Genomic DNA, 55,842 nt, shown 5'->3' with positions numbered 1-55,842 from the left:
ATGGTGTCCGGATGGTCGGCGTGCATGAAGACGACGGTGAACGCGCCTTCGAGCCGGCGCAGCACCGTGTAGGCGCTGGCCACGAAGTCACCGGCGTTCGCGCCCGAGGTGTATTCGCGCTCCAGGAGGTGCACGGCGGCCTCGGTGTCGGTGTCGGAGCCGAACTCGATGCCGTCGGACTCCAGCTCAGCACGCAGCGAGGCATAGTTCTCGATGATGCCGTTGTGCACGACGGCGGCCTTGCCGTCCAGGCTGCGGTGCGGGTGGGCGTTGCGGTCGGTCGGCTGGCCGTGGGTGGCCCATCGGGTGTGCCCCATGCCGGTGGTGCCGCTCAGGGTGTCGGCGCCGACCTCAGCGATCTGCTTTTCGAGATTGACCAGCGGACCGGCCTTCTTCTCGATGGCGATGTGTCCGTGACCGTCGGCGATGGCGACACCCGCAGAGTCATAACCGCGGTATTCCATCCGCCTGAGGGCTTCGATGACGATGTCGAGAGCATCGCGCTGCCCCACGTATCCGACGATTCCGCACATGGTGGTCGAGTTTACCTGCCGAAGGGCAGACGCTTGCCCCCGTCGTCGGTGTAGGCGGGCACTCCGAGGAGCTGGGCGACGTGTCCGGCATCGGCGGGGCGCGCTTCGCCGAGGTCGACGGCGGTCACCGACGGCATGATCGCTTCCGGATCGGCGAATGCCGCATAGGTCGGATCGCCGGTCAGGGTGGCCAGAAGATAGCCGGTCAGCTGGGTGCGGACGGTCTTGTGGGTGGCCTTCTCGGCGCCGTTCACGCCGATCAGCGACTTGATGGACCGATGTTCGAGCAGTCCGCGGTTGGTGGATCCGGGAACGGTCCGGAGCACGACGTCGTCGCCGAGCTGCTTGGCCAGGATCAGCGCGTTGCCGTTCATCGAGTCGAGCTGGTCCGGTGCGGCGAGCACGAGCGACGGCGCTGTGACTTTGGTCGCTGCCGGGAGCAGGTCGTCGGTGGTGGGTGCCGGGAACAGCGCGGCGAGGGCTTTGACCGGGATCTGCGGACGCCCGAGGAGCACGCGGTCGGAGGCGGCGTACACGGCGGCGGCCGCACCGAAGCCGTGGCCGACGAGGCCGACGTTCGCGGCGTCGACGGTGATCGGGGTCTGCACGCCGAGGGAGACGCTCTGGGTGACGGTCAGGGCGGCGCGCAGGTCGGTGGCGAGTTCGATGTCGGAGGCCATGATTCCGCGTTCGGAGTCGGGGGTGGCGACGACGATGCCCCACGACGCCAGGTGATACATGAGGTCGCGGTAGGCGGCGGAGTCGGTGCGCCACGCATGACCGAAGGCGACGGCGGGCAGTCCGGTGCCGGTCCGCGGTGCGTAGACCGAGCCGGGGATGCCGACGATGCCGAGGTCACCGCGGTCGACCGGGTGGGGTCCGCGGCGGGCGAGGTCTTTGCACAGCTGGTCGGGCGGCGGGGCCACGACCTTCTTCTTCCCGAGCACGGTCCCACCCTATCGCCCCGGGCGCGGAGGGTCGTGGACTCGTTCAGCGTTCGCCGGCGAGGACGAGTTCCCCGGCGCTCCGGTACTCGTCGGCGAGAGCCGTCATCGTGTCGTCGACGCCCTGTGCGGCGGCGGTGCCGGCGGCGGTGGCGAGTTCCACCCGGGTCGCCACCTCGGCGCGGACGGCGTCGGTGCCGGTCGCCGGCACGGGTGCGGTGGCGTCGGCTATGGCGGCGCGGTAGTCGCGCAGTATCCGGTCGAGGGTGTCGTGGGCGGTGGCCGTCGTGCGTGCGTGTTCGGCGAGGATGTCCCGCAGTTCGGTCACGTCGTCGCCGATGGCCCGCGTGGCGTCGGCGAGACCGTCTCCCCCGGCGCCGTCCCAGCCGGTGTGGTCACCGGGGGCGAGGGCCTGGGCGGCGTCGTCGAGTGCGTCGGCGGTGGCCCGCAGATGGTCGGCGTGGCGGCCGAAGGCTTCGAGGTCGAGGTCGGCGACGGCCCGATGGGGTGCTTCGAGTTCATCGAGGTCGATGTCGGGGCCGAGGTGGTCGTGCCACCGGTCGACGGCGGCCAGGAACTCTCCGAGGACGCTCATGTGCGGTCGAGGTCGGCGAGCCGGGCGGCCCGGGCCCCGCTTCGGTCGGCGAGGTCGACGGCGGCGGCCGCAGACGCGTCGAGTCGGCGGGCGATGGCCGTCATCCGTCGCCGGACGATCGCCGCGGTCCGGCGGTGGGCGGCCGCCGTCGCCCAGGGCGGGCTCTGTTCCAGGCTCCGGGCGCAGGCGGACAACGTATCGGCCGCCGCATACTGCCGGGCCCGAAGCCGCCGGAGTTCACTCAGGTCGAGGTGCAGGTGATCGGTCATGCCGGTTGGACGCGTCCGGACAGCCCACGGTTCCACGACACGCCGAACCACCGACCGACTCAGAACGGCGGTGGACCGTCGTCGGCGAATGCCGGGATCGTCGCCTGCTCATCGGTTCGCACGTTGAGCTGGTTCGTCCGCTCGTTGAGCCTGTCGAAGCGAGCTCGCCGGTTCTGGGCACGCAGGTGCATCCGGTAGGCGTGTTTGGCCTCCGTGCGGGTTCGGGCGCGTTGCGGTTCGGCTCCTTTCGACAGGCTCAAGGAGCGTTGCGGCGCGCCCGAGGAGCGTTCCGGTGCAGTCCCGTTCGCTGGGTCTGTTGACCCGCTCCTTGAGCCTGTCGAAAGGAGATCCTGGGGCGGTCCATGCCGGCACGGAATCAATCCGAGACCGGGTAGTAGCCAGGTGTTGGGTGCCCGGGTTCGGGTAGTGAATCCTTCGGGAGTGGTGATTTCGGTCCAGATCTGGCCGTTCGCGTCGATGACCTGATCGTCGAGGAAGCCGTCGGCGAAGGTTTTGATCTGGTGGTGGAACACGCATTTGGGGTTGAGGTTGCACCAACACGTCGCACCACCGGTGTCGGGGTTCTGGTGGTTGTATTCGGTGACGTGATCGAGCTGGCAACGGTGAGCGGGGCGTGAACAACCCGGCCAGGTGCAGGTTCCGAACAAGCCACGCACCACTGTGTCCAGCAGGGCGGTCGGCCGGTACGGGTCCGCCGCCTGCGCAGTGTGATCAGCCAGCCGCGTCAGGTCGAGGGGCCGCACGACGGTGCCGGGCGTCGATGCGATGTCGCGGACGTGGTCGGCGGAGATGGTTCCGTGGCCGTCGAGGTGCCCGGGTGTGTCGCCGCCCTCAAGCGTGGATCCGTCGGTGATGACGTTCACGATGATCCGGGAACCGGGACCAGTGCCGTCACCGGTGAGTAGGTCGTAAGCGGCATCGGCGCGGCGGCGCCCACTGCTGCGGGTGTCCGTCTCGTCGGTCTTGGCTGACGCAGCCGTGATCGCCGCTTCCATCACCGCAATCCGTTCTGCGGTGTCGGTGACTTCCAGGACCGCCATGCCGCCGCGGGTCGGATAGCTCACCACCCCGGCCGCCTTCTTGGCTGCTTCCCGCTCTGCCCGGGCTGCTTCGGCATCGACGTCGGCGACGATCCGGCGTGCGAGGTCGGCGACGGCGGTCACGGTGCGTATGCCGGAGGCGGTGAGTTCGTCGGCGATCCGGTGATCGATCTGCACCATCAGACCTGGGTCGATGACGGCGGTGGTTTCGAACACCACCGCAGAGAATGCTCGCGGACTCAAGACCCCGTCCCGCAACAACACTCCGGTCTGCGGCAGGCGGTGGCGTAGGGCTTCGCCCTCGGTCACCAGCTTCTCCGCCAGATACGTACTGACCGCCAAAGTGGTGGCGATACTGGTGACCAGTTTCGTACGCGGGTCGCACAGGCGGGTGAACTCGACCGAGTCCTTGGCGGTTGCTGGATCGACCGGTGCGCGTCGTTCGAGGAGGTCGGCGACCGCGTTCAGGCGCCGCCACATCAGATACGACTCACCCTCGGTGGTCGCGACCAGTTGATTGATCGCTGCCACGTCAGCGTCATGATCGGACAGCCCGTCCGGTACCTGCCCTAAACCTAGGGGTGTGAGGTCGGCATCACGCCAGCGTTTCGGACTGGACGAGTGCTTGCGGCGTCGACTCATGCCCACACCCCCTTTTCGTTGACTAGAACAGGTGTTCGACCTACTTTCTAGTTTACGCAGGCCTACGACAATTTCCAGACCACCCAGGGAGGGGATTTCTCCAACGTTTCGGTCAGAACTTTGGAGGGTATTGAGGGAACCCGGCGCAATGAAGCGGCGGTCGGGACCCCTTCGCCCGTGAACTCAGACGGAGGCGACGACCTGGGCGACGCGCTGCGCGATCGCGCGGGCGTCGTCGGCGGTGCCGGCTTCGACCATCACCCGGACCAGCTGCTCGGTGCCGGACGGGCGGAGCAGGATCCGGCCGCTGCCGTTGAGTTCGGTCTCGGCGGCGGCCACGGCCTTCTGCACGGAGTCGTCGCTGGCGACGGCGTGCTTGTCGCTGACCTTCACATTGATGAGTTCCTGCGGCAGCACCGTCATCACACCGGCCAGATCGGCGAGCCGGGTGCCGGTCTCGGCGACGCGCTGCGCGAGCAGCAGACCGGTCAGCACACCGTCGCCGGTGGTGCCGGACTCGGGGATCACGATGTGGCCGGACTGCTCGCCACCGAGGGCGTAACCGTTGCGCAGCTCTTCGAGAACGTAGCGGTCGCCGACACCGGTCACCTTGATCTCGATGCCGGCGTCCTTCATGGCCAGGTGCAGGCCGAGGTTGCTCATCACGGTGGCAACGAGGACGTCATCGGTGAGTGTGCCGCGCTCCTTCATGGCCATCGCCAGGATCGCCATGATGTGGTCGCCGTCGACGACAGCGCCGGTGGAGTCGACGGCCAGGCAGCGGTCGGCGTCGCCGTCGTGGGCCAAGCCCAGGTCGGAGCCGTGTTCGAGGACGGCGGCCTGCAGATTGTCCAGGTGCGTGGAGCCGCAGCCGTCGTTGATGTTGAGGCCGTCGGGCTCGGCGTGGATGGCGATGACCGTCGCACCGGCGTCGGCGTACGCCTTGGGCCCGACCTGCGATGCGGCGCCGTTGGCGCAGTCCACCACGAGGGTGAGGCCGTCGAGACGGCCGGGGACGGACGCGGCGAGGTGCGCCAGGTAGCGCTCCTCGGCATCGGGGGCGTCGACCAGGCGCCCGACGCCGGCACCGGTAGGACGCGGCAGCGAGCCGTCCATGGCGGCTTCGATCGCGTCTTCGACGTCGTCGGGCAGTTTGTGGCCGCCGCGGGCGAAGAACTTGATGCCGTTGTCCGGCATGGGGTTGTGCGACGCCGAGATCATCACGCCGAAGTCGGCGGAGTAGTCGGCGGTCAGGAACGCGACCGCGGGGGTCGGCACCACACCGGCGCGGATGGCGTCGGCGCCGGCGGCCGCCAGACCCGCGCAGAGCGCGGCTTCCAGAAACTCACCGGAGGCACGGGGATCACGGCCGACGACCACGCGGGGCCGGCCGGAGGAGGAATCTGCACCGAGTACGACAACGGCGGCCGAGGCCAGGCGCATCGCCAGCTCTGGTGTGAGCTGATCGTTCGCCCGGCCCCGGACGCCGTCGGTGCCGAAAAGACGAGCCACAGTGAAGTAAGCGATCAGCGCTTGCTGTACTGCGACGCCTTGCGGGCCTTCTTGAGGCCGTACTTCTTACGCTCGACCGCGCGGGCATCGCGGGTCAGGAAGCCGGCCTTCTTGAGGGTCGGACGGTCCTCCGGGCTGACCTCGATCAGCGCACGGGCGATCGCGAGGCGCAGCGCGCCGGCCTGGCCCGAGGGGCCGCCGCCGGTCAGCTTGGCCTGGATGTCGAAGGCGTCGGGACGCTCGACGAGGACCAGCGGGCTCTTGACGAGCTGCTGGTGCACCTTGTTCGGGAAGTAGTCCTCGATGGTGCGGCCGTTGAGCTTGAACTCACCGGTGCCGGGCAGCATGCGGACGCGGACGACCGCCTCCTTGCGGCGACCGACGGTCTGCACGGGGCCGTCCATCTGGACCGGGCCGCGCGAGACCGGAGCCTCGGACGGCGCTTCGCTCTCGGTGGTGTACGAGTCGGTGTCGATGACCTCGTCCTCGACGACCTCGACGACGTCGTTGTTCACGTTCTCTTCGGTCACTGGGCCACCTGCTTGATCTCGTAGGGGGTCGGGTTCTGCGCGGCGTGCGGGTGATCCGGGCCTGCGTAGACCTTCAGCTTCGAGGCGATCTGAGCGCCGAGCTTGTTCTTCGGGAGCATGCCCTTGACGGCCTTCTCCACGAGACGGTCGGGACGGGTCGCGAGGACCTCACCGACGGTGCGGGACTTCAGGCCACCGGGGTGTCCCGAGTGGTGGTACAGCTTCTTGTCGGTCAGCTTGTTGCCGCTGACGGCGACCTTCTCTGCGTTGATGATGATGACGTAGTCACCACCGTCGACGTTGGGGGCGTAGGTCGGCTTGTGCTTGCCGCGGAGCAGAGTCGCTGCTGCCACGGACAGGCGGCCGAGCACCACGTCGCTGGCGTCGATGACGTACCACTGTCGGGTGACGTCACCAGCCTTCGGGGCGTAGGTAGGCACAGTAAGTCCTCACTGGTCTGTATCTGCCGGTCACAGCGCTGGCCACAGCTGATTCCGGCGACCGGTTGGGACCCGGAGCTGCACATACGGCGAGCACCAGCGGTCCAGAGTACGGGAGCGGATCGACCCAGGTCAAAACGGCGATGCAGTCGTTGGATCTACTGCTTGGCGATGTCGTCGAGAAGGCCGGCGACGGCCCCCTCGATCTTCTGCTCGTCGGCACCGTGGGAACCGAGGACGCCGCCGATCTCGTCGTCGTCGAAAAGGGCGATGAGCAGGTGTTCGGTACCGATGTAGTTGTGCCCCTTGTCCAGGGCGACGGCGACGGTGCGCTCGAGTGCGGCGCGGGCGTCGTCGCCGTACGGGACCATCGTGGGCGCGTCGGCGGGCAGGGTGACGTCCGTCGCGGGTGCGTCGCCGAGGGTCTCCCGGAGGCCGTCGACGTCGGCGCCGCTCTGGCGGAGCGCGACGACGGCGACCGAATGGTCGTCGGTGAGCAGGTGCCGGAGCAGGTGGGTCGCGGTGACCGCTGCGGCCTGCGAGCGGACGGCGTCGTCGTTGGCGGCGACGGCGACGTTGCGGGCGCGCGGGGTGAAGCGAGCGAACATGTCGGCGCCGGAGCCGCTCGCGGCGGGGCGCGGCGTGAACCGTTTCTGGGCGGCCTGTTTGGTGACACCCATGCTGGCGCCGATCTCGGTCCAGGAGGCGCCGGCGCGGCGGGCCTGGTCCACGAAGTGGCCGATCAGAGAGTCGCCGACCTCGCCGAGGTGAGCCGAGACGGTCATCGCTCCGGCCAGCTGGTCGAGGGGTTCGGGATAGCTCTTGCGAATGCCGTCGATGAGGTCGTCGAGGCGCACAGTGGACAGTTTCTGCGGGTTCACATCGGCCATGCGTCAACCATAGGTTGACGCCCCATTGCCGTCAACCCTGGGTTGACGGTGGGACTTCTGTCCCGACGCCCCCACTTCCCACCCGTGAACGGCCCGGTGGTGGAACAGTGGAGGCCATGAGCGACTGGACTCTCACGAACAACGACGGCGAACTCCTCCTGCACACCGGCGTCGAGGGCCGGGCCGCGCGCACCGGCCACAATCTGGAGATCCGGATGGACGAGTGGACGGCGACCGCCGAGACCGACGGCGACGGTCATCCGACGTCGGTGCGGCTCAGTGTGCCGCTCGATTCGATGGAGGTCGTCGGCGCGCAGGGCGGCCTGACGATGATGACGAAGTCGGAGAAGAAGGTCGCCCGCGGCAATGCCCTCAAATCGATGAACGCGAAGAAGAACACGACCGTCGAGTACGTCTCGTCGGACGTTCAGCGCGACGGCGACACCTATGCGGTGTCCGGGCAGTTGACGATCAACGGGATCACCCGCGCGCATCCGCTGACGGTGACGGCGAACGGCGCCGCCTTCAGCTGCGAAACCGTGGTGGCGCAGACGAACTTCGGCATCAAGCCGTACTCGCTGATGATGGGCGCCCTGAAGGTCGCCGACCAGGTGACGATCTCGATCACCGCGACCGTCCCGAACCCGTGAGGGTGCTGCTCCCCTGACGGGAGCCGTCCATGACAGATGTCATGGACAGGTGATGACATTCGCGCCGGGTCGCAGCCGGCCGGCGCGAGCAGAGTGCAGGTATGAACACCGCACCTGCCATCGAGGCCCATCAGCTGACCAAGTCGTTTTCCGGCCCGGACCACACCCGGGTCCAGGCCGTGCAAGGCATCGACCTGCGCATCGATTCGGGTGAGGTCGTCGCGTTCCTCGGACCGAACGGCGCCGGCAAGACCACCACCCTCGACATGATCCAGGGCCTCACCCGCCCGGATTCGGGGACCGTGGAGGTGTTCGGCGGCGATCCGCGCGCCGCGGCGCGGGCCGGCAAGGTGGCGTCGGTCCTGCAGACCGGCGGCCTGCTCCCGGACTTCACCGTCGAAGAGACGATATCGATCATCGCGTCCCCGCACGGCCGGCCGGAGGAGGCCGGGCCGACGATGGAGCGCACCGGCATCGCCGACCTGGCCGGGCGGAAGATCTCCCGCTGTTCGGGCGGCGAGCAGCAGCGCGTCAAGTTCGCGCTCGCTACCCTCCCCGATCCGGAACTGCTCATCCTCGACGAGCCGACCGCCGGCATGGATGTGGAGGCTCGCCGCCACTTCTGGTCAGTCATGCGCGACGACGCGGCCCGCGGCCGCACCGTCCTGTTCGCCACCCACTATCTGGAGGAGGCCGATTCGTTCGCCGACCGGATCGTGCTGATCGCCGGCGGCCGGGTGGTCGCCGACGGTCCGACCTCGGAGATCCGGAACCGCGCGAGCCGGCGCACCGTGTCGGCGGTCCTGGCGCGGGAGAAGGCGGACGCCGTCGTCGCCACGCTTCCGGATGCGCAGCTCGTCGAGGAACGCGGCGGCCGCGTGTATCTGAGCGCCGCCGACTCCGACGCCCTGGCCCGCTACCTGTTCACCAGTACCGACGCCCACGACGTCGAGATCGCCGCCCACAACCTCGAAGACGCGTTCGTCACGCTGACCGCCGACGCCCGCTGATCACCCCGCACGTGAAAGGAACTCCGATGACTTCTCCCACCGCCATCTCGGCCTTCTCCCCCACCTATTTCCGGTTCGACCTCAAGCGGGTGCTGCGCAACCGTCGCGCACTGATCTTCACCGTCGTCATGCCGGCCGTGCTGTATCTGGTGTTCGGCGCCACCCAGTCCGGCGACACGAAGGTCGGCTCCGGCAACGTCGCCTTCTACGTCCTGGTCGGCATGGTGGTCTACGGCTCGGTGATCGCGGCCGCGTCGAACGCCGCCTCGGTGTCGCTGGAGCAGCAGGCCGGCTGGACCCGGACATTGATGATGACGCCGCTGCGGCCGTCCGGATATGTGGCGACCAAGGTGGCCGTCGCACTGACGATGGGCGCGCTGCCGGCGATCGTGCTCGCGATCGCCGGAAACCTCACGCACGCCCACGCGCCCGCCGGGGTGTGGGTGGCGTGCCTGCTGATCGCCTGGCTGGGTTCGGCCGTGTTCGCCGCCTTCGGTCTCGCCCTGGGCAGCATCTTCAAGTCCGACGGCGTCATGCAGGTGATGGGCGGTCTGCTCGCTCTCCTCGCCTTCGCCGGCAACGTGTTCGTGCCGTTGAAGGACACGATGCCGACGATCGCCGAGTTCACCCCGATGTTCGGCATCGTCACCCTGGCCCGCTACCCGCTCGACCACGGTATGACCGCCTACGACCAGCACATCGCGCTGTGGATCCCGATCGTGAACCTGATCGTGTGGGCGTTGATCTTCACCGGTGCCGCCGCGTTCTTCTACTCTCGCAGTACCACTCGCCAGTGACGCCCGCGCATGACCACCGATGAAGGAGCGGCGATGACCGCCGACACCCGGCAGGATCTGCTCGCCCCGTGGCGTGACGTCCGCTGGGTGTTCGCGGCCATCTGGCTGCTGTTTCTCGGCTATCCGATCGCCGCCGTCTTCGGCGACGGCGTGACCCCCGAGCACCGGTGGATCGGCCTGGGCCTGATCCTGGCGTTCGCTCTGGTCTATCTGTTGGTGTGCGTCTATGTGTTCGGGCCGCGAGTGCAGTCGGTCCGGATCGGTCTGGGAGCCGTCGTCGTCCTCGCGGGCCTCACCCTGGCGATGATCCCGTTCATCGGGTCCAATGCGATCGCCTGCCTGCCGTATCTGATCGGCGCCTCCAGCTTCCTGGTGTCGCCCCGTGTGCTGGCGGTGATCGTCGCGCTCACGGTGGCCGCGGTGATCGCCATCCCGGAGCTGGCCGGCAAGCCGGTGGACGTCACGTCGACGATCGTGGTGGCGGTGGTCGGAATCATCCTGCTGCTGATGCGTCTGACCCGCGACAGCCAACGCGCGCGGGAGGCCGCCGAGGAACGTCAGCGAGCCGTCGACTCCCAGCTCGCCGTCGTCGCCGAACGAGAGCGGGTGGCGCGCGACGTGCACGACATCCTCGGTCATTCGCTGACGGTGATCTCGGTGAAATCGGAGCTGGCGGGACGACTCCTGGACAGCGACCCGGACCGCGCGAAGCAGGAGATCGCCGAGGTGAACGCGCTGTCCCGGGAGGCGCTGTCGCAGGTGCGGGCGACGGTGGGCGCGCTGCGCACCCCGGAACTGCCCGATGTGCTCGCCGGGGCCGAGAGCGCTCTGACGGCCGCCGGCATCGACGCCGACCTCCCCACCGATACGCGGGCCGCCGGGCCGCACGGGCAGACCTACGCCTGGGTGCTGAGGGAGGCGGTCACCAATGTGGTGCGGCACAGCGGCGCCACACGGTGCCGGGTCGCCATCAATCCGTCGTTCATCGAGATCGCCGACGACGGGCAGGGCTCGCCGATGCTGACCTACGGCACCGGGTTGCGCGGCCTGGCCGAACGGGTCGAGCAGGACGGCGGACGGCTTACCGTGGACTCCGATGAGAACGGAACGACGGTGCGGGCGGGGTGGGCACGATGAGTGAGACGGTCTCCTCCGGCACCCCGATCCGGCTGCTGCTGGCCGACGATCAGGCGCTCGTCCGCGGCGCTCTGGCCGCGCTGCTCGACCTGGAGAACGATCTGCAGGTGGTCGCACAGGTCGGACGCGGCGACGAGGTGGTCGACGAGGCACGACGCACCGGCGCGCAGGTCTGTCTGCTCGATATCGAGATGCCCGGGTCGGACGGCATCGAGACGGCGGCGGCGCTGCATCAGGCGCTGCCGGACGTGCATTCGCTGATCGTCACCACCTTCGGGCGACCCGGCTATCTGCGCCGCGCCATCCAGGCCGGCGCGTCCGGCTTCGTCGTGAAGGACACCCCCGCCGCCCAGCTCGCCGACGCCGTCCGCCGCGTCCACTCCGGGCTGCGCGTGATCGATCCGACCCTGGCCACCGAAAGCCTGACCAGCGGAGACTCCCCGCTCACCCCGCGCGAGTCGGAAGTCCTGGCCGCCGCCCTCTCCGGCGGAACGGTCGCCGCCATCGCCAAACAGGTGCATTCTGTCGCAGGGCACGGTTCGCAACCACCTGTCGTCGGCGATCGGCAAGACCGGCGCTTCCACCCGCGCCGAGGCCGCTCGCCTCGCCCACGACCGCGGCTGGCTCTGAGCACGTCCCTGGTCAGTGTCCTTCGGCGAGTGCACGCAGGCCGCCGACCAGGATGGCGGCGGCGAGTTCCGCCGACTGCTGCCAGCTCCGGTCATGCAGCCGCCCTCGGACACCGGTGAACTGGTCAGCCAGTCCGGTGATCGCGGCCCAGAACACGGACATCACGGCGACGTCGTCCACCTCGGGCGGCAGACCGGCGGGTCGGGTGGCCCGCACGATCTGTACCGCGAGGCCCGTGGCGCGCAGTGAGGCGTCGAGCAGCGGCTTGTTCTTCTCGGCGATCTCGTCTGCTTGAAATGCCACACTCCAGATGTTGAGGTCGCGACCGTAGACGGCGTAGTTGTCGCGGTACGCGGTCGCGACCTGGACGAAGACCTGTTCTGGAGTACCCGGCGCTGCGAGGATCGCTTCGAGTTGGTCGCAGAACTCGTCGACGGCTTCCACGAAGAGCGCCGCGTACAGGTCCTCTTTGGCCGCGAAATAGGTGTAGACGGTGCCCGCGCTCACGCCTGCGCCGGCGGCGACATCCCGCATTTGCAGCGCCGCGTACCCCTGCTGAGAGAGGAGCCGGCGTCCGGCGTCCATGATGTCCCGGCGACGCGCTTCGCGGTCACCCCAGGTCGCGGTCGGTGTCACATGTCCACCCTAAGCCGATCATCGAGTGTGGTTGACGTCACACTCGGCCCCTGTCACGATTATTCCACAAGAAATGAACGACCGTTCATATTATGGGAGCCGGACATCATGAAGCTGCGCTGGGTCGCCGTCCTCGTCGTCACCGCCCTGTGCGGGCTTTTCGCCCTCCACGGCGCCCCAGCGTCAGCCGCACCCGCGACCACCGCCGTCTCGACCGATGCGTTCTACCGTCCCCCGTCACCGTTGCCGTCCGCCACGCCCGGCACGGTCCTCAAGAAGCAGCGCTTCGACCTCGCACTGTCACTCCCCTCGGCCCAGGGCCCGATTCCGGCGACGGCGACGCGCCTGATGTACCTGAGCACCGATACCAACGGCCGGCCGACAGCGGTCACCGGCACCTATCTCACGACCACCGCCGCCTGGAACGGCCCCGGACCCCGCCCCACGGTCGCGGTGGCACCCGGCACCCAGGGCCAGGGCGACCAGTGCGCACCGTCGAAGCTGCTCGGCGAAGTGGTCCACTACAGCTGGCCACTCGACCTGTTCTCCGAATACGAGGTGGCGACGCTCTATCCGCTCCTCGCTCAGGGCATGAACGTGGTCATGACCGACTATCACGGTCTGGGTACCCCCGCGATACACGACTACCTGAACCGCAAGGCGGAGGCGTATGCGGTTCTGGACTCGCTGCGGGCCGCCGCCGATCTGACCGGACACACCGGGCCATTGGGCGTCTTCGGCTACTCACAGGGTGGCGGGGCGGCGGCCGCCGCCGCCGAGATGCAGGCCTCCTACGCCCCCGAACTCGACATCCGGGGCACCTACGCCGGCGGACCGCCGGCCGATCTGGCGCGCTCGGTGCTCTCCCCCGCAGTGGCCGGAATCCTCCCCGGCGAGATCGGTGGCTTCGCCCTCGGCCTCATCGGCTACGTGATCAACGGGCTGTTCGCCGACTACCCGGAACTCCGGCCGCAGCTGGACCGTGAACTGAACGCCGCCGGCAAGGCGTGGGTCAAGCGATTGTCGGGGACCTGCCTGTTCGAGATGGTCACCACCGGAATGCTCCGTTCCGAACGCTCCATGACGACGTCGGGGAAAAGTCTCACCGAGATCATGGGCAGCAACAAGGCGATCAAGGCCGCCATCGACGAACAGCGGATCGGCACCCTCAAACCGCAGGCTCCGGTCCTGATCGTGTCGGGCCGCAACGACGACGTCATCCCGTACGGACAGGCCCGCACGCTTGCCAGGAACTGGTGCGCCAAAGGTGCCACCGTCCGGCTTGACGACACCGGGTGGATCCCGCCGATCCTTCCCTACACAGCGGAAGGGCATCTGCTGCCGTTCATTCCGGCACTCACCGAAGCCTCCCTGTGGTTCCACGATCGCCTGGCAGGCAAGCCGGCCCCGAACAACTGCCGGTCCCTGCCTTGAGCGACGCTCAGGGCAGCACGATACGCAGTGCCTGACTGATCCTCTGCATGGTCCCCGGAGTGAGCGCACCGAGCGGGTGTGTCATCTCGTCCCGGTACAGCTGGACGATGTCGTCGGCCAGCACGTATCCGGTGACCGGATCGCCCGCGTCGAGTGCCACGACAGTCGGAACCTGCGCGTTCTTGCTCGTGGTGGTGATCCGCAGGGCGAGCACCGTGTCGAGGTTCCTGTTCCGCGCGTTGTTGCTGACCACTACCCAAGGTTTGGCACCGTGTCCGAGATCGACCCGGAACACCTGGCCTCGCATCGCCGTCATGGACGCGCCCTGTCGACGTATCGCCGGCGCGCCTCGCGCCGCTCCACGTCGGCCTCCGGAGCGTTGAACTCTTCAGCGAGGCTCGCGTAACCGGCATCGAGCGCCAGTTCGCTCAGCGCCTCGGCGCCGGCGGCGAGCAAAGCCCGGAGGCCGGAGGCCTCCGAGGTGACAGCGCCGAGACCCCGTCCGGTCGCCCAAGTGCTGAGTGCAGCGTGGGCTGCGGACCCTTCGGTGAGGTACGGGGCGATGGTCTCCTCGTCGCGGTCCTTCAGAATCAGGCTGACACGCTTACTCATGCGCTTGATTATACGCTGCCTTTCAGCTCTGACATTGCGCTGTTTCGGTGTACTCATCTCGCCTCCCTCCGCACCGAGCCGACCGCACCGCGGCACGGCCCGTCGACGGCGGCCTCGCCGGTCCCGTCCTGGCAGCCGATGCTCACCTGGCGGTCACCGATCACCTGCACGTACCAGTGCACCGCAGGCCCCGAGGCGGGCGCCTCGCGGTAGGAGACGACGTCGCGGCCGGCGTATCGGGTGGCCGCGGAGAACTCGCGGACCCCGGCATCACCATCCCGGTCCCCGCCGCGCTGAGCGATCCGGTTCCGCAGACTGACCGCCACCGACCGCAGGGTCGCGCCGGGCTGAAGACCGGTGACCACGACGATCAGCCGCCGGCCGTCGTCGGGGTCGGCGAACACCGCGCGCAGCCCGCGGCCGTCCGCGTCGTCGTCGCTCAGGGCGGTACGCCGCCAGTCTCCCGGCACGTCCACCGCCACCGCGCCGAGCACCTGACGCTGGGCGGCCGGGGCGCGCGACCGCGACCAGTGACCGTACGCGCCGACCGCCCCCAGCACGACCACGGCGAGCACCACGGCCGCGGCCATCGCCCGGCCGGTGCGACGCCGGCGCGCGAAACGCGGAGGCTCGAATCCGAAGTCGATCGACGGCGCGCTCATCGGGCCACCTGAACGAGATCCGCCCCACCGGTGCGGGTGACGAGTTCACCGCGCCCGGGCACCTGCCGGGCCAGACGGTGACGGCCGACGAGGTAGCCCTCGTCGGGGTCGCCGGACATCAGCAGCATTCCGCACGACAGGTCCCGCAGCCGCGCGATCACCGAGTCGAACAGGCCGCGCCCGATTCCGCCGGACCGTCGGGCCACGATCACGCGCAGGCCGACGTCGCGGGCATGCCCGAGCAGCTCCACGATCGGCTCGACGGGATTGCCGCCGGCCGTGGCGACCAGGTCGTAGTCGTCGACCACCAGATACACGTCCGGTCCCGTCCACCAGTCCCGCGCGGCCAGCCGCTGCGCGCTGACGTCGTCGCCGGGCAACCGGGCCCGCAGATACTCGGCCAGCTGCGCCACCATCGGCGCCGCGGCCTGCGCCGATGACGCGTACCCGGCCAGCTGCTCGTCCGGGACCGCTCCGAGCAGGGTGCGCCGGTAGTCGATGAGGAGCACCTTCGCCTGGTCCGGGGTGGCGCCGGCGACCAGACCGGTGAGCAGGGTGCGCAGCGTCGACGTCTTGCCGCACTCCGAATCGCCCACGACGAGCAGGTGCGGTTCGGTGTCGAAGTCGGCGACCACCGGACCGAGATCCGATTCCCGCAGACCCCACGGCACCCGGCCCGGCCGCGACTGTCCTCCGTCCAAATCGGCCACCCGCGACAAGGCCACATCGGCGTCGAGCAGCCGGAGCCGGGGCGCCGGCCGGTCCCGGTAGCGGTCGGCCATGCTCTGTACGAAGAGGTCCGTCGCCTGGGGCAACGTGTCGATGTCCGCGACCCCGTCGAACCGCGGCACGGCGATCAGGAGATGCCGTTCGTCACCGGTCAGACCACGTCCCGGCCGCCCGCCCGGGACCGTGGCCGCGGCTTTGCGGCCGATCTCCGAGTCCAGCGGATCACCGAGCCGCAGCTCGACACGGCTGCCGAGCAGATCCTTCATCGCCGGACGGATGTCGGCCCAGCGCGACGCGCTCACCACCACGTGGATGCCGTACGACAATCCCTGCCCGACGAGAACCGTCAGGTCGTCCTCGAGAGCCTCGAAATCGGCGCGGAGCGCCGCCAGACCATCGATCACCAGGAAGACGTCACCGTGCGGATCCTCACCGTGCGGGTCGTCGCCGTTCCGTCGCGCCGCACGGTAGGCGCGCATCGATTCCACGCCGAGGTCCGCGAACCGCTCCTCCCGCTCGGTCAGGAGGGAACGGACCTGCGCCACCGTGCGCCGGACCGCGTCTCGGCGGTTCTTGCCGGCCACCCCGGCGACATGCGGAAGCCCGGCGAGCGCGGCCAGTCCGCCGCCGCCGAAGTCCAGACAGTAGAACGACGCCTGCTGCGGGGTGTGCGTCGCCGCGAGGGCGCACACCAGGGTTCGCAGTGCGGTGGACTTGCCGGACTGCGGGCCGCCGACGATCGCCGCGTGGCCGTCGCCGCCGGACAGGTCCAGGCGCAGTGGGTCGCGACGCTGCTCGTACGGGCGGTCGATCACCCCGATCACCGGCTCGAGGTCGCCGACGGGGTCGGCCGGCGGAACCGGCAGGGTGGCCACCGGTTCCAGCGGCGGCAGCCACACCTGGTGCGGTGACGATCCGTGACCGGCGATCCGCCCCACCAGGGTCTCCAACAGCGTCGGCGCCGACGACGTCCCCTCGGCCTCGTCGTGCTCGGGTTCGACGGGCAGCGGCTGCCGCTCGGCGGTGAAGCGCAGCAACGGCACCGCGTTCACGCCCCCGGGACCGCCACCGGTGGAGGGCGGCTCGTACGGGCCGGACACGAACGACGTCGAGAACCGGACCGGCGATCCGGAGTCGCATTTGAGGTAGGCGGCGCCCGGCGTACTGGGCAGGTGATACGCGTCCGGAACTCCGAGGACCGTGCGCGATTCGGTGGCCGAGAACGTCTTGAGGCCGATCCGGTACGACAGGTGCGAGTCCAGGCCCCGCAGCCTCCCCTCTTCCAATCGTTGCGAGGCGAGAAGCAGGTGGATGTGCAGCGACCGTCCGAGCCGCCCGATCGCGACGAACAACTCCGCGAAGTCCGGCTTCTGTGCCAGCAGTTCGGAGAACTCGTCGACGACGATGAACAGGGCGGGCAGCGGATCGAGTGGGGCGCCCGCCTCCCGGGCCCGGTCGTACTCGGTGACGTTGGCGAAGTTTCCGGCGGCACGCAGCAGTTCCTGCCGCCGGGTCATCTCCCCGGAGAGGGCGTCGGCCATCCGGTCCACCATCGACAGTTCCTGTTCCAGGTTGGTGATCAAGGCTGCGACGTGGCGGACGCCGTCGAGGCCGCCGAAGGTGGCGCCGCCTTTGAAGTCGACGAGCACCAGGTTCAGTTCGTCGGGGCTGTGCGAGGCGATCAAGGCGAGCACCAGGGTGCGCAGGAACTCGCTCTTGCCGCTGCCGGTGGCGCCGATACAGAGACCATGCGGTCCCATCCCGCTGTGCGCGCTCTCCTTGAGATCGACGTGCACCGGGGTGCCGTCGGACGTGTAGCCGATCGGCACGCGCAGCCGGTCGGCCGCCGTCCGCCCCGTCCACGACACGTCCGGGTCGAATGTCGAGGCCTCGCCGATGCCGAGCAGGGCGGGCAGCCCGGGGTCGGTGGCGACCGTCGGACCGTCGAGACCGAGTGTGGGCAGGCCGCCGCCCAGCCGGTAGCGGGCCATCGCCCGCGCGAACACCTCCGCCTGGGCCGGCCCGAGGACGTCGGCGACGACGAACGCGTCGAGCCCGTCGGCGCCGTACGCGGCGAGGGTGGTCGCGCCGGGTGCGACGTCGGTGTGCAGTCGCAGGCCTCGGCGCGCGGACAGGGAGTCCGTCCCGGGATCGAGCTCGATCACGGTGACGCCCTCGCGTCCGACGCCGCTGACCAGGTCTTCGTCGCCGGTGTGGCAGTCGCCGTCGAGCACCACGACCAGGTGTCCTCGAGCCGGCGACGGGGCGGCGGTGCTGAAGCGTCCCCGGTCGGCGAGGTCGGCGGCGAGATCGTCCTCCAGGGCCGTCAGGGTCGGGTAGATCATCCGTGCCGGTCCCAGCAGGTCGTCGACGGTGCGGTGACCGGTGTGCGGCAGCCATTTGACCCAATCCCATTCCGGCCCCAACGGGTCGGCGGTGACGACGGCCAGTTGCAGCAGGTCGGGGCCGTGGAAGACGGTGAGCTGGGCGAGCATCGCACGGACCAGACCGCGGACCGCGTCGTGTGGCCCGTCGATCCCGATCGCCGGGAACGCGCCGACGTCCACCGCGGACGGCAGACCGTCGACCGTCGAATGGACGGCCGCGAACCGGCGCAGGGCCAGCGCCGACACCGGATCGAGGTCTTCGGCCGGAGCCACCTCGGGCGGCACCAGTCGTGTACGCAGCCGGTGGGTGCCCAGCCCGACGCGGGCATGCAGGTAATCGACGTCGCCGTCGCGCCGCTCCCACATCCGGCGGTCGCCGATCAGGGCGGTGAGCGCGGCCGGATCGGGGTGACTCCACCATGCGCAGATCCGCTGCGCGTCGGCCGTGGATTCGGCCTGTTCGCGCGCCTGGCTCAGGTGGCGGAGATAGTCCTTGCGGTCCTCGTTGAGTTCGGCCGCGCGCGGCGGCCCGCCACCCCGTCCCCCGGCGAGCATGCCGACCATCGACATGACCATCATCAGCGGAAACATCAGGAACAGCGGATTGCCGAGGGCGCTGCGCCCGCCGGTCACCACCATCATCGCGACCATGCCCACCACCGCAACCACCATCACCAGCGGAAGCAGCCTCACGACCAGCGATTGCGGTGCTCCGCGCGCGATCTCCGGCGGCCCGGTCAGCACCAGTTCACCGCCCGGCGGCGTCGGCGGTGTCAGTCGTGCGCGCCGCCGGAAGGCGACCGTCGTGGTGTCCATGGAACCCCCTGTCCACAGGTGGAAAGCGAATCCCCCGAACCGCTTCCGGACGCATCTCGTCGTGATCGAATGCGACGACCGTCCCCGCCTCTCGGCGATGGGATCGGTTGTATCAACCACTCGGGGGAGGGTTCTGGAAATGCGAAGCACGACGGACGATCTGTGGACAACTGGTGCCGGCGGCGGGGCGCAGCCGGATCTGGCGCGCGTCTCGATCCTCGGCGGTGACCGCCAGATCGATGTCGCGCTGCCGGCCGGGGCGCCGATCGCGGCACTCATGCCCGACGTGCTCGCCCATCTGCGCCTACCCCCGGTCGATCACGACCCCGACCGTGTCCTGGACCTGCCGCGGTGGACCCTGGCCCGCGTCGGCGGTGCTCCGTTGCCCGCCGCTGAATCACTGGCGGCGGCCGGAGTGTTCGACGGAGATCTGCTGGTGGTGCACCCGGATCTGCCGACCGCGTCGGGAGCGGTCGTCGACGACGTGGTCGACGGCGTGGCTCACCTGACGCGGAGCCGCTCGCCGGCCTGGTCGCCGGATGCCGCGCGCCGTCTCGGCTACGGGATCTGTGTGGTCGCGGCCCTGCTGGCGGCGGCCGCGGGACGATTGATCGGTCCGGCGACGGTCGCGGTCCCGGCGGCTGCCGCCGGAGCGGCCGTTCTCCTGTCCGTCGCCGCGATCCTGGCCGGGAGGCTAGGCGCCGATCCCCGATCGGTGTGCACGCTGTCCGCGTGCGGGTTCATCGCCTGCGTCCTGGCCGGCTCGTTCATTCCGCCGCAGGATTCTCCTCCCGCGGTCGGTGCGGCGGCAGGCGCCTGCGGGCTGACCTGCGCACTCATCGTGCACCGGTCGACCGGCATCGGGCATCGACTGCACGCCGGACTGGCTACGGGCGGCGCTGTGCTGTCGGTCACGGGTCTGGCGGCGCTCGCCGTCGACGGGTCGCTCGCTCGCGGCGCCGCGATCGGTGCGACGGTCGCGGTGTTCACGGTGGCGCTGGCCGCCCGGATCGCGCTGGCCGCCTCACATCTGCCGCTGCCGCCGGTCCCGGCGACACCGGCGCCGGCTTCCGACCCCGACGATCCCCAACCCATTCCGGGTGTGGACGCGTTGCCGGCCGTGGACGATCCCGTGGTCGCCATCGCCGATCTGGCCCTCACCGATCTCGAGGTGCTGACCCGGCGGTCGGCGATCGCGTCCGACTACCTCGACGGCATCGTGGTCGCCGCGGCATGCGCGGCTCTCGCAGCGGTGACGGTGGTCGTCGCGTCGTTCGACGGCGCGGTGGCATCGTCGTGCTTCGCCGCTGTGGTGTCGCTGGCTCTGGTGGCCCGGGGACGGACCCACCTCGACCGGGTTCAGGCGACGGCGCTGATCGGTTCGGGGGCGCTCGGTCTGCTCGTCGTGCTGCTGGGCTGCGGTGACCGGATCGTCGGCTTCGTCGGTGCGATCGGGGTGGCCGTCGCGGCCTTCGTCGTCGGCACCGTGGCCGGCGACCTCCGATTCTCCCCGCTGCAGCGGCGGGCCGGCGAGGTCGTGGACCTGCTCGTGATCGGGTCGATCGTGCCGTTACTGCTATGGCTGCTGGACGTGTACCGGCTGGTCCGCGAGCGCTGACATGTGGCAGCGCGCGGTACAGTGCGTCGCCGCGATCGTCGTCGTGTGGTCGGCTTCGCCCGCTCCCGCACACGCTGACCGGCCGGCGCGACTGCCCTCCGACGCCGGCACGGTCACCGCGGCGCCGATCGCTCCGGCAGAGACGACCCGGCGGGTCACCGGCTGCGCCAGGACGGCCGGCTCGATCACCGATGCGCAGGCCCCGCCGGCCGGGCATCGGCTGCTCGGGGTCGGTGACGCGTGGCGGTTCAGCCGCGGCGCCGGGGTACGGGTCGCCGTCATCGACACGGGCGTCACGCCGCATCCGCGTCTGCCCAGGATCGCCGCCGGCGGCGACTACGTGACCGGCGGCAGCGGCCTGGACGACTGCGATCTCCACGGCACACTGATCGCCGGGATCATCGCTGCCCGCCCCTCCGATGCGGACGGCTTCGCCGGGGTCGCTCCGGATGCCGAGATCATCTCGATCCGTCAGTCGAGTGGTGCGTACACGGCGGACCGGCGCTCGATCGGGGACGGCGTGTCGGTCGGCGCCGGCTACGGGCCGTTGTCGACGCTGGCCCGGTCGGTGGTCCGTGCCGTCGATCTGGGCGCCGACGTCGTCAACATCTCGGAGGTGGCGTGTGGCACCGACGGCGCCGTACCCGACGACGCCGCGCTGGCGGCGGCACTGCGTCACGCGGTCGATCACGACGTGGTGGTGGTCGCGGCGGCCGGCAACGTGGCCGCCGGAGGCGGATGTCCGGCCCAGAATCGGCTCTCCGATCCCGAACACGCCTGGGAATCGGCCGTCACCGTACCCACGCCGGCACGGTTCGGGCGGGAGATCCTCACGGTCGGTGCCGTGGACGCCGATTCCGGGGAGCCCGCCGAGTTCAGCCTCCACGGCCCCTGGGTGACCCTGGCAGCGCCGGGCACCCAGATCCTCAGCGTCGTCGCCGGCGAATTGGTCGGCGCCCTGGATTCCGAGAGCGGACCGCGCACGCTGGCGGGGACGAGCTATGCCGCCGCCTACGTGTCCGGTGCAGCGGCCCTCGTCCGGTCCCGGTATCCGGACCTGACCGCGAATCAGGTGGCGACGCGTCTCATCCGGACCGCGCACGGTGGTCCTGCCCGGGATCCTGTCACCGGTTTCGGCGTGGTCGACCCGGTGGCCGCGTTGACCGCGGAGCTGCCGGCCGACGGCGCGCTGCCCGATCCTGACGCCGTCGCCACCGTCGACGCTCCCCCGCCCCGCCCGGACGGCTCGCCGCGACTCTGGGCGATCGGCCTGACGGCCGCCGGCTGCCTCGCTGCCCTTGCCGTGGTCTGGTCTCTCACTCGGGGGCACCGGCTGTGACAGTGGAGGTGTATTCTTGGTGTATGAGCCGCACAAACATCGATATCGATGACGATCTGGTCGGCGAAGTGATGCGCCGGTTCGATGTGCGCACCAAGAAGGAGGCGGTCGACCTCGCGCTTCGGCGGCTGGTCGGCACTCCCGTCACCCGAGAGTTTCTACAGGACCTGAACGGCATCGGCTGGGGCGGGGATCTAGGGGAACTTCGCTCAGGCGACGATCCGTGGAGCACCGAGTGATCCTGGTCGACACCTCGGCCTGGGTCGAATACCTGCGGGACACCGACGATCCGGTCGTCGGCGAGCTGAAGAGTCTCATCCAGGCCGGTGCGGAGCTCGCCACCAGCGAGCCGATCATCATGGAGTTGCTGGCCGGCGCCGACACTCCGCTCCGTGACGCGGCGATCACCCGCCTGACGAACGGCCTGCCACTGCTGAGCGTGGACACCGCCCTGGACTATCGCGCCGCCGCGCAGCTCTTCGTCGCCTCACGTGCCGCCGGCCACCGGATCAGAAGCCTGAACGACTGCCTGATCGCCGCGATCGCGGTCCGCCACGGAGTGCCGTTGCTGCATCGCGACCGCGACTTCGCCTATCTGGCGCAGGTGACGCCGCTTCGCCTCCACACCGTCGGGGTTCAGCGCCCGCCGGCTGCATCGAGAAGCACCGCGGCGGCCGCACGTGCGACCTGAGCCGTGTCGGGGGTTCCGTCGATGGCGGCCGTGGTCTGGGCGCCTTCGGCCAGGAGGGCGAGCTGTGGGCCGAGTTCGGCCGGGCCGCCGAACTCGGCGACGAGGTCGGTCAGCTGCCGCCGGAAGCCGTCCTTCTGGGCTCGCACGGCCCGGGCGACGTCGGGTGCGACCGCCCCGAGCTCACCGAAGGCGTTGACGAACAGGCACCCGCGGAAGTCGTCGTCGCCGAACCAGTCGCCGAGGAAGTCGAAGACGGCGAGCAGCTTGCCCCGCGGGTCGGGTGCCGCCGCGATCGCCGCCTCCAGCCGGGCGTTCCACTGCTCGCTCTGACAGCTCAGCACTTCCAGGAGCAGCGCATCCTTGGAGGGGAAGGCCGCGTACAGCCGCTTGAGCGGGACCCCGGCCTCGGTGCGCACCGCGTCCATTCCGACGGCCTGCACTCCACGGGTGTAGAAGAGGCGGCTCGCGGCCGCGAGCACGCGGTCGCGGTCCGATGTCGCATCGGCGTTCACAGTCATCTCGACCTCCGTTTCGCTTCCGGCGAACGTTCTGCGGTTGCGCCGAGAACGTTCGTTCTCTAGCGTAGCCGATGCGAGGTGAGAACGATCGTTCTCACCGATTCATGAGGAGGAAGTCATGTCGTACATCACTGTCGGTCAGGAGAATTCGACCCCGACCGAGCTCTACTACGAGGACCACGGAAGCGGCCGGCCGGTGGTGCTGATCCACGGCTATCCGCTCGACGGAAGTTCGTGGGAGCGCCAGACGCGGGAGCTGCTCGACCGCGGCTACCGCGTGATCACCTACGACCGGCGCGGGTTCGGCCGATCCAGCAAGGTGACGACCGGCTACGACTACGACACGTTCGCCGCCGACCTGGACAGCGTGTTGACCGCTCTCGATCTGACCGACGTGATCCTCGTCGGGTTCTCGATGGGGACCGGCGAACTGGGCCGATACACCACTCGGTACGGCGCCGACCGCGTCGCCAAGTACGTGTTCCTCGGTTCCGTCGAACCCGGCATGCTCGGCGAGGGCGTTCCGCAGGAGCAGTTCGACGGCATCGCCGCGACGGCCAAGGCGGATCGGTTCGCCTGGTTCACCGCGTTCTACCGCGACTTCTACAACCTCGATGAGAATCTCGGTTCACGCATCAGCCAGCAGGTGGTCGACGCGAACTGGCAGACCGCGATCGGCAGCGCACCGGTCGCCGCCTACGCGGTGGTGCCGTCCTGGATCGAGGACTTCACCGGAGACGTCGCGGCGGTGCGGGCCAGCGGCAAGCCGGCGCTGATCGTGCACGGCACCGCCGACAACATCCTGCCGATCGATGCGACCGGCCGGCCGTTCCACGCGGCCTTCCCCGAGGCGGAGTACACCGAGATCCCCGGCGCCCCGCACGGCATGCTCTGGACGCACGCCGACGAGGTGAACCAGGCGATCCTCCCGTTCATCGAGAACTGAACGAGCGGCGGAGGAGAGCCGCGGATCAGAAGTGGCAAGCAACAGGCGGCCGAGGGCTATTTGCCCTCGGCCGGCCTGTAGCTGCCACCTTTTGGCGGCATTGACATTGATCCGGGGCTTGTCAAAAGTCCCAGTCTTCGTCTTCGGTGTTGACGGCCTTGCCGATCACGTACGAGCTGCCCGAGCCGGAGAAGAAGTCGTGGTTCTCGTCGGCGTTCGGGGACAGCGCGGACAGGATGGCCGGGTTCACGTCGGTCTCGTCCTTCGGGAACATCGCCTCGTAGCCCAGGTTCATCAGCGCCTTGTTGGCGTTGTAGCGCAGGAACTTCTTGACGTCCTCGGTCAGACCCACCTCGTCGTACAGGGTCTCGGTGTAGTCGGACTCGTTGTCGTACAGCTCGAAGAGCAGCTCGAACGTGTAGTCCTTCAACTCGTTGCGACGTTCAGGGGTCTCGGTCTCCAGCCCGCGCTGGTACTTGTAGCCGATGTAGTAGCCGTGCACGGCCTCGTCGCGGATGATCAGGCGGATCAGGTCGGCGGTGTTCGTGAGCTTGGCGCGCGAACTCCAGTACATCGGCAGGTAGAAGCCCGAGTAGAAGAGGAACGACTCGAGCAGGGTCGAGGCGACCTTCCGCTTGAGGGGGTCGTCACCGCGGTAGTAGTCCATGACGATCCGCGCCTTGCGCTGGAGGTTCTCGTTCTCCTCCGACCAGCGGAACGCCTCGTCGATCTCCTTGGTCGAGCACAGCGTCGAGAAGATCGAGCTGTAGCTCTTCGCGTGCACCGACTCCATGAACGCGATGTTGGTGAGTACCGCCTCCTCATGCGGGGTGGTGGCGTCCGGGATCAGCGAGACCGCGCCCACGGTGCCCTGGATGGTGTCCAGCAGCGTCAGGCCCGTGAAGACCCGCATCGTGAGCTCTTTCTCGTGCTCGGTGAGGGTGCCCCAGGACGGGATGTCGTTCGACACCGGCACCTTCTCCGGCAGCCAGAAGTTACCGGTCAACCGGTCCCAGACCTCGGCGTCCTTCTCGTCCGGAACACGGTTCCAGTTGATGGCGCTGACACGATCGACGAGCTTGATCGGCGCGCCTTCGGCGGGGCTGTGAGCGGACGCAGTCATGACACCTCGGGTTCTTCTGCATGTCTGAATAGAACGCCTCCAAGACTACTCGTTGTGTCTGACGGCCCGACACACCACAAGATGGTGTGTCTCGCCCGCATCGGCGTGTCGCCTGGATCACGTTTCTCGGCGTGTCGCCGACGGCACGAGGCATCCGTGCAGATCACCGCGCCGCGCGCCCCGCGATCCCCGCATCCGGCGCCGTCCGCGGGCAGACTGAAGCCATGACGGTGCAGCCGATGTTCCCCCTCGAGCACGTCCTGCTGCCCGGCGAACCGCTCCGCCTGAACGTCTTCGAACCGCGCTACCGGGCGATGGTCCGCGACCTCCTCGACGGCGACGGCACCTTCGGGGTGACCCTCATCGAACGTGGCAGCGAGGTCGGCGGCGGCGACGTGCGCACCGACGTCGGCACACTCGCCCTCGTTATGGGCCACCACGAGCTCCCGGACGGGCGGATCATGCTCGCCTGCCAGGGAACCGACCGGTTCACCGTGACCCGATGGCTCCCCGACGACCCCTATCCGCGCGCCGAGACCGAGCCGTGGCCCGACGAACCGGTCGACCCCGACGCTTGGGACGGCATCCGCCGACGCTTCACCACACCGCTCGCCGAACTGCAGGACATCGTCGACCAAGCCGCCGCCCGCGCCGGCAGCCCGTCCCCCGGCCCCATCGGTGCACCCGAGGACGCCTCCCCCACCGACTACACCTACGACACCACCTCGGCGCTGCCCTTCACGCAACTGGACCGGCACGCGATCCTGTCCGCCGCCGGCCCGGCCGCACGGATCGACGCGATGGCCAAGGCGCTCGACGACGTCCTCCCCCTCGTCCGGGCCCGCATGCTGCCCGACGACTGAGCCGGTCGGCAATCGGACATCCCGGGCGTCATCCGAACGTCCGACAGCAGCGCGCGTCGATTCCCGTCCCCCGGGTCGTGAGCCGTTCCGGCCCCTAGGATGACGCGTAACGCAGAGGGAGAATCGGGATGACTGACGACAAGTCCACGCAGGCGGGCGCGGACGCCGAGAAGACGCCGGCGAGCCGGTCCACGGCGAAGAAGGCACCAGCGAAGAAGGCGCCTGCCAAGAAGGCCGCCGCGAAGAAGGCGCCCGCCAAGAAGGCTCCGGCGTCGACGGCGCAGACCGGCCGGGCCGGCGAGACGTTCGGCCCGTACGAACTCCAGGAACTTCTCGGCCGCGGCGGCATGGGCGAGGTCTACCGCGCCCACGACACCAACCGCGACCGGATCGACCGGATCGTGGCGTTGAAGCTTCTGCCGGCGAACCTCGCGGAGGATCCCACCTTCCAGGAACGCTTCCGTCGTGAAGCCCAGACCGTCGCCCGGCTCGATGAGCCGCACGTCATCCCGATCCACGATTTCGGTGAGATCGACGGCCAGCTGTACCTCGACATGCGTCTGGTCAACGGCAAGGACCTGCGCAGCATGCTCCGCGAGGGCGGCGCGCTGCCCCCGGAGCAGGCCGTCACCCTCGTCGAGCAGGTCGCTTCCGCCCTCGACGCCGCGCACGCCGCCGGTCTGATCCACCGCGACGTGAAGCCGGAGAACGTTTTGGTGACCGGCAAGGACTTCGCCTACCTGGTCGACTTCGGTGTCGCCCACGCGGAGACCGACACCCACCTCACCCAGACCGGCACCGCGATCGGATCGACCGCCTACATGGCGCCCGAGCAGTTCGAAGAGGGTCCGGTCGGTCCCGGGGTGGACGTGTACGCCTTGGCGTCGGTCCTGTTCGAGCTGCTGACCGGCCGTCAGCCGTACCCCGGTAAGTCGGTGTCCACCATCACCAAGGGCGTGCTGTTCGGCGACGTCCCGGTGGCGAGTTCGGTCAATCCGGCCATCACCCCGGCGATGGACAGCGTGCTCGGCTGGGGTCTGGCCAAGTCTCCCGAACAGCGGTGCCCCACGGCCACCGAGCTCGCCGCCGCCGCGCGCGCGGCGCTCTCCGGGGTGTATCCGCCGGTCGCCGACAACAGCACCACCAGTCTGGTCGGCGGCCTCGGTGCTGCACCGACCACGACCATCCCGACGCCGTCGGCCGCACCGGTTCCGAGCCTGTTCGGCCCGTCGTCGACGTTGCCGCATCCGACGGGCACCATCACCGACCCGGGCGCGATGAACGCGTACCAGCAGCCCGGCTACCCGAGTGCCTACCCGCCGCCACCGCCACCCGCACCGCAGCAGCCGGCACGTCGCAGCGGCACCCTGACCGGCGCACTCGTGGCGCTCGGCATCCTCCTGGCCGCGCTCGTCGGCGTCGGCGTGTGGCTGTTCACCAGCAAGTCGCACGACGACAAGGATCTGCAGGCCGCCGGCAGCACCGTGACCACCCTCGTCACCGACGGTGAGACGACCACCGTCACCGTTCCCGCCGATTCGGGTCCGCTGCCCGCCGACCTGCCGGCCGGCGCCAAGCCGTGTCCCGGAATCCCGGGACTGGCGACGCATGAGGGCCGTAAGACGAGCTGCGAGTTCGCCGAGAGCGTCCGGGACGCCTACATCTCGGCCGGTCCGCGCGGCGAGACCCGCGTGGTGAACGGCTGGGCGCCCACCCAGCAGGCGTCGGTACCGATGACCTGCAGTCCGCTCGATGAGGACGACAGCATCATCGTCTGCCGCGGCGGCACCCAGTCGATCGTCTACCTGTACTGAGTCGCCGCGACCGGCTCCCGGGGGTCACGCCAGTCCGGCGTGCTCCAGTCCGTCGCGGACGGCCCGGCACGCCCGGCGGAAGTGCCGGGTCACACGCATGGCGGTGAGGGCTCCGACGCCCGCCGCGAACCCCTCGGCACCGGTGCTGTTCTTCGCCAGCACCAGCGCATCCGGCGTCGCGGTCACCCCGATGCGGAGCTTCCGTGAACGGCGTCTGGTGATCTCCTCGCCGCCCTCGTGGGCGACCGCCGAGTCGGGGCCCTGCGGCACCCACAGGTAGCCGTGGGACTCGAGCACCGAGCGGGCGACGCCGAGAGCGTCACCGCCGGCGGTGCCGGGGGTCAGCGTGATGGTTTCCGAGGTCACGACGGCCTCATCTCTAGAGCGTGCAGGACACGCACTCGTCCACAGCGGTGCCCTCCAGCGCCATCTGGCGCAGACGGATGTAGTACAGCGTCTTGATGCCCTTGCGCCATGCGTAGATCTGCGCCCGGTTGACGTCACGCGTGGTCGCGGTGTCCTTGAAGAACAGGGTCAGACTCAGACCCTGATCGACGTGCTGCGTGGCCGCGGCATAGGTGTCGATGATCTTCTCGTAGCCGATCTCGTACGCGTCCTCGTAGTACTCCTGATTGTCGTTCGTCAGGTACGGGGCCGGGTAGTAGGCGCGACCGATCTTGCCTTCCTTGCGGATCTCGATCTTCGCGGCCACCGGGTGGATCGAACTGGTCGAGTGGTTGATGTAGCTGATCGAACCGGTCGGCGGCACGGCCTGCAGGTTCTGGTTGTAGATGCCGTCCCGCTGGACGTCCTTCTTCAGCTCTGCCCAATCGTCCTGCGTGGGGATCTCGATGCCGGCGTCGGCGAACAGGCCGCGCACCTTGTCGGTGGCCGGCTCCCACACCTGATCGGTGTACTTGTCGAAGAACTCCCCGCTGGCGTACTTGCTGTCCTCGAATCCGGCGAACGCCGAACCGCGCTCGCGGGCCAGCTTGTTCGACGCCTTCAGCGCATGGAACAGCACCGTGTAGAAGTACACGTTCGTAAAGTCGATGCCTTCGTCGCTGCCGTAGAAGATGCGCTCGCGGGCCAGGTATCCGTGCAGGTTCATCTGCCCCAGGCCGATCGCGTGACCCTCGTCGTTGGCACGCCGGATCGACGGCACCGAATCGATCGACGTCTGATCGGCGACCGCCGTCAGACCGCGGATCGCGGTCTCGATGGTGTGCCCGAAGTCAGGCGAATCCATCGCCTTCGCGATGTTGAGCGAACCCAGGTTGCACGAGATGTCCTTACCGACGTGGCTGTAGGACAGGTCGTCGTTGAAGGTCGACGGCGTCGAGACCTGAAGGATCTCCGAGCACAGGTTCGAGTGGGTGATCTTGCCCTTCACCGGGTTCGACCGGTTCACCGTGTCCTCGAACATGATGTACGGGTAGCCGGACTCGAACTGCAGCTCGGCGAGGGTCTGGAAGAACTCGCGGGCCTTGATCTTCGACTTGCGGATCCGGCCGTCCTCGACCATCTCGTGGTACAGCTCCGACACGTTGATGTCGGCGAACGGCTTGCCGTAGATGCGCTCGACGTCGTACGGGCTGAACAGGTACATGTCGTCGTTGTTCTTGGCCAGCTCGAACGTGATGTCCGGGATGACGACGCCCAGGCTGAGGGTCTTGATGCGGATCTTCTCGTCCGCGTTCTCCCGCTTGGTGTCCAGGAACCGGTAGATGTCCGGGTGATGCGCGTGCAGGTAGACCGCACCCGCGCCCTGACGGGCACCGAGCTGGTTGGCGTAGCTGAAGGAGTCCTCCAGCAGCTTCATGATCGGGATGACACCCGAGCTCTGGTTCTCGATCTTCTTGATCGGGGCGCCGTGCTCGCGGACGTTGCTCAGCAGCAGCGCCACACCGCCGCCGCGCTTGGACAGCTGCAGCGCCGAGTTGATGGAGCGGCCGATCGACTCCATGTTGTCCTCGATACGGAGCAGGAAGCACGACACCGGCTCACCGCGCTGCTTCTTGCCCGAGTTCAGGAACGTGGGGGTGGCCGGCTGGAAGCGGCCGTCGATGATCTCGTCGACCAGGCTGCGGGCCAGAGCCGTGTCGCCGTCGGCGAGGGTCAGCGCCACCATGCAGACACGATCCTCGAAGCGCTCGAGGTAACGCTTGCCGTCGAACGTCTTCAGCGTGTAGCTGGTGTAGTACTTGAACGCGCCGAGGAAGGTCGGGAAGCGGAACTTCTTGCCGTAGGCGTGGCCGAACAGCAGCTTCACGAACTCGCGGTCGTACTTGTTCAGCACCTCCGGCTCGTAGTAGTTCTCCTTGATCAGGTAGTCGAGCTTCTCGTCCAGATCGTGGAAGAACACCGTGTTCTGGTTGACGTGCTGCAGGAAGTACTGGCGGGCGGCCATCCGGTCCTTGTCGAACTGGATCTTGCCGTCCTTGTCGTACAGGTTCAGCATCGCGTTGAGGGCGTGGTAGTCCAGTTCGCCCGGGTCGTGCCCGGCCGGACCGGCGTGCACGCCGGAAACGCTCGCCGACACGGTGCTGTCGGACGGGCTGGTCTCGGTCACGGGGACTGCGGTGGGCGACAAGGGAACTCCTCGGGTACTGCGCTGGTGAAGTGCGGGGGTCGTGAACTGGTCTCGTGGGGACGGGGATGTCGCCCGGGTCAGCCGAAGGCCGGTCCGGCGGCGAACTCGGTCAGGCCGGCGCGAACGCGGTCGACGTCGTCGGTGGTGCCCATCAGTTCGAAGCGATACAGGTAGGGCACCTGGCACTTGCGGGCGATGATGTCGCCGGCCATTCCGAACTCCTCGCCGAAGTTCGTGTTGCCGGCGGCGATCACTCCGCGGATCAGTGACCGGTTGTGCTCGTCGTTGAGGAACCGGATCACCTGCTTGGGCACGTAGCCGCCGCCCGCATGGGCGGCGACGGTGCCCAGATCACTGATCTTTCCGCCGCCGTAGGTCGGGCAGACCAGCACGTAGGGTTCGTCCACCGTGATCGTCAGGTCCCGGCCGAGCACCGGGATCCGGAGGGTGCGCGCCCCGAGCTTCTGGACGAAGCGGTGCGTGTTCTCCGAGACGGACGAGAAGTAGACGATCAGGGGCAGCTCGGCACCGTCGCCCGACCCGGAGCGCGAGGCCCGGGAACGATCGTCGACGGCGGTGGTCATGACAAGCGGTCGGATCAGGCGGCGCGGGTGGCGACGGCCTTGATGCGATCGGGACGGAAGCCCGACCAGTGCTCAGCTGCCAGACCCGGCCCGCTCGCTTCGCTCCCGGCACCGTCGACGACGACGACCGGCGCCTGCAGGTAGCCGAGAGCCATCACGTAGTCGCGGGCCTCGTCGTCCTGGCTGATGTCGACGACCTTGTACTCCAGACCGTGCTTGTCCAGCGCCTTGTAGGTCGCGTTGCACTGCACGCATGCCGGCTTGGTGTAGACGGTGATGGTCATCGCGGACTCCTTGGGACGCTGGTGGCTTATGGGTGCTGGATCGCTGCTGCTCAGACGGGGAATCACGCGCTTGTGGTTCCTGTGGCGAATGTCTCCCCCTCGAACACCCTGAACACTACACCTTGTGTCCGACATTTCGGTGCACCACAAGAACTTGTGAATAACAATCGTGAAACTCGCAGGTCGCGATCGAGTAGTCCACAGGCTTTCCGGCGTGTCTCGGCGTGTCCGGCGTGTCGGATTCAGGCCCCCGCGGACACCGGTTCCAGGACCCCGTTCAGGGCTGCGGCGGCCTGCTCGGCGAGCTCGGCCGAGGTCTCGTCGAACTCGCCGCTGCGGACGCCGAAGTCGATCTCCTCGACCACGTGCCCGCCGGCGATCCCGACGGCGGTGCGCGCGTCCCGGCGCGCCCACTCGGCCGCGTGCGCACTCAGCGCCGCGCCGATCACCCCGACCGGCTTGCCGGTGAAGGCGCCCGCGCCGTAGGGCCGCGACAGCCAGTCGATCGCGTTCTTCAGGACCGCCGGCAGGCCGCCGTTGTATTCGGGGGTGGCGAGCAGGACCGCGTCGGCCGCCCCCACCTGTGTACGGAGGTCCTCGACGGCGTCGCCGTGCAGGCCGTCGGAGTCCAGGTCCTGGTTGTAGTACGGCAGCGTCGACAGGTCGTCGACGATCTGCACGTCGACGTCGGCGGGCGCGACCCCGGCGATCAGCCGGGCGAGTTTCCGGTTCACCGATTCCGCGCGCAGGCTGCCGACCAGGACGACGACGGTACGGGCCGCGGCGGGTGCAGTGTTCTCGGACATGGGGTCTCCTCGGGTTCGTTGGTACCTGTAGACGTAAAAGGACCGGAGTCCCGATGTCATCCCTTCTGCGCGGTGATACCCCTCACGACGTGCGGCACACCTTCCCGGTGTCTCCGACGCGTCGCGCTATCGTCTAGACATGGCCCCCGATCTGCGCAGACCGCTCGACGTCCAGGCGGTCCACGGACCGACCGCCTGCGGCGAGCGCGCCGATGCCGCCCGCAACCGGCAGTTGCTGCTGGCCGCGGCCAAGCAGCTGATCGACGATCAGGGCGCCGCCGCGGTCACCATGGACGCCGTCGCCCGTGAGGCCGGCGTCGGCAAGGGCACCGTCTTCCGCCGCTTCGGCAGCCGCACCGGCCTGATGATGGCTCTGCTCGATCACTCCGAGCGGGAACTGCAGCAGAACATCCTGAGCGGCCCCGAGCCGCTCGGCCCGGGCGGCGACCCCCTGGACCGGCTGATCGCCTACGGCCGCGCCCGGCTGAAGCAGACCGTCGATCACCTGGACATCCTTCTCGAAGCCGGGACCGACGATCCGGACCGGCTCAGCCACCCGGTGTGGGACATGTCCACCCGGCACGTGCAGTACCTGTTGAGTGAACTGGGATTCCCCGGCCGCCTGGACACGGTCGCCATCGCGGTGCAGGCGCCCCTGGAGGCGATCGCGGTGAACCATCTGCTCGAGGTCGCGGGCCTGTCGGCCGACCAGATCGCCGACGACTGGGAGAGGACCGTCCGCACCCTGGTCGCCGGACTCGACCGCTGACCGGCGGCGTCAGCGCGGCACGTCGCGTGCGGTGAGCGCCGACTCGCGGGTGAGCGCCGGACCGGGCGGCAACAGTCCGATCACCTCGGCCGGCGCCGGTGCCGGCGTCTCGCCGAGTCCCAGGATCGCGGCCGTCGGCCCGTCCGGCACCGGATACGCCACTCCGGCGTCGGTCACCAGATAGCGCGCACCGCGCCCGTCGGACCCGGCGCCGCTCAGTGCCACGTACGCCGCGGTGCCCGGCGTCAGATACACCCCGTCGAGTCCGGGTCCGTCACCGTCGGCGGCGGTCAGTGTCACCACACGCGCCCCGGCCGGCAACGGCAGATGCCCGGTGGCCAGCAGACTTCGCCGGGCCCGCTCCCCCGAAGCCTGCGACCATCGGCCGCACAGCACCGCGCGCTCACCGATCAGCGTGACCGGCCGTTCCGGGAAGCCGGTCACCGGCAGGGTCCGGCGCACCGGCACCGACGCCAGATCGGCCGGCGTCACCTCCGGTACCCGGGCCGGCGCCGCCGGATCGGCGGCGCGCAGCAGTTCGGCGGTGCCCTCGCCGACCGGCTGGATCCCGTCGGCCAGCACCATCGCGTACGACGCCCCGCCGTCGACGCCCACACTCCGGACCACCGTCCCGACGCTCACGCCCGCCAGCGGCCCCGGACCGGACCCGCCCCGGCCGTCGATGTCGGGGACCGCGAGGTCGTCGAGGGGCGGAAACGTGTTGAGCAGGGCCTCGCTGACGGGCCGCGGGACGGCGTCGTCGAGTCCGAAGACCCGTCGGACCGCCGCGTCGCCGAGGTCCACCCGGGCGCGGACCGGCTCGGGCGATCCGTCGCGGCGCCGCTGGTAGACCAGCCAGTCGTCGTCGCCGGCGCGGACCAGTGCCGCCGCCTCCACCGGCGCGGGCCGGACCGTCGGCGGCTCCGCCAGGACCGCCGTGCCCGCCGCCGGGTCGTCGCATACCGTCCACGACGACGCCGCCCGCTCACCGGGGACCGGCAGCGATGCCGGGGCACCGGGAATGCCGAGCGACGGTCCACGCGGAAAGGCGGCGAGCGCTTCGGTGGACACCGTCTTCACCTCGACGGGTTCCCCGAGGATCAGCCGGGCCGAGGCCAGATCGGACACCGGATGCATCACGTCGTCGACCAGCACGAACAGTGCGCCGGAACGGTCGGCGACGAGGCGGGCGTCGCCGACCGCGGGTTTCGGCCGGATCAGACCGTACAGTCCGGCACCGGCGACGATCAGGATCGCGATCACCAGGCCGGCGAACAGTGCCCGCCAGTGAGCCCGGAGCGGATCGTCGAGCATGCGCGCGTCGCGGCGGACGAGCGCGTGTTCGGCCCGGGCCACCCCGAACCGGTAGCCGCTGACCTGTGCGCGCGTGGTGAACTGTCGCGACATCCATCCCCCCGAATCGAAAGCCGTGTGCGTCACGGTAGGCGCGTTGTACCGTGACGCCACGCGTTCGCCGATCCTCGGTGAGGATCTGTGGACAAGCGACTCGGGGGAGGCGCGCGATGCGCAGTTCACGCGGGGATGCACCCGCTCCATTCGATGTGCCGTGCGACGACGGCGTCGTCGGGGTGCTGGCCGACGACCGCAGCCTGACGACGGTGCTGGCGTTCACACCGGGTCCGGCGCGCCCGGGTGTCACCGATCTGCTGCCGACCGATGTGGTGCATCGCTGGCGCAGCGGTCCCGACGCCGACGCCGTGGACGTGCGGGTGTTCACGCAGGAGGCGGCGATCGGGGGCGGTCCGGCCGGTGCCGCCTATCGCGGACTGCTCGGTCCGCTCCCCCTCGTCGCCCATCGCACCGTGCACCTGACGATCCGCTTCGACGCCCGCTCGGCGGTGGCCGCCCGGTACGGCACCGGCGGCGCCGGCGCACTGCGCGCCTGCCGGTCGGTGACCCGCCGGCTGATCGCCGCGCTGGGTGCCGCGGGAGTCGCGGCCCGGGCGCTGCCGGCGGCCGGGATCACCGCGGCCGCCGCGGCCATCGACCCGGCCGAGCCCACGGTCTACGCGTCGCGCGCCGACGAGCCGGTCCCGCTGACCGGTGACGGGATCCTGGTCGGCGCGGCCGACGACGGTTCCCCGGTCGCGATGCGTCTCGCCGGGCTTCCCCGGTGCGTGGTCGACGGCGGCACCGAACTCGCGGCGCGGCTGGCCGTGCGTCTCGTCGCGACGGGATCGTCGTGCGCGGTGTTCACCGACCGGCCGCAGTGCTGGCGACCGGTGGTCGATGCCGTCGGTGACCGATCCCTGCTGCATCCGGCGGCCGACGGCCCCGCGGACGTGCTGATCGACGACCGCGCCGGCCACCGCCTCGGCGCCGTGCCCGGCCGCACCGTGCTCGAGATCGGTGCCGGTACCCAGTCGAGTGAGCCGGTGATCCGGGAGGGTTCCGACGGCCGGCTGACGGTCTCCGGTGGCGGCCGGCGCCTCACGGTTGCGCCGGTCACGACGACCGCCGAGAGTGCACTGGTGCGGGCGCCGGTGGTCACCGGCCGCTGAGCGGAGTTCAGGACGCGTCGTCGCCGAGCGGCACGCGCGCACGGAACACGACCGCGTGCGACGACGCCGCGCGCACCAGGACGTCGGGATCGGCATCCGCCAGCCACAGACCTTGGCCGGATTCGACCTTGATCTTGTGTCCGCCGCCGTCGACCTCGATCCGGCCCTCGGTGACGATGAGGATCTGCGGGCCCGGCATGTCGAAACTGATGGTGGACGCGTGCTGCATGCCGGTGCCGTCCAGTTCCACGCGCGAGAGCCGGAACTGCGGCGCCGGAGTCAGATACACCCGTTCGGCGCCGACGGATTCGACTTTCGGCACCAGCTGGTCGCGGCCGACGGGCGTGAAGTCGAGGATCTTGAGCAGCTCGGGGACGTCGACGTGCTTGGGCGTGAGACCGCCCCGCAGCACGTTGTCCGAGTTCGCCATCAGTTCCACACCGGTGCCGTGCAGGTAGGCATGGAGGTTCCCGGCGGCGAGGAAGGTGCCTTCGCCGGGCTTGAGTTTGACGAGGTTGAGCAGCAGCGCCGCCAGCACACCGGGGTCGTTCGGGTACAGCTCGCCGAGCTGCAGGACGGCACGCAGTTCGTCGGCGAACTCGGTGTCGCCCGCCGCCAGCACACGGGTGGCGCCGTCCAGAACGGCCGGGATGAGCGTCGACAGCACCGTCTCGGGCAGCGTCAGCCACGTGGTGAACACGGCCCGCAGACCTTCGTGGTCGGGCTGGCCGGCGAGCATGCCGAGCGACGAGTCCAGTTCCGGAACCTGCAGGCTGCGCAGCAGGGCGACGGTGCGTTCGGGGTCGCGGAATCCGGCGAGCGCCTCGAAGTCGGTGAGGGCGAGGATCAGCTCCGGCTTCGGCCAGGCGTCGCGGTAGTTGCGGTTCGGGTCGTCGGGGGCCAGCCCCTTGGCGTTGTCGGCGGCGAACCCGGCCGCCGCCTGCTCGGCACTCGGATGGGCCTGCAGTGACAGCGGCTCGTCGGCGGCGAGCACCTTCAGCAGGAACGGCAGCCGGCCGTCGAAGCGCTGCACCACCTGGTCACCGAGTGCCGCCTCCGGGTCGGCGTCGATCACATGCAGCAGATCGGTGTGCTCGCCCATCACCAGCGCCGGGGCCGCCGGGTGCGCGCCGAACCACAGTTCGGCCTCCGGATGCGGCGACGGTGTGGGGCGCCCCTGCATCTCGGCGATCGCGGTCCGCGAACCCCAGGCGTACGGCCGGACGATTCCCTTGAGTCGATTCACGCCGCGGCCCGCCCGAGTGCCAGATAGGCGGCGGCCAGCTCGGCCCGGGTCGCGGTGATCAGGTAGGCGGTCAGATCGCCGGGGGTGTCGGTGAACGGCTCGGCCGCCGGAACCCGGTCGGCCACGGCGTCGGCCGTGTTCTCCGATTCGCCGCCGACCTGCTCGGTCACCACGTCGGCGTCACGGGCACCGAGCCGCTGCCGCACGTACCATTCGCGGGCGGCGGTGGTGATCAGGAACAGCCGTCGCTGCTCGTCTCGGGCGGGACCGTCGAACTCGGGGTCGTAGAAGATCGAGTCGATCGCCGCCGACGATGTGGCGGTCAGCGCCGCCAGGCCGGTGGCCTCGTCGGCGGCCGCCGTCGGTACGCCGCCGACGCTGAAGAAGGTGGAAGCGGTCTGCGCGGCCAGCACCGTGGCCCCCGCGGTGTCGCCGGACCACACGCAGGCGTGGTCGGCGGCCCGCAGCGCGAGCTGCTTGGCCTGGTTGGTGAAGCTGTCCAGGCCGGGATGGTCGGCAGCCGATTCCGCGTCCAGCTGGTCGGCGAGAACAGCCAGTTCGGGGGGCGGCGGGGTGAGCCGGACGGCGGTGAGCGCCGTCAGGACCGCGACCAGGGAGGCCACGTGACCGGTGAACCGGAAACGCGGGTCGACGGGCAGGCGCGGCGACAGGTCGAGGATCGGCAGGTCGCCGCGATCGCGGTCGCCGATCACCTCGCGCAGCGGCCCCTCCACGGGTGCCGCGATCACCACTTCGGCGCGGCGACGGCCGGCACGCGAGGCGGCGTCGGCCAGATGCGGATCACCGGCGTCCGCACCGAGCACCACGACCACGTCGAGCGGCCCGATCCAGCCGGGGAGCGCCGGCGAGACGGCGATCGGAACGTCGATCCGGGAACCGAGTATCGCGACCACGAGGGCGGCGGCGCGGGCGGCGATCGGCGATCCGCCGGTCACCACGACCACGGCGCGTGGACGCAGGTCACCGAGCGGACCGAGGACGCCTTCGGCCTGTGCTTCGGCGACGGCGCGGACCTGGGCTCCGGCCATCGCTGCGGAACGCAGCAGACCGTCACGGTCGGCGGCAGACAGGCTCTCCGCGTCGTCGAGGGCATCGGTGATGACGGGCATGAAAGACAGCGTGCCGACCGGGCCGGAATCAGTCAACCGGATCAGGCAGGACCCGCAGGTGACCGCGGCGGCCGGGCCGCGGACCGATCACGGTCGGCGGGGTGGCCGGGGCCTGTCCTTCGACGGGTGCCGACGCCGCGCCGCGCCGGCGGGCCGGCAGGTCGTCGAAGTCGGCGCGCGAGATGAATCGCGACGGCGGGGCACTGACGACGCCGCTGCCGCCGGCTTCCCGGACGGCTTCGGCCAGTGCGGTCAGCTCCTGGTCCTCGGCGGGCTGGGCGAATCCGCTCTCACTGCGCAGCAGCTGCCAGCCACGCGGAACGGTGCTGCGCTCGGCATGCTCGGAGCACAGATCCCAGGAGTGGGGTTCCTCGTTCTGCGCGAGCGGGCCGATGACGGCCGTCGACTCGGCGTAGACGAACGTCAGCGTCGCGACCGCGGCGCGAGCGCACCCGGGCCGGCAGCACTGACGTGGAGAGTTCACGCCGGTCAGCCTATCCCCTGCGGCCGACCGCCCCGTGGCGACACGCTCAATCGGCGGACACCCGGCGCACTAGACTGGTCGGCATGACTTCCCGGCCGTCCGCTCGCTCGCTGCGCGATCTGCTCGAGCCGCCGCATCATGTGCGCGACCGCCGCGGGCGCGGGCTGCGCGGCCCGCTGATGCCGCCGGATCTGCCGGCCCGCCGCACCCCGGCGAGCCGCTTCGACAAGGCGGCGATCAGCGCGTTCGCCGAGCTGGACACGCACTGGCATGACCGGTTGACCGGCCTCGATGTGGCCGTCGACGACATTCCGCGCATGCTCCCCAAGGACATGGAGACCATCGCCTGGCCGGATGAGGTGACCGCCGACGGTCCGGTGCCCTTGGCACGGCTGATTCATGCGGGAGTCGATGCGCGCGGTAATCCGACGCGGGCGAAGATCATCCTGTTCCGCCGGCCGATCGAGTTGCGGGCGCAGGATGACGACGAGTTGCCGGAGATCCTGCGGGAGGTGCTGATCCAGCAGATCGCGACCTATCTGGGGGTCGACGAGGAGACGGTCGAACAGGGGCCGGACGCCCCCTGAGCGGGGCTCAGATGATGCCGCGCTTGAGGCGGCGACGCTCGCGCTCGCTCATGCCGCCCCAGATGCCGAAACGCTCGTCGTTGCCGAGGGCGTACTCGAGGCATTCGGCCTTGACCTCGCAGCCGTGGCAGATGCGCTTGGCTTCACGAGTGGATCCGCCCTTCTCCGGGAAGAAGGCCTCGGGGTCGGTCTGCGCGCACAGGGCGCGGTCCTGCCACTGGTCCTCGACGGCGTCGAAGAGCTCGTCGAAGGCGTTCGGTACGAGCGAAAGGTGGTTGCCACCGGTCGCGAAAGCGGAGTTGTCCGCCGCCGGCGCCGTCAGAGGTGTCACGACATCAGCCGGGAACTCCGAGGATCCGTTGTCCGCTGCGTTCATGCCCGCCTCCCACTCTTCGGCCTGAATCACACTGCTGTGATTACACCTTGTCGTGGGCTCTCGCGTCAACTGAATCGGAAGATTCTTAATAACACCCCGCGCCCGGAGAACGGCGAAACCGCGCGTCCACGCGGCGTGTCGGAGCGTTTTCCGTGACCTGCGCCACGTCCCCGGTGACTCTGGACGTCCACTGCAGGGCGACACCCCCGCACCCCTCGGTAGGGTGTGCCACGTGAAGGTCACCGTACTGGTCGGAGGCGTCGGCGGCGCCCGGTTCCTGCAGGGCGCGCGCGAGTTGTTCGGGCCCACCCCGTTCCCGTCGACCGAGACCGGAGAGCGGGAGAACACGGTCACCGCGATCGTGAACGTCGGCGACGACGCCTGGATGCACGGGGTGCGGATCTGCCCCGACCTGGACACCTGCATGTACACGCTGGGCGACGGCATCGACACCGAACGCGGGTGGGGGCGCCGGGACGAGACCTGGCACGCCAAGGAGGAACTCGCCGCCTACGGCGCCGACCCGGACTGGTTCGGTCTGGGCGACCGCGACCTCGCGACGCACCTGATCCGCACGCAGAATCTCGACGCCGGGTTCCGGCTCTCGGACATCACCGCGGCGCTGTGCCGCCGCTGGCAGCCGGGAGTGCGGCTGATCCCGGCCACCGACGACCGGCACGAGACGCACGTCGTGATCGACAAGCCGGACGGCGCCCCCGGAGAACGCGTCGCCATCCACTTCCAGGAATGGTGGGTCCGCTACCGCGCCCAGGTGCCGACGCACGGCTTCGCGCAGGTCGGATCCGACGACGCCACGCCCGCGCCCGGTGTCCTCGAGGCGATCGCCGAGGCCGACGTCGTCCTCCTTGCGCCCAGCAACCCGGTGGTCAGCATCGGCGCCATCACCAGCGTTCCCGGCCTCCGTTCGGCACTGCGCACCACCACGGCGCCGGTGGTCGGCATCAGCCCGGTGATCGACGACAAGCCGCTGCGCGGCATGGCCGACGAATGCCTGTCGGTGATCGGTGTGGCGACCTCCGCGACGGCCATCGCCGAGCACTACGGCGCCCGGTCGGGCAACGGACTCCTGGACGGCTGGCTGGTCGCCGAGGGCGATCCCGCCGTGAACTCCCCGGCACTGGACGGCATCACGGTCGGCGCGGCCCCCCTGCTGATGACCGATCCGCAGGCCGGTGCCGCCATGGTGCGCGCGGCCTGCGAGCTGGTGGGCGTCCAGCCGTGAGGCCGCCGGTCCCCGACCCCGTCGAGGGGCCCACCGATCACCGCGCCACCGACGGCCTGCAGATCCTGCCGGTGACCGGGCTCGGCGAGTTCGGTCCCGAATCGGATCTGGCCGCCGAGATCGTCGCGGCCGCACCCTGGCTGGCCGACGGCGACGTCGTGGTGGTGACCAGCAAGGTGTTCTCGAAGATCGAGGGGCGCATCGTGGCCGCCCCCACCGATCCGGACGAGCGGGACGCGCTGCGGCGCAGACTGGTCGACGACGAGACGGTGCGGGTGGTGGCCGCCCGCGGGCGGATGCGGATCACCGTCAACCGCAACGGCCTGGTGCAGGCCGCCGCCGGCGTCGACGGCTCGAACCTCGCCACCGATCGGCTCGCGCTGCTCCCGGTCGATCCGGACGCGAGTGCGGCACGGCTGCGCGCCGCGCTCGCCGACCGGGGTCTGGCCGTGGCGGTGATCGTCACCGACACGATGGGACGCGCCTGGCGGGGCGGACAGACCGATGTCGCGATCGGGGCCAGCGGACTGGCGGTCCGGCACGGCTACGCCGGCGCGGTCGACGCGTACGGCAACCGGCTGGCGGTCACCGACATCGCCGTCGCCGACGAACTGGCGGCCGCCGCCGATCTGGTGAAGGGCAAACTCGACGGGATCCCGGTGGCGGTGGTCCGCGGCTGGAAGGCCGTCGACGACGGCAGCACGGCCGCCGACCTGGTGAGGTCCGGACCCGACGATCTGTTCCGCCTGGGGGCCGATGAGGCCCTCGCGCAGGGTCGCCGCGAAGCGCTGCTGACCCGCCGGTCGGTGCGGCGGTTCTCCGGCGAACCGGTACCCGAGGCCGTGATGCGGGAGGCGTTCGCCGATGCCCTGACCGCTCCGGCGCCGCACCACACCCGTCCGGTCCACTTCCTGTGGCTGCGCGACCCGGAGCGCCGTCGAACCCTGCTGGACGCGATGTCGGCGGCCTGGCACACCGACCTGCAGGGTGACGCCAAGAGCCCCGAGTCCATCGAGAAGCGGGTCGCCCGCGGGCGGATCCTCTACGACGCCCCCGAGCTGGTGGTCCCGGTGCTGACCGGCGACGGCATGCACGACTACCCCGACCGGCGCCGCAACGACTGCGAGCGCACCATGTTCACCGTCGCCGGTGGCGCCGCCGTCGGCTCGTTCCTGGTGGCGCTGTCGGTGCGGGAGGTCGGGAGCTGCTGGGTGGGTTCGACGATCTTCGCCGCCCCGACCGTACGGGAGGTCCTGGATCTCGACCCGTCGTGGATGCCGCTCGGCGCGGTCGCCGTCGGCTATCCCGAATCGCCGCCGACCGGCGAGGACGGGCGACTGCGCCCGCCCGCCGATGCCACAGGCCTGGTGACCGAGCTGTGAGCACCGCCCTGACGGCGTCGACGCGCGACGCACTCACCGGCTGGTCGGCACCCGACCCCGAGCAGGACGCTCTGCGTCACACGTTTCTGGCGTTTCTGGACGCCGCCGAGAATCCGTGCGAGCGTGCCTGCGTGCCCGGGCACGTCACCGCGTCGGCCGTCGTCTTCGACGCCGACGGCACGCACGTGCTGCTGACTCTGCATCCGCGCGTCGGCAAGTGGGTGCAGTTGGGCGGGCACTGCGAGCCCGGCGACGACGGCATCGGTGCGGCCGCCCTGCGCGAAGCCACCGAGGAGTCCGGCCTGGCCGGCCTGATCCTCTCACCGGGCCCGGTGCACCTGCACACGCACGCCATCACGTGCTCCCTTGGCGTCCCGACCCGCCACCTGGACGTCCGGTACGCCGCCGTCGTCCCGGCCGCCGGCGACGGCTCCCGCCCGGACCCCGTCATCAGCGACGAGTCGGTGGATCTCGCCTGGTGGCCGGTCGATCAGCTGCCGGACGACGTCGACGCCGAATCGATCCCGGCGCTGATCACCAACGGTCTCGCGGCGCTCCGCGCCTCCGGGCTCCTCTGAACCGACGCAGGCTTCGTCGTTCGGACTCAGCCGATGGTCTCGTTCTTGGCGACACAGACGATGCCGCCCGAGGACACGGTGTAGGTCTCCCGGTCGTGGTCGAGGTCGACACCGATCTGGCCGTCGTCGGCCACGCGCACGTTCTTGTCCAGGATCGCGTTGCGGACGACGGCGTTGCGGCCGATCCGCACGCCCGGCATGAGGACGCTGCCCTGCACGACGGCACCGTCTTCGATGACCACGTCGGTGGACAGCACCGAACTCTGCAGAGTCCCGGACACGATGCAGCCGGCACCGACCATGGAGTCGTTCGCCGAGCCGCCGCCGATGAACTTGGCCGGCGGCAGGTGCGAGGTCTCGCCGCGGATCGGCCAGCGCTGGTTGTAGAGGTTGAACGCCGGCTTCGCCGAGATGAGGTCCATGTGGGCGTCGTAGAAGGCGTCGATGGTGCCGACGTCCCGCCAGTAGCCCTTGTCCTCGTCGGTCTCGCCGGGGACCTCGTTGTCGTTGAAGTCGTAGACGTAGGCTTCGCCGCGCGAGACGAACGCGGGGATGATGTCGCCGCCCATGTCGTGATCGGAGTCCGGATCGGCGGCGTCGGCCCGCACCGCGTCGACCAGGGCGTCGGTGGTGAACACGTAGTTGCCCATCGACGCGAACGTCACGTCCGGGTCGTCGGGGGTGCCGGGCGGGTCGGACGGCTTCTCGATGAACCGGGTGATGGTGCCGTCGTCGTCCGAGTCGATGCAGCCGAACGCCTTGGCCTCGGCGCGCGGAACCCGGATGCCGGCGACCGTGACGGCCGCGCCGGTCTCGATGTGGCGGGCCACCATCTGGGACGGATCCATCCGGTACACGTGGTCGGCGCCGAACACGACGATGTAGTCGGGGCGCTCGTCGAAGATCAGGTTCAGTGACTGGTAGATGGCGTCGGCGCTGCCGGTGTACCAGCGCGGTCCGAGCCGCTGCTGCGCGGGAACGGGGGTGATGAACTCGCCGTGGAAACCGGACGACCACCAGGTCTGCGAGATGTGCCGGTCCAGGGAGTGCGACTTGTACTGGGTGAGCACGCAGATCCGCTCATAGCCGCCGTTGACCAGATTCGACAGGACGAAGTCGATGAGCCGGTACGAGCTGCCGAACGGGACGGCCGGCTTCGCACGGTCCTTGGTCAGCGGGTACAGCCGCCGCCCCTCGCCACCGGCGAGAACGATGCCGAGTACGTGCGGTTGTGATCTCACCCCACCAACATATCGGCATCCGGCCGTCCGCGGGCGGTCCGGGCGGGGCCCCGGGGCGTCAGGCCCCGGTCGCCGCCGGTGTCACCGCCGTCGTGACGGTGACGTCCAGGGTGGCCGGGATTCCGCGATCGGAGGGGTCGAGCGATCGCGCGGCCGCGGCGAGCTCGTCGGGTGTGCGGTGGAAGCCGGCCGGCCCCATGCCGGCGATGTCGGCGGCCGTCGGCGCGGACAGGGTGAGGTCGGCGGTCACCGGATCGGCGGAGGTGACGGTGAAGCCGGCGGAGGTGAGGTCGTCGTGCAGGCGGGCGAGTTTGTCGTCGCCGATGCCGAGCATGCCGAGCGGTTCGCGCAACTGGGCCAGATGGTCCGGTCGCGGCGTGACGAGGATCCATCGGCCGCCGGGCCGCAGGATCCGGGCGGCCTCACCGAGGTTGCGCGGCGCGAACACCGACAGCAGGGCGTCCGCGGCCCCGGTGCGGACTCCGATCCCCTCCCAGAGGTCGGCGACCACGGCCAGCGCACGCCGGTGACTGCGCGCGGTGGCGCGGGCGCAGTACTTGGACAGATCGATGCCGATGCCGAGGGCGTCGGGCGCGGCGTCCAGGCAGGACGCCAGATAGTGACCGGTACCCGAGCCGGCGTCGACGACGACGGCCGACTCCGGATCGATGCGCTCCGCGACCGCGGTCAGGACCGGGTCGTACAGACCGGATTCGAGAACGCGTCGCCGGGCCGCGACCATCGGTGCGGTGTCGCTGCGGTGCGCGGTGCCCCGACCGGAGAGCAGTGCGACGTAGCCCTGCCGGGCGGCATCGAATCGATGCCCCGGACTCGCATTCCAGCCCCGCTCCGTGAACGGAGAACGGGCTGAGCGGGTGACCGCAGACCGGACAGCACAGGAGCCCGGAAGCCGGGCTCCAGCGCGTCGTCGGGTCGATCAGGCGGTGACCTCGCGGAGCACGTCGGCGAGGTTCGAGGCCTCTTCGTCGTTCAGCTCCACGACCAGACGACCGCCGCCGTCGATCGGGATCCGGACCACGATTCCGCGACCCTCCTTGACCGCTTCCAGAGGGCCGTCACCCATACGGGGCTTCATCGCCGCCATTCTCGCGCTCCCTTCACACGTCGAATGACTCAATGATACGTGGCGCAGATCTCGTCACGACTGCCGGGACGGGTCCACCACGGGTGTCGGCACGGTGGGCGGTGCCGAGAGCGTCTCACCGGGTGTCGCGGGCTCGCGTGCCCGCAGGTCGGCGACCACCGCGCGCAGCTCGTCGATCTCGCGGGCCAGCTTCTCCAGCGTCCAGTCGACCTCGACGGTCTTGTAGCCGCGGAACGTCTGCTCGAACAGGAGGGCGCGGACGTCGTCGCCGGTCACGCCGGCGCGCGGCAGCCGGGTGAGGGTGGTCCCCTTCTCGACGGGCGGCAGGTCTTCGCCGCGCCCGAACACGAACCAGACGATCGCGAAGATGATCGCGACGGCCACGGCCATCCCGATCACGTATAAACCGATGGTCACCACGAGTGCAAGCCTACTTCCGGTCCGGGTTCGCTTCGACGGGCTCGGCGGTCGGGCCGGGCGGGCAGATCGCCACCTGGATGACGGCGGGCCGTTCCTCGTCGATCAGCGGCGCGGTGTGCGGGGTGAAGGTGCCGTCGGCCTCCGGCACGAACTGGGTGAGGCCGACGCCGGAGTCGTCGATCCCGCAGCGGCGCAGGAGGGTGGCGGTGATCTGCCGGCTCATCACCGCGAGCTGGGACAGCGGACGGTTGCGGTGCACCCGGACCCCCAGGTTGACCTGACCGATCCCGCAGAGCCCGTAACGGTCGTAGGTGTCGATGAGCAGACCGATCTCGACACCGTAGCCGTCGGCGAACGGCACGGAGGCGAGTAGTTCACGGGTGCCGGCGTATTCGCCGCCCAGCGGCTGGATCACCTCGCCCAGTTCGGGTTTGAGTGCGGTGAGCAGGGGCCGGGCGAGCAGTTCGGTGACACGCCCGCCACCGTTGTCCAGTTCGGCGCCGCCGGTCCGCAGCGGCCGACGGTAGTAGCCCTTGACGAGGTGGATCTCCGGGTCGGTGAGCAGCGGTCCGAGCAGGTTGGGAACGAACATGGGGTCCGGGTCCACCAGGTCGGCGTCGATGAAGACGATGAGGTCGCCGGTGGTGGCGGCCACCCCGCGCCACAACGCCTCGCCTTTGCCGGGGCGGGGCGGGATCTGCGGAAGGATGCTGTCCCGCGGAATCACGGTGGCGCCGGCCTCGCGCGCCTCGTCGGCGGTGGCGTCGGTCGAGTTCGAGTCGATCACCACCAGTTCGTCGACCAGGCCCCCGAGCAGTGGCGCGATCGACGCGACGACGCCGCCGACCGTGGCCTCCTCGTTGAGGGCGGGCAGCACGACCGAGACGGTCCGGCCGTTCTTGGCGGCGGTCAGTTCTTCGACGGTCCAGTCCGGACGGTCCCAGCAGTGGGTCCGCGACCAGGTGACCGGTGTGCAGCCGCTCATGCCAATCCCCTGACCGTGCGTGCGGGCGGGCGGGTGCCCGCGATGGACGCGACCATGTCGAGCACACGGCGGGTGTCGGCGACTTCGTGGACTCGGAAGACGCGGGCGCCCGCGGCGGCTGCCAGGGCCGTCGCCGCCAGGGTACCGGCCACCCGCTCGTGCAGGTCCACGCCGAGGGTCTCGCCGATGAAGTCCTTATTGGACAGCGCCATCAGCACCGGCCAGCCGGTGCCGGTGAGCCGGTCCAGGTGCCGCAGCAGCGCCAGCCCGTGGTGGGTGTTCTTGCCGAAGTCGTGGGTGGGGTCGATCAGGATCCCGTCGCGGCGCACACCGGCGGCGACGGCTCGCTGCGCGGCGGCGGTCAGTTCGTCGGCCACCTCGGCGACGACGTCGTCGTAGGCCACGCGGTGCGGTCGGGTGCGGACGGTGGCGCCCCCGGTGTGCGAGCAGACCAGTCCGGCGCCGCGCTCGGCGGCGACCGCCACCAGTTCCGGGTCGGCGCCCGCCCAGGTGTCGTTGATGAGATCGGCGCCGGCGGCGCAGGCCGCGTCGGCCACCTCGGCCCGCCAGGTGTCGACGCTGATCAGCAGCGACGGGTGCCGGTCACGGATCCACGCGATCATCGGGACCACACGCTGCGCCTCGGTGGCGGCGTCGACCTCCTCACCGGGGCCGGCCTTCACTCCGCCGATGTCGACGATGTCGGCACCCTGCGCGACCACCTGGTCGATGCGGTCCTGCGCGTCCGCGTCGTCGAAGGTGGCGCCGGCGTCGTAGAACGAATCCGGTGTGCGGTTGACGATCGCCATCACCAGCGCGCGGTCGCCGGGGACCGGACGACCGCACAGCGTGGGCGGCCAGGGGTTCACGTCGATGCGTCCTAGCGCGGGGCCTTCGCGGACGAGACGTCGGCCGGGTAGCCGTCGTAGAACGGGACGTAGCCGTCCTTGGGGCCCTTGAGCACCCAGATCTCGTCGTCGCCGACCTCGGTGAATCCCTGGTTGCGCAGTTCGACCTTCTGGTTCTTGAAGGTGGAGGTGGCGGCGATGGTGCCGACCAGGCGGATGAACAGCGGCACCGCGTAGTCGGGCAGTTCGTCGTACAGGCGTGCGGCGACGGCCTTCGCGTCGAACGACGCCCCGTCGGCGAGGGTCACCGCGGCCATGCCGGCCCGGCCGTCCGATCCGGGGACCTCGACGCCGTAGACCACGGCCTGTTCGACGCCCTTCGCGGTGCCGAGTGCCGACTCGACCTCCGTGGTGGCGACGTTCTCGCCCTTCCAGCGGAAGGTGTCGCCGAGGCGGTCGACGAAGGCGATGTGCTTGAAGCCGAGTCCGCGGACCAGGTCACCGGAGTTGAAGTAGGCGTCGCCGTCCTTGAAGGCGTCGCGGATGACCTTCTTCTCGGTCTCCTCCGGATCGGTGTACCCGTCCAGCGGCACGCGTTCACTGATCTCGGCGATGAGCAGGCCGGGTTCGCCGTTCTTGACCGAGCGGAGACGGCCCTTCGCGTCGCGCTTGGGGGTGCCGTCCTCGTTGTATTCGACGATCTTGAACGGCAGCGGGCAGAAGCCGGCGGTCCGCTTGGCGCTGAACACGTTGATGAACGCCAGGTTGAGTTCGGAGGCGCCGTAGAACTCTACGACGCGGTCGATGCCGAAGCGCTGCGAGAACTCGTCCCAGATCTCCGGGCGCATGCCGTTGCCGACGATCAGACGGACGGCGTGCTGGCGGTCGGTCGGCTTCTCCGGCTGGGCCAGCAGGTACCGGCACAGTTCGCCGATGTAGCAGAACGCGGTGGCCCGGTTGGCGATGATCTCGTCCCAGAAGCGGGACGCCGAGAACTGCTTGGCGATGGCCACACAGGAGCCGCCGGCCAGCACCGATCCGAGGGACACCGACAGCGCGTTGTTGTGGTACAGCGGCAGCGGGATGTACATCGTGTCGCTGGGGTGCAGACGGACGCCGAGGCCGCCGATGCCCGAGTAGTTGGCGAGCCAGCGGTTGTGGCTCATCATGCTGGCCTTGGGGAGGCCGGTGGTGCCGGAGGTGAAGATGTAGAAGGCGGTGGTCGACGCCGGCAGCGTGGCGGTGACCGCCGGGTTGTGGTCCGGCTTGCCCTTGGCTTCGGCTTCCAGCTGATCGAAGTCGAGGACGTGCTCGGGGCGGACGTCCTTGCTCATCGTCTCCCAGGCCTCGGTGCACTCCGGGTCGCGGAGCAGCACCGTGGCGCCGAGCAGCTTCATGCTGTGGTCGATCACGTGGCCGTGCTGGTTGTAGTTCAGCATGCCGGCGACGGCGCCCACCTTGACGGCGGCGAGCACACACATCAGGTCGGTGGCGCTGTTCTTGGCGAGGATGCCGACGACGTCGCCGACACCCACCCCCTTCTCGGTGAGGACGGCGGCATACCGGTTGACGATCCGGTTGGCTTCGCCGTACGTGTAGGTGTCGCCGTCGAAGCGGATGAACGGGCGGTCAGGCTGCTTGCGCGCCAGATCCTGGAAGATCTTGCCGATCGTCTTCTTGGCGCTGGCCTTGTTGAAGACCAGGCCGGGCGCATGCTTGACCATTCCGGTCGCATCGGGCGCCATCTTGACGACGCCGCGGACCAGATCGGTGACGCCGACCTTGCTCGGTGCGATGGCCGTCGATGCGCTCTGCGCTTTCCCCATGTCCGTGCACACTCCTTTTGGTGTCTTTCCCGCCCAGGACTGTCGTTACCCTACGCCGGGCCGAACAGGGCGAGGGCGCTACCCACGTCGGGCACCACTTCCAGCGTGTCCAGGGCGCTCTGGGCGACGAAGCCGCGGGCCGCGGCATCGCGGAGCCACGTCAGCAACGGATCGTAGAAGCCGTCGTGATTGACCAAGGCGATCGGCTTGTCGTGGACGCCGAGGAAGGCGCCGGTCCACGTCTCGAAGAGTTCCTCGAGGGTGCCGATGCCGCCCGGAAGGGTGATGAAGCCGTCGGACATCTCGTCCATCAGCTTCTTCCGTTCCCGCATGGTGTCGGTGACGATCAGTTCGTCGGAGTCGGTGTCGGCGACCTCTTTGACCATGAGGTGTTCGGGGATGATGCCGATGGTGTAGCCGCCGGCCGCACGGGCCCCGCGCACCAGGGCACCCATCATGGAGACGTTGCCGCCGCCGGAGACGACGGTGTAGCCGGCCTGCGCCAGTTCCCGGCCGGTCTGGGCGGCCAGGTCGATGTAGGCGTCGTCGACCGGGCCGGACGCGCAGTACACGCAGATGGCACTCACGCGCGGACCGCCTTCACCGCCTCGACGGCCTCGTCGACGGTGTCGACGAGGGTCATCAGGTGCAGGTCGTCGGGGCCGATCTTGCCTTCGGCGAGCATCCGGTCGCGGATCCAGTCCAGGAGGCCACCCCAGTAGTCCTTGCCGATCAGGACGATCGGGAACTTGAGGATCTTGCCGGTCTGCACGAGGGTGACGGCCTCGAACAGTTCGTCCATGGTGCCCATGCCGCCGGGCAGGCAGACGAAGCCTTGCGCGTACTTCATGAACATCGTCTTGCGGACGAAGAAGTAGCGGAAGTTCATGCCGGTGGTGAGCCACGGATTCATGTGCTGTTCGAACGGCAGCTCGATGTTCAGGCCGATGGACGTGCCGCCGACTTCGAAGGCGCCGCGGTTGACGGCTTCCATCGCGCCCGGTCCGCCGCCGGTGATGACCGCGAAGCCGGCCTCGGCGAGCTTCCGGCCCAGCTGCACACCCGTCTCGTATTCGGCCGATCCCGGTTCGACGCGGGCCGAACCGAACACGGTGATGGCCTGCGGCGTCTCGCCGAGGGCGTCGAAGCCGGCGACGAACTCGGACTGGATGCGCAGCACCCGCCACGAGTCGCGGGTGGTGCGTTCGAGGGCCCGCATCTCGTCGGCCGGATCCACCCATTCGAGGAGCGACTGGTCGCTGGTGACGATCTTCTGGTCGGCCGGGACGCGGACCTGGGCGGGCCCCACGTACCGGAGCACGGTGTCGACCGGGATGTCGTCGTCGAGGGGTTCGGGTCCGTGAGAATCGGATGCGCCGTGAGCCATGCGCTCACGCTAGCAAGCTCTCCGCTCGGTGGGCTCGCCGAAGCGAGGGACGCCCTCCGCTCGTTGAGCCTGTCGAAGCGGGCTATCCCGCCAAGTACGCGCGGAGCAGATCGGTCACCTGGGTGATCTGTTCGACCGGGACCCGTTCGTCCTGGCGGTGCGCGAGGCTCGGGTCGCCGGGGCCGAGGTTGACCGCCGGGATGCCGAGTGAGGAGAAGCGGGCCACGTCGGTCCAGCCGTATTTGGCGCGGAACCGGCCGTCGGCGGCGTCGACGAGGGCGGCGGCGGCCGGGTGCGAGAGCCCCGGGAGTGCGCCGGGGGCCGAGTCGGTGATCTCGGCGGTCAGGGTGCCGTCGGCGAGGTCGTCGGCGAACACCTCCTGCACGTGGGCGAACGCCTGCTCCTCGGTGCGGTCGGGTGCGAATCGGAAGTTGACGTCCATGCTGGCGGCGTCGGGTACGACGTTGCCGGCCACTCCCCCCGTCACGGCGACGGCGGACAGTCCTTCGCGGTATTCGCAGCCGTCGATGTCGACGCGGCGCGGCTGGTAGGCCGCGAGTGTGGTCATGGCGTGGCCGAGTTTGTGGATCGCGTTGTCGCCCATCCAGGCGCGCGCGGTGTGGGCGCGATTGCCGGTGGCGGTGAGCCGGACCCGCATGGTGCCCTGGCAGCCGGCTTCGATGAGGCCGCCGGTCGGTTCGCCGAGGATCGCGACGTCGCCGGCCAGCCACTGCGGCCGTTCGCGTTCGATGAATCCGAGACCGTTGTGTTCGGCGGCGATCTCCTCGCAGTCGTAGGCGATCAGGGTGAGATCGTGGGCGGGGTCGTCGAGGGTGGCGACCAGGTGCAGGAACACGGCGAGACCGGACTTCATGTCGACGGTGCCGCACCCGTGCAGAACGTCGCCTTCGTCGTCGGTGACGGTGCGCCGCGACGGCAGATTGTCGTTGATCGGGACGGTGTCGAGGTGTCCGGCGAGGATGACGCGGCTCGCCTTGCCGTGATCGGTGCGGGCCACGATCCGGTTGCCGAAACGTTCCACCTCGAGTCCGGTCTGTGTCCGCAGCGCCGTCTCGACGGCGTCGGCGATCGTCGCCTCGTCGTGGCTGACGCTCTCGATGTCGACGAGCGCAGCGGTCAGCTCGATGGGATCGGCTTGCAGGTTCAACTCGGGAACGCTCACCCTCACCACTCTAGGGGGCGCCGGTTAGACTCTCCGCGTGACTACTCAAGGTGCTGTTGCCATCGGAATCGCCACGCTGACCGACGACGACGTCGTCCTGGACACCTGGTATCCCTCGCCCGAACTGACCTCCGACGCCGGCAATGCCGGGACCACGGTCCTCAGTGACGTCGACACCCCGAAGGAGCTTCTCGACGCGGTGGGCGTGGACGGTGCCCGCAAGGTCAAGACGGTGGCCGTCAAGACGGTGATCGCCGACCTGCAGGCCGATCCGATCGACGCGCACGACGTCTACCTGCGTCTGCATCTGCTGTCGCACCGTCTGGTGCAGCCGCACGGCCAGAACCTGAACGGCATCTTCGGCCTGCTGACCAACGTGGTGTGGACCAACTTCGGCCCGTGCGCCGTCGACGACTTCGAGGCCACCCGCGGCCGTCTGCGCACCCGCGGTCACGTCACCGTCTACTCGGTGGACAAGTTCCCGCGCATGGTCGACTACGTGGTGCCCAGCGGTATCCGTATCGGTGACGCCGACCGGGTCCGCTTGGGTGCGCACCTCGCGTCCGGCACCACCGTCATGCATGAGGGCTTCGTGAACTTCAACGCCGGCACGCTCGGCAACTCGATGGTCGAGGGCCGTATCTCGGCGGGTGTGGTGGTCGGTGACGGCTCCGACATCGGCGGCGGCGCCTCCACGATGGGCACCCTGTCGGGCGGCGGCAAGGAGATCATCTCCATCGGCAAGCGCACCCTGCTGGGCGCCAACTCCGGCTGCGGCATTCCGCTCGGCGACGACTGCATCATCGAGGCCGGCCTCTACGTGACCGCCGGCACCAAGGTGACCGGCCCGGACGGCAAGGTCGTCAAGGCCCGCGATCTGGCGGGCCAGAGCAACCTGCTGTTCCGCCGCAACTCGGAGACCGGCGCCGTCGAGGTCCGCGCCACCAAGGGCGACGGCATCGAGCTCAACGAGGCGCTGCACGCCAACGACTGAGCGAGTCGGCCCGATCCGGCCCGCCAGGGTCAGGACAGGCGCGAAACGGCCTCGTCGACGCGTTCGTCGGTGGCGGTGAACGCCATGCGGATGTGGTTTTCGCCGCGGGGGCCGTAGAAGTCGCCGGGGGCCACCAGAATGCCGCGCTCGGACAGCCAGTCGAGGGTGGTGCGGGAGTCCCCTTCGGCGAGCTCAGGGACCGAGGTGGCCGTGGCCCACAGGTACAGGCCCGCCTCGGAGTCGTCGATGGTGAAGCCGGCGCCCGTGAGCGCGTCCTTCAGCTTGTCTCGGCGGGCACGGTAGCGCTCGCGCTGGGCGTCGACGTGGACGTCGTCGTTGAGGGCGGCGATCATCGCGCCCTGCACCGGGAACGGCACGATCATGCCGGCGTGTTTGCGGACGGCGAGGAGTTCGGCGATCAAATCTTTGTCGCCGGCCAGGAATCCGGCCCGGTACGAGGCGAGGTTGGACACCTTGGACAGCGAATGCACCGCGATCAGGCCGGTGTGGTCGCCGTCGCAGACCGCCGGATCGAGGATCGACAACGCCGGCTGATCCCACGCCAGCCCCAGATAGCACTCGTCGGACACGACCACGACGCCGCGCTCGCGCGCCCACGTCACGACCTTCCGCAGGTGGTCGCGACCCAGTACCTTGCCGGTCGGGTTGGACGGCGAGTTGAGGAACAGCAGTGCCGGCGACTCGGGGCCGAGCGCCACGGTGGAATCGGCGCGGCGCACGGCGGCGCCGGCGAGGAGTGCCCCCACCTCGTAGGTCGGGTAGGCGACCTCGGGGATGACGACCAGGTCGCCGGGCTGCACACCGAGCTGTGAGGGCAGGCCGGCGATGGCCTCCTTGGTGCCGATCACCGGCAGGATCGACGACTCGTCGAGCCCGTCGATGCCGAACCGCCGGGACAGGGCGCCGACGGCGGCCTCACGCAGTTCCGGGGTGCCGACGGTGGCCGGATAGCCGGGGAACTCCGAGGCGTCGTAGAGGGCCTGGCGGATGATCAGGTCGACCGGGTCGACCGGGGTGCCGACCGACAGGTCGACGATGCCGTCCGGGTGGGCGGTGGCACGCGCCTTCGCCTCCCCGATGGTGTCCCACGGGAAGTCGGGCAGGCCTGCGGAAACCGGCGTGAGGCGTGAGGTCATGCCTCTGATTCTGCCTTGCTACTCGCCCTCGCCCATCGGCGGGAGGTTCTTCACGAACGGCGGGTCGTAGTCGGTCTTGCCGACCTTGCTGGCGCCGCCGGGCGAGCCGAGGTCGTCGAAGAAGTCGACGTTCGCGCTGACGTAGGGCTCCCACTCGTCGGGGACGTCGTCCTCGTAGAAGATCGCTTCGACCGGGCACACCGGTTCGCAGGCACCGCAGTCGACGCACTCGTCGGGCTGGATGTACAGGCTTCGCCCGCCCTCGTAGATGCAGTCGACGGGGCACTCTTCGACGCACGCCTTGTCCATCACGTCCACACAGGGCTCAGCGATGATGTAGGTCACGACATCTTCTCCTTCTGCACAGTCAGGCGCCCGGCACGAGGGCTGATCGCGCCGGTCGGACTCTGACAGACGCCTACAGCCTACTTGCCGGTATCGACGGACACCGAACCCGGGATACCGCTGCCCGAATGCGAGACCGGCGTGACCGGCGCAGAGTTTTGCTCATCCTGAGGGAAATGGAATCGGCTGTCGGCGCGGTTGCGCACATTAATACCCCTGGGGGTATAGTCCGTGTCGTCGGACAGCAGCGGGGAATCCGGCCCCGTACAGGCGGTGAAGGGAAGCACGAATGAGGATCGTCGTGGTCGGCGGAGTCGCCGGCGGCATGAGTGCGGCGGCACGCGCACGCCGCCTGGACGAGAAGGCCGAGATCATCGTCTTCGAACGCGGAGACCACCCCTCGTTCGCCAACTGCGGCCTCCCGTACTACGTGAGCGGCGAGATCGCCGACCAGGCCGATCTCCTCGTCCAGACACCGGAGTCGCTGCACGACGCCCTCGACCTGGATGTCCGCGTCCGGCACGAGGTGATCGGCGTCGACCCGGCCGCCAGGACGGTCCGGGTCCGCAGTGAGACCGGTGTCCAGACCGTCTCCTACGACGCCCTGATCCTCTCGCCCGGCGCCACGGCGATCCGTCCTCCCCTGCCCGGCCTGGACTCCCCGCGCGTGCAGACGCTGCGCACGGTCGGTGACGCCGTCCGGCTGAAAGACACGGTGACCGGCGGCGCCGGCCGCGCCGTCGTCCTCGGTGCCGGATTCATCGGGTTGGAGGCGGCCGAGGGGCTGCGCATGCAGGGGCTGACCGTCGACGTCGTCGAGCTGGCCTCGCACGTGCTGCCGCCGTTGGAGAACGAGATGGCCTCGCTGGTCCGGGACGAGCTGACGCGCCTGGGCATCACCGTGCACGACGGGGTCGCGGCCACCGCGATCGAGCAGACCGCCGACACCGATGTCGTCGTTCTGGCCGACGGGACCCCGATCGAGGCCGACGTGATCGTGCTGTCGGTCGGGGTCACCCCCGACACGGGGGTCTTCGCCGACGCCGGTGTGGCCACGGAACGCGGCGCGATCATCGTCGACGAGCACGGCCGCACGAATCTGGACGGCATCTGGGCGGTCGGCGACGCGACCGCCGCAGTCGACGCCGTGACCGGTCTCCGGCGCCCCGTCCCACTGGCCGGTCCCGCCAACCGGGCAGGCCGGCTGGTGGCCGATCACATCCTGCGCCCGGAGACCGCTCGGCCGATCCCGCACCCGGTGGGGACGGCGATCGTGCGCGTCGGCGAACTGACGGCCGCCCTGACCGGCGCCAACCGGAAGGCCCTGGAAGATGCCGGTATCGACTACCGGACGCTGCACCTGCACCCGGGCAGTCACGCCGGCTACTTTCCCGGCGCCGAGCAGATCCATCTGCTGATCCATCTGCGCCGGGCCGACGGCCTGATCCTGGGTGCGCAGGCCGTGGGCGCCGACGGTGTCGACAAGCGGATCGACGTCCTCGCCACGGCGATCCGGAACCGGATGCGCGGTCCCGATCTGATCGACCTGGACCTGGCGTATGCGCCTCCGTTCGGCTCAGCGAAGGACCCGGTGAATCTGGCCGGGATGATCGCCGAGAACGTCCTCGACGGGTCGTTGACGCTCTGGTACGCCGACCAGCTCGACGAGCCCGGCTACTTCATCCTGGACGTCCGGAGCCGGGCCGAGTACGACCGCGATCATCTCGACGGCGCCTACCCGGTGCCGCACACCGAGGTCCGGGGTCGCCTCGACGAGATCCGTGAGGCGGCGGCCGGCCGGCCGATCCGCGTGCACTGCGCCAGCGGTATGCGCAGCTACCTGGCGACACGGATCCTGACCGGTGAGGGCTTCGACGCGTCGAACCTGTCCGGGGGCCTGATGACGCTGCGCGCGGCCCGCGCCGGATAGAGCGGCCCC

At 69.7% G+C, this 55,842-nt stretch carries 58 protein-coding genes and 1 pseudogene (1 of these 59 only partly in view); 21 read left to right on the top strand and 38 right to left on the bottom strand.

Annotated elements, in window-relative coordinates; all coding sequences use genetic code 11:
- The 9 genes from glmS to QM774_RS01125 form a co-directional block, all read right to left on the bottom strand.
- Positions 1-533 carry the start of a glutamine--fructose-6-phosphate transaminase (isomerizing) gene (gene glmS / locus QM774_RS01165; protein WP_414974144.1) on the bottom strand. It extends 1,330 nt beyond the left edge of the window, so only the first 533 of its 1,863 coding nucleotides appear in the window; the start codon lies at positions 531-533; the stop codon falls past the left edge of the window.
- Between the two features lie 11 nt (positions 534-544).
- Positions 545-1,480 (bottom strand): dienelactone hydrolase family protein, encoded by a 936-nt coding sequence (locus tag QM774_RS01160; RefSeq protein WP_414974143.1) that lies wholly within the window; start codon positions 1,478-1,480, stop codon positions 545-547.
- Positions 1,481-1,523: 43 nt separating this feature from the next.
- Entirely contained in the window at positions 1,524-2,072 is a 549-nt protein-coding gene (locus QM774_RS01155; protein ID WP_414974142.1) for a hypothetical protein, read from the bottom strand.
- A complete protein-coding gene (locus QM774_RS01150) occupies positions 2,069-2,341 on the bottom strand; it encodes a hypothetical protein (protein ID WP_414974141.1) in 273 nt (90 codons plus the stop codon). The genes QM774_RS01155 and QM774_RS01150 overlap by 4 nt, the downstream gene beginning before the upstream one ends.
- A 59-nt stretch (positions 2,342-2,400) precedes the next feature.
- Entirely contained in the window at positions 2,401-3,933 is a 1,533-nt protein-coding gene (locus tag QM774_RS01145; protein ID WP_414974140.1) for a DUF222 domain-containing protein, read from the bottom strand.
- 294 nt (positions 3,934-4,227) lie between these two features.
- Positions 4,228-5,556, bottom strand: a complete 1,329-nt coding sequence (gene glmM / locus QM774_RS01140) for a phosphoglucosamine mutase (protein ID WP_414974139.1) — start codon at positions 5,554-5,556, stop codon at positions 4,228-4,230.
- A gap of 14 nt (positions 5,557-5,570) precedes the next feature.
- The gene (rpsI, locus tag QM774_RS01135) at positions 5,571-6,086 is read right to left on the bottom strand and encodes a 30S ribosomal protein S9 (RefSeq protein WP_414974138.1); all 516 of its coding nucleotides are present in this window, start codon (positions 6,084-6,086) and stop codon (positions 5,571-5,573) included.
- The gene (gene rplM, locus QM774_RS01130) at positions 6,083-6,526 is read right to left on the bottom strand and encodes a 50S ribosomal protein L13 (protein ID WP_414974137.1); all 444 of its coding nucleotides are present in this window, start codon (positions 6,524-6,526) and stop codon (positions 6,083-6,085) included. Before rplM ends, rpsI begins: the two co-directional genes overlap by 4 nt.
- 158 nt (positions 6,527-6,684) lie before the next feature.
- Complete coding sequence (locus tag QM774_RS01125) at positions 6,685-7,416, bottom strand: Clp protease N-terminal domain-containing protein (protein ID WP_414974136.1); 732 nt, start codon at positions 7,414-7,416, stop codon at positions 6,685-6,687.
- Positions 7,417-7,532: 116 nt separating this feature from the next.
- Between QM774_RS01125 and QM774_RS01120 the strand changes: the two genes are divergently transcribed.
- The 5 genes and pseudogenes from QM774_RS01120 to QM774_RS01100 all read left to right on the top strand — a co-directional run bounded on the left by QM774_RS01120 (position 7,533) and on the right by QM774_RS01100 (position 11,640).
- Positions 7,533-8,066, top strand: coding sequence for a YceI family protein (locus QM774_RS01120; RefSeq protein WP_414974135.1), 534 nt, complete (start codon positions 7,533-7,535; stop codon positions 8,064-8,066).
- Between the two features lie 101 nt (positions 8,067-8,167).
- Positions 8,168-9,076 (top strand): ABC transporter ATP-binding protein, encoded by a 909-nt coding sequence (locus QM774_RS01115; protein WP_414974134.1) that lies wholly within the window; start codon positions 8,168-8,170, stop codon positions 9,074-9,076.
- Between the two features lie 26 nt (positions 9,077-9,102).
- On the top strand, positions 9,103-9,873 hold the full coding sequence (locus QM774_RS01110; protein ID WP_414974133.1) for an ABC transporter permease: 771 nt from the start codon (positions 9,103-9,105) through the stop codon (positions 9,871-9,873).
- Between the two features lie 33 nt (positions 9,874-9,906).
- Positions 9,907-11,010, top strand: coding sequence for a histidine kinase (locus tag QM774_RS01105; RefSeq protein WP_414974132.1), 1,104 nt, complete (start codon positions 9,907-9,909; stop codon positions 11,008-11,010).
- Positions 11,007-11,640: pseudogene (locus QM774_RS01100) on the top strand (response regulator). Before QM774_RS01105 ends, QM774_RS01100 begins: the two are co-directional and overlap by 4 nt.
- Positions 11,641-11,652: 12 nt before the next feature.
- Here QM774_RS01100 and QM774_RS01095 read toward each other — a convergent pair.
- Positions 11,653-12,276, bottom strand: a complete 624-nt coding sequence (locus tag QM774_RS01095; RefSeq protein WP_414974131.1) for a TetR/AcrR family transcriptional regulator — start codon at positions 12,274-12,276, stop codon at positions 11,653-11,655.
- Between the two features lie 108 nt (positions 12,277-12,384).
- Here QM774_RS01095 and QM774_RS01090 point away from each other — a divergent pair, with 108 nt between their 5' ends.
- Positions 12,385-13,710 (top strand): lipase family protein, encoded by a 1,326-nt coding sequence (locus QM774_RS01090; protein WP_414974130.1) that lies wholly within the window; start codon positions 12,385-12,387, stop codon positions 13,708-13,710.
- Between the two features lie 7 nt (positions 13,711-13,717).
- On the opposite strand, the gene QM774_RS01085 is transcribed toward QM774_RS01090, so the two are convergent.
- The 4 genes from QM774_RS01085 to eccCa are packed head-to-tail and all read right to left on the bottom strand — an operon-like array spanning position 13,718 to position 18,916.
- On the bottom strand, positions 13,718-14,017 hold the full coding sequence (locus tag QM774_RS01085; RefSeq protein WP_414976552.1) for a type II toxin-antitoxin system PemK/MazF family toxin: 300 nt from the start codon (positions 14,015-14,017) through the stop codon (positions 13,718-13,720).
- A gap of 5 nt (positions 14,018-14,022) precedes the next feature.
- A complete protein-coding gene (locus QM774_RS01080; RefSeq protein ID WP_414974129.1) occupies positions 14,023-14,322 on the bottom strand; it encodes a hypothetical protein in 300 nt (99 codons plus the stop codon).
- A 53-nt stretch (positions 14,323-14,375) separates the two neighbouring features.
- Positions 14,376-14,984: a type VII secretion-associated protein gene (locus QM774_RS01075; protein ID WP_414974128.1), complete on the bottom strand. Its 609-nt coding sequence runs from the start codon at positions 14,982-14,984 to the stop codon at positions 14,376-14,378.
- Entirely contained in the window at positions 14,981-18,916 is a 3,936-nt protein-coding gene (gene eccCa / locus QM774_RS01070; protein ID WP_414974127.1) for a type VII secretion protein EccCa, read from the bottom strand. The genes QM774_RS01075 and eccCa overlap by 4 nt, the downstream gene beginning before the upstream one ends.
- A 139-nt stretch (positions 18,917-19,055) precedes the next feature.
- Here eccCa and eccD point away from each other — a divergent pair, with 139 nt between their 5' ends.
- From eccD to QM774_RS01050, 4 genes are read left to right on the top strand one after another with little or no spacing between them, the layout of a single operon-like run.
- Positions 19,056-20,534 carry a type VII secretion integral membrane protein EccD gene (eccD, locus tag QM774_RS01065; RefSeq protein WP_414974126.1) on the top strand — a complete coding sequence of 493 codons (1,479 nt, stop codon included), beginning with the start codon at positions 19,056-19,058 and terminating at the stop codon, positions 20,532-20,534.
- 1 nt (position 20,535) lies between these two features.
- The gene (mycP, locus tag QM774_RS01060) at positions 20,536-21,873 is read left to right on the top strand and encodes a type VII secretion-associated serine protease mycosin (protein WP_414974125.1); all 1,338 of its coding nucleotides are present in this window, start codon (positions 20,536-20,538) and stop codon (positions 21,871-21,873) included.
- A 23-nt stretch (positions 21,874-21,896) separates the two neighbouring features.
- Positions 21,897-22,112, top strand: coding sequence for a type II toxin-antitoxin system VapB family antitoxin (locus QM774_RS01055; protein ID WP_414974124.1), 216 nt, complete (start codon positions 21,897-21,899; stop codon positions 22,110-22,112).
- A complete protein-coding gene (locus QM774_RS01050; protein WP_414974123.1) occupies positions 22,097-22,564 on the top strand; it encodes a PIN domain nuclease in 468 nt (155 codons plus the stop codon). Before QM774_RS01055 ends, QM774_RS01050 begins: the two co-directional genes overlap by 16 nt.
- Here the strand turns inward: QM774_RS01050 and QM774_RS01045 are convergent.
- A complete protein-coding gene (locus tag QM774_RS01045; RefSeq protein WP_414974122.1) occupies positions 22,510-23,082 on the bottom strand; it encodes a TetR/AcrR family transcriptional regulator in 573 nt (190 codons plus the stop codon). The genes QM774_RS01050 and QM774_RS01045 overlap by 55 nt on opposite strands.
- A gap of 118 nt (positions 23,083-23,200) precedes the next feature.
- On the opposite strand from QM774_RS01045, the gene QM774_RS01040 reads away from it, so the two are divergent.
- Entirely contained in the window at positions 23,201-24,028 is an 828-nt protein-coding gene (locus QM774_RS01040) for an alpha/beta fold hydrolase (RefSeq protein WP_414974121.1), read from the top strand.
- 121 nt (positions 24,029-24,149) lie between these two features.
- Here QM774_RS01040 and nrdF read toward each other — a convergent pair whose 3' ends face one another.
- The gene (gene nrdF, locus QM774_RS01035; RefSeq protein ID WP_414974120.1) at positions 24,150-25,151 is read right to left on the bottom strand and encodes a class 1b ribonucleoside-diphosphate reductase subunit beta; all 1,002 of its coding nucleotides are present in this window, start codon (positions 25,149-25,151) and stop codon (positions 24,150-24,152) included.
- Positions 25,152-25,375: 224 nt separating this feature from the next.
- Between nrdF and QM774_RS01030 the strand changes: the two genes are divergently transcribed.
- Together QM774_RS01030 and QM774_RS01025 are read left to right on the top strand one after the other, a co-directional pair.
- Complete coding sequence (locus tag QM774_RS01030; RefSeq protein WP_414974119.1) at positions 25,376-26,014, top strand: LON peptidase substrate-binding domain-containing protein; 639 nt, start codon at positions 25,376-25,378, stop codon at positions 26,012-26,014.
- Between the two features lie 128 nt (positions 26,015-26,142).
- A complete protein-coding gene (locus QM774_RS01025) occupies positions 26,143-27,828 on the top strand; it encodes a serine/threonine-protein kinase (protein WP_414974118.1) in 1,686 nt (561 codons plus the stop codon).
- Positions 27,829-27,852: 24 nt separating this feature from the next.
- Here the strand turns inward: QM774_RS01025 and QM774_RS01020 are convergent, their stop codons facing one another.
- The 5 genes from QM774_RS01020 to QM774_RS01000 all read right to left on the bottom strand — a co-directional run bounded on the left by QM774_RS01020 (position 27,853) and on the right by QM774_RS01000 (position 32,095).
- A complete protein-coding gene (locus QM774_RS01020; RefSeq protein ID WP_414974117.1) occupies positions 27,853-28,194 on the bottom strand; it encodes a hypothetical protein in 342 nt (113 codons plus the stop codon).
- A 13-nt stretch (positions 28,195-28,207) separates the two neighbouring features.
- Entirely contained in the window at positions 28,208-30,421 is a 2,214-nt protein-coding gene (nrdE, locus tag QM774_RS01015) for a class 1b ribonucleoside-diphosphate reductase subunit alpha (protein WP_414974116.1), read from the bottom strand.
- A 77-nt stretch (positions 30,422-30,498) separates the two neighbouring features.
- Positions 30,499-31,005: a class Ib ribonucleoside-diphosphate reductase assembly flavoprotein NrdI gene (gene nrdI / locus QM774_RS01010; protein WP_414974115.1), complete on the bottom strand. Its 507-nt coding sequence runs from the start codon at positions 31,003-31,005 to the stop codon at positions 30,499-30,501.
- A gap of 14 nt (positions 31,006-31,019) precedes the next feature.
- Entirely contained in the window at positions 31,020-31,289 is a 270-nt protein-coding gene (gene nrdH / locus QM774_RS01005; RefSeq protein ID WP_414974114.1) for a glutaredoxin-like protein NrdH, read from the bottom strand.
- Between the two features lie 242 nt (positions 31,290-31,531).
- Entirely contained in the window at positions 31,532-32,095 is a 564-nt protein-coding gene (locus QM774_RS01000; RefSeq protein ID WP_414974113.1) for an NAD(P)H-dependent oxidoreductase, read from the bottom strand.
- 139 nt (positions 32,096-32,234) lie between these two features.
- Here QM774_RS01000 and QM774_RS00995 point away from each other — a divergent pair, with 139 nt between their 5' ends.
- On the top strand, positions 32,235-32,864 hold the full coding sequence (locus tag QM774_RS00995; protein ID WP_414974112.1) for a TetR/AcrR family transcriptional regulator: 630 nt from the start codon (positions 32,235-32,237) through the stop codon (positions 32,862-32,864).
- Positions 32,865-32,873: 9 nt separating this feature from the next.
- On the opposite strand, the gene eccB is transcribed toward QM774_RS00995, so the two are convergent.
- Positions 32,874-34,271 carry a type VII secretion protein EccB gene (gene eccB / locus QM774_RS00990; protein WP_414974111.1) on the bottom strand — a complete coding sequence of 466 codons (1,398 nt, stop codon included), beginning with the start codon at positions 34,269-34,271 and terminating at the stop codon, positions 32,874-32,876.
- 116 nt (positions 34,272-34,387) lie between these two features.
- On the opposite strand from eccB, the gene QM774_RS00985 reads away from it, so the two are divergent.
- Positions 34,388-35,386, top strand: a complete 999-nt coding sequence (locus tag QM774_RS00985; protein ID WP_414974110.1) for a type VII secretion protein EccE — start codon at positions 34,388-34,390, stop codon at positions 35,384-35,386.
- A 7-nt stretch (positions 35,387-35,393) separates the two neighbouring features.
- Here QM774_RS00985 and manA read toward each other — a convergent pair whose 3' ends face one another.
- The 3 genes from manA to QM774_RS00970 are packed head-to-tail and all read right to left on the bottom strand — an operon-like array spanning position 35,394 to position 38,246.
- Positions 35,394-36,632 (bottom strand): mannose-6-phosphate isomerase, class I, encoded by a 1,239-nt coding sequence (gene manA / locus QM774_RS00980; protein WP_414974109.1) that lies wholly within the window; start codon positions 36,630-36,632, stop codon positions 35,394-35,396.
- Positions 36,629-37,762: a hypothetical protein gene (locus tag QM774_RS00975; RefSeq protein WP_414974108.1), complete on the bottom strand. Its 1,134-nt coding sequence runs from the start codon at positions 37,760-37,762 to the stop codon at positions 36,629-36,631. Before QM774_RS00975 ends, manA begins: the two co-directional genes overlap by 4 nt.
- Before the next feature lie 28 nt (positions 37,763-37,790).
- A complete protein-coding gene (locus QM774_RS00970) occupies positions 37,791-38,246 on the bottom strand; it encodes a DUF3499 domain-containing protein (RefSeq protein WP_414974107.1) in 456 nt (151 codons plus the stop codon).
- Between the two features lie 83 nt (positions 38,247-38,329).
- Between QM774_RS00970 and QM774_RS00965 the strand changes: the two genes are divergently transcribed.
- Entirely contained in the window at positions 38,330-38,833 is a 504-nt protein-coding gene (locus tag QM774_RS00965) for a metallopeptidase family protein (RefSeq protein WP_414974106.1), read from the top strand.
- Between the two features lie 7 nt (positions 38,834-38,840).
- Here QM774_RS00965 and QM774_RS00960 read toward each other — a convergent pair whose 3' ends face one another.
- Positions 38,841-39,209 carry a WhiB family transcriptional regulator gene (locus QM774_RS00960; protein ID WP_414974105.1) on the bottom strand — a complete coding sequence of 123 codons (369 nt, stop codon included), beginning with the start codon at positions 39,207-39,209 and terminating at the stop codon, positions 38,841-38,843.
- Between the two features lie 232 nt (positions 39,210-39,441).
- On the opposite strand from QM774_RS00960, the gene cofD reads away from it, so the two are divergent.
- The 3 genes from cofD to QM774_RS00945 are packed head-to-tail and all read left to right on the top strand — an operon-like array spanning position 39,442 to position 42,412.
- Positions 39,442-40,452: a 2-phospho-L-lactate transferase gene (gene cofD / locus QM774_RS00955; protein ID WP_414974104.1), complete on the top strand. Its 1,011-nt coding sequence runs from the start codon at positions 39,442-39,444 to the stop codon at positions 40,450-40,452.
- Entirely contained in the window at positions 40,449-41,834 is a 1,386-nt protein-coding gene (locus QM774_RS00950) for a coenzyme F420-0:L-glutamate ligase (RefSeq protein WP_414974103.1), read from the top strand. The genes cofD and QM774_RS00950 overlap by 4 nt, the downstream gene beginning before the upstream one ends.
- Positions 41,831-42,412 (top strand): NUDIX hydrolase, encoded by a 582-nt coding sequence (locus QM774_RS00945; protein WP_414974102.1) that lies wholly within the window; start codon positions 41,831-41,833, stop codon positions 42,410-42,412. Before QM774_RS00950 ends, QM774_RS00945 begins: the two co-directional genes overlap by 4 nt.
- A gap of 26 nt (positions 42,413-42,438) precedes the next feature.
- Here QM774_RS00945 and glgC read toward each other — a convergent pair whose 3' ends face one another.
- The 10 genes from glgC to dapE form a co-directional block, all read right to left on the bottom strand.
- The gene (gene glgC / locus QM774_RS00940) at positions 42,439-43,653 is read right to left on the bottom strand and encodes a glucose-1-phosphate adenylyltransferase (RefSeq protein WP_414974101.1); all 1,215 of its coding nucleotides are present in this window, start codon (positions 43,651-43,653) and stop codon (positions 42,439-42,441) included.
- 58 nt (positions 43,654-43,711) lie between these two features.
- Entirely contained in the window at positions 43,712-44,395 is a 684-nt protein-coding gene (locus QM774_RS00935; protein ID WP_414974100.1) for a methyltransferase domain-containing protein, read from the bottom strand.
- Positions 44,396-44,590: 195 nt separating this feature from the next.
- Positions 44,591-44,758: a DUF3117 domain-containing protein gene (locus QM774_RS00930; protein ID WP_414974099.1), complete on the bottom strand. Its 168-nt coding sequence runs from the start codon at positions 44,756-44,758 to the stop codon at positions 44,591-44,593.
- A gap of 54 nt (positions 44,759-44,812) precedes the next feature.
- Positions 44,813-45,178 (bottom strand): DivIVA domain-containing protein, encoded by a 366-nt coding sequence (locus QM774_RS00925; protein WP_414974098.1) that lies wholly within the window; start codon positions 45,176-45,178, stop codon positions 44,813-44,815.
- 10 nt (positions 45,179-45,188) lie between these two features.
- A complete protein-coding gene (locus QM774_RS00920) occupies positions 45,189-46,163 on the bottom strand; it encodes a glucosyl-3-phosphoglycerate synthase (RefSeq protein ID WP_414974097.1) in 975 nt (324 codons plus the stop codon).
- Positions 46,160-46,972, bottom strand: coding sequence for a dihydropteroate synthase (gene folP / locus QM774_RS00915; RefSeq protein WP_414976551.1), 813 nt, complete (start codon positions 46,970-46,972; stop codon positions 46,160-46,162). The genes QM774_RS00920 and folP overlap by 4 nt, the downstream gene beginning before the upstream one ends.
- A gap of 71 nt (positions 46,973-47,043) precedes the next feature.
- Positions 47,044-48,837: a long-chain-acyl-CoA synthetase gene (locus QM774_RS00910; protein ID WP_414974096.1), complete on the bottom strand. Its 1,794-nt coding sequence runs from the start codon at positions 48,835-48,837 to the stop codon at positions 47,044-47,046.
- Positions 48,838-48,887: 50 nt separating this feature from the next.
- Positions 48,888-49,424 (bottom strand): TIGR00730 family Rossman fold protein, encoded by a 537-nt coding sequence (locus QM774_RS00905; protein ID WP_414974095.1) that lies wholly within the window; start codon positions 49,422-49,424, stop codon positions 48,888-48,890.
- Complete coding sequence (locus QM774_RS00900) at positions 49,421-50,224, bottom strand: TIGR00730 family Rossman fold protein (protein ID WP_414974094.1); 804 nt, start codon at positions 50,222-50,224, stop codon at positions 49,421-49,423. Before QM774_RS00900 ends, QM774_RS00905 begins: the two co-directional genes overlap by 4 nt.
- 82 nt (positions 50,225-50,306) lie before the next feature.
- A complete protein-coding gene (gene dapE / locus QM774_RS00895) occupies positions 50,307-51,407 on the bottom strand; it encodes a succinyl-diaminopimelate desuccinylase (RefSeq protein WP_414974093.1) in 1,101 nt (366 codons plus the stop codon).
- Positions 51,408-51,444: 37 nt separating this feature from the next.
- On the opposite strand from dapE, the gene dapD reads away from it, so the two are divergent.
- Positions 51,445-52,401 carry a 2,3,4,5-tetrahydropyridine-2,6-dicarboxylate N-succinyltransferase gene (gene dapD, locus QM774_RS00890; RefSeq protein ID WP_414974092.1) on the top strand — a complete coding sequence of 319 codons (957 nt, stop codon included), beginning with the start codon at positions 51,445-51,447 and terminating at the stop codon, positions 52,399-52,401.
- Positions 52,402-52,430: 29 nt separating this feature from the next.
- Here the strand turns inward: dapD and dapC are convergent, their stop codons facing one another.
- Complete coding sequence (dapC, locus tag QM774_RS00885) at positions 52,431-53,558, bottom strand: succinyldiaminopimelate transaminase (protein WP_414974091.1); 1,128 nt, start codon at positions 53,556-53,558, stop codon at positions 52,431-52,433.
- Between the two features lie 18 nt (positions 53,559-53,576).
- Positions 53,577-53,903 (bottom strand): ferredoxin, encoded by a 327-nt coding sequence (gene fdxA / locus QM774_RS00880; protein WP_414974090.1) that lies wholly within the window; start codon positions 53,901-53,903, stop codon positions 53,577-53,579.
- A gap of 289 nt (positions 53,904-54,192) precedes the next feature.
- On the opposite strand from fdxA, the gene QM774_RS00875 reads away from it, so the two are divergent.
- The gene (locus QM774_RS00875; protein WP_414974089.1) at positions 54,193-55,833 is read left to right on the top strand and encodes an FAD-dependent oxidoreductase; all 1,641 of its coding nucleotides are present in this window, start codon (positions 54,193-54,195) and stop codon (positions 55,831-55,833) included.
- The last annotated feature ends 9 nt before the right edge of the window (positions 55,834-55,842 follow it).

Origin of the sequence: Gordonia sp. (in: high G+C Gram-positive bacteria), assembly GCF_047600565.1 — a bacterium.
Taxonomy (GTDB): Bacteria; Actinomycetota; Actinomycetes; order Mycobacteriales; family Mycobacteriaceae; genus Gordonia.
Note: the sequence above shows the minus strand (reverse complement) of the source record. Positions and strands in the feature narration are given on the sequence as shown.

What these genes read in the sequence shown, in the direction of transcription:
- QM774_RS01155 (WP_414974142.1), bottom strand. Translation starts at nt 2,072, where the DNA reads ATGAGCGTCCTCGGAGAGTTCCTGGCCGCCGTCGACCGGTGGCACGAC.
- QM774_RS01150 (WP_414974141.1), bottom strand. Translation starts at nt 2,341, where the DNA reads ATGACCGATCACCTGCACCTCGACCTGAGTGAACTCCGGCGGCTTCGG.
- QM774_RS01125 (WP_414974136.1), bottom strand. Translation starts at nt 7,416, where the DNA reads ATGGCCGATGTGAACCCGCAGAAACTGTCCACTGTGCGCCTCGACGAC.
- QM774_RS01120 (WP_414974135.1), top strand. Translation starts at nt 7,533, where the DNA reads ATGAGCGACTGGACTCTCACGAACAACGACGGCGAACTCCTCCTGCAC.
- QM774_RS01115 (WP_414974134.1), top strand. Translation starts at nt 8,168, where the DNA reads ATGAACACCGCACCTGCCATCGAGGCCCATCAGCTGACCAAGTCGTTT.
- QM774_RS01110 (WP_414974133.1), top strand. Translation starts at nt 9,103, where the DNA reads ATGACTTCTCCCACCGCCATCTCGGCCTTCTCCCCCACCTATTTCCGG.
- QM774_RS01105 (WP_414974132.1), top strand. Translation starts at nt 9,907, where the DNA reads ATGACCGCCGACACCCGGCAGGATCTGCTCGCCCCGTGGCGTGACGTC.
- QM774_RS01090 (WP_414974130.1), top strand. Translation starts at nt 12,385, where the DNA reads ATGAAGCTGCGCTGGGTCGCCGTCCTCGTCGTCACCGCCCTGTGCGGG.
- QM774_RS01085 (WP_414976552.1), bottom strand. Translation starts at nt 14,017, where the DNA reads ATGCGAGGCCAGGTGTTCCGGGTCGATCTCGGACACGGTGCCAAACCT.
- QM774_RS01080 (WP_414974129.1), bottom strand. Translation starts at nt 14,322, where the DNA reads ATGAGTAAGCGTGTCAGCCTGATTCTGAAGGACCGCGACGAGGAGACC.
- QM774_RS01075 (WP_414974128.1), bottom strand. Translation starts at nt 14,984, where the DNA reads ATGAGCGCGCCGTCGATCGACTTCGGATTCGAGCCTCCGCGTTTCGCG.
- eccCa (WP_414974127.1), bottom strand. Translation starts at nt 18,916, where the DNA reads ATGGACACCACGACGGTCGCCTTCCGGCGGCGCGCACGACTGACACCG.
- eccD (WP_414974126.1), top strand. Translation starts at nt 19,056, where the DNA reads ATGCGAAGCACGACGGACGATCTGTGGACAACTGGTGCCGGCGGCGGG.
- mycP (WP_414974125.1), top strand. Translation starts at nt 20,536, where the DNA reads ATGTGGCAGCGCGCGGTACAGTGCGTCGCCGCGATCGTCGTCGTGTGG.
- QM774_RS01055 (WP_414974124.1), top strand. Translation starts at nt 21,897, where the DNA reads ATGAGCCGCACAAACATCGATATCGATGACGATCTGGTCGGCGAAGTG.
- QM774_RS01045 (WP_414974122.1), bottom strand. Translation starts at nt 23,082, where the DNA reads ATGACTGTGAACGCCGATGCGACATCGGACCGCGACCGCGTGCTCGCG.
- QM774_RS01040 (WP_414974121.1), top strand. Translation starts at nt 23,201, where the DNA reads ATGTCGTACATCACTGTCGGTCAGGAGAATTCGACCCCGACCGAGCTC.
- nrdF (WP_414974120.1), bottom strand. Translation starts at nt 25,151, where the DNA reads ATGACTGCGTCCGCTCACAGCCCCGCCGAAGGCGCGCCGATCAAGCTC.
- QM774_RS01030 (WP_414974119.1), top strand. Translation starts at nt 25,376, where the DNA reads ATGACGGTGCAGCCGATGTTCCCCCTCGAGCACGTCCTGCTGCCCGGC.
- QM774_RS01025 (WP_414974118.1), top strand. Translation starts at nt 26,143, where the DNA reads ATGACTGACGACAAGTCCACGCAGGCGGGCGCGGACGCCGAGAAGACG.
- nrdI (WP_414974115.1), bottom strand. Translation starts at nt 31,005, where the DNA reads ATGACCACCGCCGTCGACGATCGTTCCCGGGCCTCGCGCTCCGGGTCG.
- nrdH (WP_414974114.1), bottom strand. Translation starts at nt 31,289, where the DNA reads ATGACCATCACCGTCTACACCAAGCCGGCATGCGTGCAGTGCAACGCG.
- QM774_RS01000 (WP_414974113.1), bottom strand. Translation starts at nt 32,095, where the DNA reads ATGTCCGAGAACACTGCACCCGCCGCGGCCCGTACCGTCGTCGTCCTG.
- QM774_RS00995 (WP_414974112.1), top strand. Translation starts at nt 32,235, where the DNA reads ATGGCCCCCGATCTGCGCAGACCGCTCGACGTCCAGGCGGTCCACGGA.
- eccB (WP_414974111.1), bottom strand. Translation starts at nt 34,271, where the DNA reads ATGTCGCGACAGTTCACCACGCGCGCACAGGTCAGCGGCTACCGGTTC.
- QM774_RS00985 (WP_414974110.1), top strand. Translation starts at nt 34,388, where the DNA reads ATGCGCAGTTCACGCGGGGATGCACCCGCTCCATTCGATGTGCCGTGC.
- QM774_RS00975 (WP_414974108.1), bottom strand. Translation starts at nt 37,762, where the DNA reads ATGCCCGTCATCACCGATGCCCTCGACGACGCGGAGAGCCTGTCTGCC.
- QM774_RS00965 (WP_414974106.1), top strand. Translation starts at nt 38,330, where the DNA reads ATGACTTCCCGGCCGTCCGCTCGCTCGCTGCGCGATCTGCTCGAGCCG.
- QM774_RS00960 (WP_414974105.1), bottom strand. Translation starts at nt 39,209, where the DNA reads ATGAACGCAGCGGACAACGGATCCTCGGAGTTCCCGGCTGATGTCGTG.
- QM774_RS00935 (WP_414974100.1), bottom strand. Translation starts at nt 44,395, where the DNA reads ATGGTCGCGGCCCGGCGACGCGTTCTCGAATCCGGTCTGTACGACCCG.
- QM774_RS00930 (WP_414974099.1), bottom strand. Translation starts at nt 44,758, where the DNA reads ATGGCGGCGATGAAGCCCCGTATGGGTGACGGCCCTCTGGAAGCGGTC.
- QM774_RS00920 (WP_414974097.1), bottom strand. Translation starts at nt 46,163, where the DNA reads ATGAGCGGCTGCACACCGGTCACCTGGTCGCGGACCCACTGCTGGGAC.
- folP (WP_414976551.1), bottom strand. Translation starts at nt 46,972, where the DNA reads ATGGCGATCGTCAACCGCACACCGGATTCGTTCTACGACGCCGGCGCC.
- QM774_RS00910 (WP_414974096.1), bottom strand. Translation starts at nt 48,837, where the DNA reads ATGGGGAAAGCGCAGAGCGCATCGACGGCCATCGCACCGAGCAAGGTC.
- QM774_RS00900 (WP_414974094.1), bottom strand. Translation starts at nt 50,224, where the DNA reads ATGGCTCACGGCGCATCCGATTCTCACGGACCCGAACCCCTCGACGAC.
- dapC (WP_414974091.1), bottom strand. Translation starts at nt 53,558, where the DNA reads ATGACCTCACGCCTCACGCCGGTTTCCGCAGGCCTGCCCGACTTCCCG.
- QM774_RS00875 (WP_414974089.1), top strand. Translation starts at nt 54,193, where the DNA reads ATGAGGATCGTCGTGGTCGGCGGAGTCGCCGGCGGCATGAGTGCGGCG.